Genomic DNA, 57,671 nt, shown 5'->3' with positions numbered 1-57,671 from the left:
GGTTTTGGAGCGTTGCTATTTGATCGGACAACAGCGTGATCTTATGTTCTAGGTCGTGTTGCTCTTCAATGAGTTTGGTAAACCCCCAACCTCGATCTTCTCTCCATAGCGTTGCCCATATCCACAAAAAAGGCCATAACACATGTAAGGTGAATAGACTTACCCAACCAGATATGTGGATGGCATCTTGATGAGGGTGATTTCTTTCTTTGGCTATCTCATAGGGGATATCGTGTATAACGATAATACCGTAAAAAACAATCAAAACAACACACACCAGTATAACTAGCGCCACGGTCTCAAGCATTGTCTATTCCTTGTGTTTGTTAATACTTTACTATTAAAGTTACGTTTATGTTTAATTTCTAGTTTAACAGAGAAAACCGTATCATTTATAGTTATTATAGTAATGTTTTTGAATATTTATGATTGATTTAATTAATAAAAATAAGGGATTCTATTGCAATATATAGGAGAAATTGCGGCCATATTTGCTGCTTTGACATGGGCGGTAGCGACATGGATTTATAGCCAGTTTAGTCATAAATTTAGTGCGATGCAGATGAATATTGTAAAAGGTATCGCCGCTTCTACTATGATGTTGTTCGTTCTTCCTGTACTGCCTCTTCCTGAACTTGTACTGAGTCCGTCGCATTTTTGGATACTGGCGATATCGGGCGTTATTGGTATCGCTATTGGTGATAGCGCTTATTTTGCGGCTCTGAAACGAATAGGTGCCAACAAAACGCTTTTACTGGAATCTCTTGCGCCACCTTTATCTGGGATTTTGGCTTTAATGGTGCTTGGCAGTGCACTTAGTGGGCAGAGTTGGTTAGGTGTCTTTGTCACGACAGTTGCGGTGACCTACGTTATTTTTCAACCCAATGTGAATAATCAACCAACCTCTATTAGTGGTATCGGTTTTGGGTTGCTCGCGAGTGTGTGTCAGGCGACAGGGGTTGTCATCTCTCACTATGCATTGGTTGCTGGAGATATTCCTCCTTTATTAGGCGCGCTGATCCGTTTGAGCATCGGGGTTATGGTGGTGTTTGTGGTGGTGGTTTTTGTTGAAAAACGCCCAGTGGCTTCGATGTTGGCTAAATTGAAGCAGCTTAAAAGCAGAGATAGAAGGTGGCTTTTAGCGGCTATCTTTGTCGGTACATTTTTAGCTTTATGGCTACAACAGATAGCCTTAAAGCACGCTAACCCTGCCGTAGCACAAACGTTAATCGCGACGAGTCCGTTGTTTATTTTGATGATCTATGCGTGGAATGGTGAGCCAATAACCAAGAAAAATGTTATTGGCACATTAGGTGCGTTATTTGGAATTTCTCTTTTCTTTCTGTGATGGAATAGAACGGATTAATCTTCAAGGCAGACTTGATTTCTACCATTAGCTTTTGCCTTATATAGCGCTTTGTCTGCGCGATAGAATGTTCTTTGAGTGTTTTCGCCATCTCGATGTAGTGTGATACCGATACTGACGGTTAACCCACGTTCGCCCAGTATGGCACTCCAGCCATAACCATAGATATGCTCTCGATAGTGCTCTGCGTGCATTACCGCTCTTTCTGTGGTGGCGTGCTCTAAGATAACGAGAAACTCTTCGCCGCCAAAGCGCACACATGATGCCCCCTTAAATCTAAAGTGAGATTTAAGCTCAGAAGAGACACATACAATGGCTTTATCACCAATTAGGTGGCTAAGTTCATCGTTGACTGATTTGAAGTGGTCTATATCAATAACCAAAAATGCAAACGGAGTGTCGTGCAGTAACAGGTCTTTCAGTTTTACATCTAACCAACGACGGTTATGTAGTCCAGTTAACGGATCGGTAAATACGTCTTGTTGAAGCTTGGCTACCGCATCTTTTTGGCTCTCAGTTGTTTCTTTTAGCTCTTTATTTTCTTGTTCAGACATAATGAGTTTTAGCTGTAGCTCGAAGCGAGACAATCGACGCAACTGGTGGGAGCCAAGATCCGTAATTGGGATGCTTTTGATCAAATCGGTCGATACTCTATAACCCAGTTTCTCAAAGGTTAATGCTTTTTGATACTGACCTTGATTGCGAAAAACATGACTCATAGAATCATACAATTCTTGCAATAATAAAGGTGATGAGGTTTGCTGGATTTTCTTGGTCGTGCTTCTTAGAATGATGCTCGCATAATCGGTTTTACCCAACTCAGTTAAGTTGTGAGCTTGCTCAAGACGAAGCATATTCGCTAACCAATGAGATTTCGATCGGTGAATCAAGTAATAGGACTTAGCCAGTGTGGCCAATGCTTGATGATGCTCTTTACGGCGACTAAGTAACTTTGCCTGATAAAGAATGATCTGACCAGCTAGCCCTTTATCGCTGACTAAAATACTGAGCTCTTCACACTCTTTTAGAAGCTCATTTGCGGACGTAATACGATTTAGTGATATTAGGCATGCCACCATATTGAGTTTACAGCGTAGCCTTAAAGAACGGCTATTAATGGCATGATCAATGCTGTCTATTTTTTGATAATAGCGATAAGCCTTCGCGTGATCACCATAAGCATCACACAGACTGCCCATGCCTAAAACCGCGATGGCATATTCATCTATCGAGCTGTATTCCACCGCAAGAGAGGAAAGATCAACAAACTCTTTAAGAGCTTCATCATATAACCCTGCATTGACAAGCCTTTCACTCAAGCTGGTTTTTATTGTGATGATCTCTTCAACATCGTTCGGCAGTGTTAAAAGATCTAATGCGTTTTTGAGTTCAGATATGCTTTGTCGATGTTGATTGAGTAAACTTCTGTATTCAGCGCTTATGAGGAAGCAGTGTGCTTTCTCATTTTGAGATGCTGCAACATGATTACGGACGTGATCCCAGAAAATTATGGCTTCTTCACCGGTAACAGAAGAAGGGTCTAAACCCGCATCGGATACTTTACTGAGAAGTTTATCCATTTTGACTATCCATTTGCTCTTGATCTTCGAGCTGCTCTAATGTAAACGGGAAAGAAAGTATGTCGTGTAGGACGGCGACGGGTATTTGACCCGTTAGTCCTCGTCGATCCCAAGGGTAGTTATTTAGTGTTTGAAGGATGAACTGGAAAAGCGCTTCTGCTTGTTCTCCTTTTTCGGCTACTAACATACCAATCCTATCTTCACTCAAACGTGAGATAAGGTCATTTCGATTGCAGAGACATTGCGCTATTTCAATACAGACTTCAAGGTATGCTGCGTTGTCATGTTGAATAAGAATGATGGCATGAGTCGATGCTTTTAGTTCGCTCTTAAACAGAACCATTTGCTCCCACCAATAGGTTTCTGAAACTAAATTGGAGTAGCCTTTTTCACCGTGATGGAATTCGACCTGACGTCTGATTCGGTTAATTAATTTACGAGCGCGATTATCCAGTTGCCTTTTAGATGCACGAGCTTTATCCAAGCCGAGTCTATTGGTTTTATCTTTTAGTAACTTAATCGAGTATCGTCGATATTTTTGAAAGGAATCCAGCGCGTCTTGAAAGTCACCTTGTTTTTCTGCAACCGCAGATTGTTGGTAGCAAATCTGTGCGAGCAAATCACCATCTTGGAACTCTTTTGCCGCTTTTTCAGCTTTACTTAAGAGTTGTTTAGCATCACTCAGGTTATTACGAATAAGTTCTAGCCGCGCTCGGTTAATGTAAGCTTGAGTTTGCAACCAAAATAGGTTGTGTTTCATCGCAAGGTCATACGCTTTGAGCGTTGCCTCTTCTGCGTTTTTAACCCTTTCTAATCCGAGCAGCGCTAACCCTCGGTATTCCCATATTTCCGCTTTCCAAGTGGCATTGCTATTGTGCTGTAGTACCTCTTCAGCCGTATCTAATACAGAAAGCATCGCGATATAGTTGTTGAGCAGATAATAGTCTCTTGCGAGTAAAATCCTTGCTTTGCCTTCTAGCCAATTTATGCGGGCATTGTTTGCCACATTGACCGCTAATGAGTGGGTAGACATGGCCAATTTATGCTCATTGGTTACCCGCCATACGTTTCCGAGGCCGATAAGGCTCTCAATCTCAATGACAGTCTCACCAACTAGTGCGGCTTGTTCTAGCGCGTTTATCCAAAATTGTTGAGCAGAGTAATATTTTGCTTGGCCCCAGAACTGTAAGGCGTGCACATGTAAAATTTCAGGAAGGAATAGATCAGTATCGAGTCGGTTCAGCCTCGCGTGGGCATCTTTAATCGCTTTGAGACCCTGAGTGTAATCCATCAGGTACCAATAACATCGAGAAATCAGGATCGCAGTCTTGATACCCCCTTCAGGGTACAAAACTTGATCGGCTCTAACTAAGGACTGTTTTGCTAGCTGCAATACAGTCTCAGGCTCGGCTTCAATTCGTGAGGCGAGCTGTTCGATTTCGTTTTCTAGAACGGCGTGGGCTTTATCCAAGGCTAAGTCCATGATGTTAATTACATAAACAACGTACTCATTATATGAATACTTTGGCAGGAATCACTAATTAAAACACAATAATCGATTCGCATTTCTATAAAAGTTAGCGCAGACTCACAATCTAGCAAAGCGATTATATAGTAAACAGAGATCTCATTAGGAAAGCAACTGCTTTAAAGTCAGTGGATGATCGGTTAATCCAAGTCTTTGAGCTGGTGTATTCCCATCCTTATCTTGGTAGCATAAATTATGCCATGCTCTAAATATGTCCAACATTGGCAGAATGCCACCGGGTCTGAGTTTTCTGCGTGGTTCGTTAATAAAACTCCCAAATAAGGTTTGGAAACGATCTTGATAAAACTTGGTGTTTCGTATGCTGGCCTTGTGAAACCAATGGTCGGGCGAAGGGTTGTCACCTGCTAAGTAACATATTCCCTTACTTGCGTTTTCTTGAAATGACATGGCCCAACGATCTTTCCACCAACCCATATGAATAATATCAATTTTTTCAAGAGCTTTACTGTTATCCCAGCTTTCATCCTCTTCGACGTACATAAGGTCAACATTTTGACGCTGAATTCTTTTCAAACATAGAGTCACAGCTGCTGAGCGTAACACAGGGTCTTGAGGGAGGTATATGGAGATACGTTTGTCGTCATTACACATCTCGAGGATATGCAAAAAGTGCGCATATGAGGTATAGGGTGCGCGAATAAGCGCTCCTTTTGACGGATAATCAAAACGTGTCATGTTACCCATAGGATCTTCCACATTTCCTCTAGCAAGAATCACCTGATATTTTTCATCAATACGTTCGCGCAGATCGTGGGACTTAACCTTAATGTCTATATTCGCTTCGGATAGATAGCTTCGAGACACATAACGAGCTGCAGAGCTATATGGGTCATGATCTACTGAGCCGGTAGGCTCTTCATTTGTTGAATAGTTGATATGCTGGGAAAGAATATACCCAGATTGGGCCTCGCCTGTTGCAAACCATAGCACGCCATTATTGCTTTTTGGTTGTAACGGCATAAAGTGCGAAGCGAGGTGATAATGTTCTTCGTGGTTTACCCAGCGAGCATCAAACATCGCTAACTTTCGGCGACATCGACTTGCAATATGGTCTACATGGTCATAAAAGGTTTTAGGGTTAATCTGTAATTTACGGCACACTTCTCGGACTGAAAAGCTCATAAACAGAAGGCCGAGCAGATTTTCTTGAAGCTGAAGCTTGTTGTTCGCGCCGGACCACTTGTCTACAAAAGTCGATTGGCACTCTTTGCAGCGATAACGTTGCCTGTCACCGCTATATCCAAAAGCATGATAGAGGCTTTTATGGGTATGAACGGAAAGACCAAAGTTATAACACTCTTTGTTGCGACAAGCAGGAAGTCCATCACTATGAACTTGGCGTAGACGCGTCAGTTCATTTAGGACTTCTTGATTATTAAGTAAGGGGGGGAAAGCACCACATTCCCGACAAACCATCGTTGGACGCTTAGGATTTACGTGTTGTAGAACGTATCGTTCTGCATCACTCAAACCAAAGTTATCACACGCCAATGTTTTACAAAAGTTGAGTTGTAAACCATCTGCATCCTTGGGTAGTTTGCCGTTTGACACGATCGCCCCCTCAGGAAATACTGGAGCTGTCAGAAAACACTGACAGCGATTAAATTAGATGTTGATTGCAGTTTCTAATGCAACTATCATCATATCGTTAAATGATTTTTGACGATCTTCAGAGCTTAGCTTTTCGCCACGAATAATGTGGTCTGATACGGTAAGAATCGTTAACGCTTTAGCATTTAGATCGGCTGCCACACCGTAGATACCTGCGGCTTCCATATCCACACCGAGGATACCCAGTTTTTCCATTTTTCCGAAAATATCGGCCTCAGGTGTGTAGAAAAGATCGGCAGAGAAGACGTTACCTACTTTTACTGGAACGTCTTGAATACGAGCTTGTTTTACCGCTTCTTCAAGCAGACCAAAATCGGCGATAGCCGCAAAGTCATGGTTGTTAAATCGGATACGGTTTACCTTGGAGTCAGTTGATGCACCCATACCAATAACAACGTCCATTAATTTAACGTCGTCACGAACCGCGCCACAGCTACCAACACGGATAACGTTTTTCACACCGAATTCTGCAATCAATTCGTGTACGTAAATGCAACACGACGGGATACCCATACCGTGGCCCATTACAGACACTTTCTTACCTTTGTATGTACCGGTATAACCGAACATATTACGGACATCACACACTTGCTTCACATCATCTAAAAATGTTTCTGCAATATACTTAGCACGTAGTGGGTCACCAGGCATCAAAACTGTCTCTGCAAAGTCACCTAGTTGAGCGTTAATATGTGGGGTTGCCATGTCGATTTCTCCGATTAAAATGGGGATAAAATTAGTAACTTATTTATCAATTACTAATTATGTTGAAATTATTTGTTCGCTTAATTGAATATTAGCGGCAATAAAACCATCCACATGAGATCCAGATCACATTATTTGTGAGAATTTAATATGCTGGACCATTTGATAACTAAATCTGTTGAATGAGAGAGAGCAATCGATTTGCTTTTGTTTTTAGGCCAACTAAAGCAGCGTTACGGCCTTAAAATGGAAGGTAGCACACTGCCCATTTATTGCTGTCGTCACCGATTAGTTGTCTCTGATATCAATTAATTCTTCAAGTAATTCAGTAAGCTGATTGTATTTCTCGTCACCAAGTTTTTCTTTTAATAACACATATTGCTTGTCGACATCGATACGAACTCTTTTCACTAACTTTTCTGCTTTGTCGGTGAGACGAATATTGACACGTCGTTGATCAACTTCCGATTTTATTTTGCAAACATAGTCTTGTTTTTCTAATCGATTGATCACGCCTGTTAGACTGGGGCTTAATATACAAGAGTCACTCGCGAGAGTCGTAAAATCTATTTCGCCGTAAGCAAAGATGATTCTCATCACACGCCATTGTTGGACTGTTAAGTCGTTTGCTGACAGTACAGGACGAAAGTAATCAAGGGTTACGTCCCTCGCTTTTATCAACTGCAGTGGCAAAGAGTCTTTAAATTTTGTCATGTTTTACCTTTCTAGTCTTTTATAGATCGTAATTCTAAGTAGACGTTGTTTTTAATTCAGAATCTTGAAGATGATTGCGGTACTCCGTTGCAGTCATCTGTGCGTATTTTCTAAAAAAACGTGCAAAATAGGCTGGATCTCTAAACCCAAGATCGTAACCTATTTCAGACACACTTTTTGGTGTGAACTGTAAATGGCGTCTTGCTTCTTGCATCAACCTATCAATAATGATCTTTTTAGAGGAAAGCCCACTGACTCTACGGCAGATATCATTAAGCCTAGAAACAGAGATCCCTATACTGTCTGCGTACTGGCTTAATGCCCAATGTTGGTGGTATTGATTCTCTACAAGGTGGTTAAAATTATGAAAAATGGTGACATCCACACTGCGGTTTCTGGTCTCGCTCTTATAACTATTAGAAAGTCGCATTACCTCGATAAGTACAAGTTGCAAAATAGATTGAGTTGCACGCTCTTTCATCATCGCACCAGAATCCATTTCTCTTTTCAGGTGAGTTAGAAAATCTAATATAGGATTGTCTGTTTCAAGCCTAGTACAAAATGGCTTCATTTGATCCACCATAATATTGTTTATCCCACTCTCCATGTCTAAAAGTCGCCAAACCAGTTGCTGCTGAATAGTGAGGACATACCCTGTAGAGGTCGCTTCGGTCACAAAAGAGTGGGGGACTGCTGGAGGGGTGAAAAACAACGTAATACCTTTGAAAGAATAGTGTTTATCATCCAAATGAACGTGCGTTTTTCCTTCCATTACGATATGCAGTTGATAAAATCGGTCGTGATAATGGACAGGCATATTCCGACCAAAGAAACTCGCCAAATTGTCCAAGTATTCAAAATGTAATTCCGCATCTGCGTACTTTTGATCGTAAACTTGCCCAATAATAATGTTAGGGATTTCTCCAGCCACCTTGTAACTCCAATTCACGTTTAGTAATCACTCGTGTTGCCGTGTCAGATCACATTTTCGTACAAAACAGTTAATATGTTAATTACTTTCTGCGAAAAGTGCAATTGTTGTCGTGCTTAGTCCATTTTATAACTATTTATTTAACATGATAATAACAAATGTTCAGAAGCCAAAATTATTTATTTCGACCCACTAGGTGAATTTGTTGGGTAAGTTGCAAGATTAAAAGGAAGTAACCATGAAACGTGAAAACTCATTATTAGAGCAAATCAAAGAAATCCTACCTACGATTGCAGCCAATGCTGCTCAAGCTGAAATGGATCGAACACCACCTGAAGAGAATATCCGTCTCTTAAAAGAAATTAAGTTTTTCCGAGCATTTCAACCTAAAAAATATGGTGGCCTTGAAATATCGTTACCTGAGTTTACCGATTGTGTCGCAGCGATTGCTGGTGCATGTGGTGGTACAGCATGGGGCGGAAGCCTACTTGCCACGCATAGCCATCAAATGGCGATGTTTTCTGAGAAAGCACAGCAAGAATTTTGGGGAGAGAATCCGGATGCAACAGCAAGCAGTAGTATCGCACCGTTTGGTAAAACAGAAAACACAGAAGGTGGCGTCATCTTTAACGGAGACATGCGCTGGAGCAGCGGATGCGACCATGCTGACTGGGCCATCCTCGGATTCCACCGACTTGATGCGGATGGTAACAAAGTCTACTGCTTTGGTGTGGTACCAAGACATGAATACACAATTACTGATGACTGGCATGCCGCTGGTATGAAATCGAGCGGTACTAAAACATTAGTACTGAGAGATGTTTTCATTCCTGATCACCGTATCGAGACAGCGAAAGGCATGATGGAAGGCGAATCGGCGGGCTTTGGTCTGTACCCAGATAGCGATATTTTCTACACCCCTTATCGTCCATATTTTGCTTGCGGGTTTGCAGCGATAAGCTTAGGCATTGCGGAGCGTATGTTGGTTGCTTACAAAGAGAAGACTAAGAATCGTGTCCGCGCTTATACCGGGGCGAATGCAGGGACAGCGACACCAGCTCTCATGCGTATTGCTGAATCGACTCATCAAATATTTGCGGCTCGCGCCATGTTAGAAAAAACGTGGCAAGATCATAAAGAGCACGGTGAGCGTAAAGAATATCCAACTCGTGAGACATTGACCTATTGGCGCACTAACCAAGCGTATGCAGTGAAGATGTGTATTCAAGCTGTGGATCGTTTGTTTGAAGCGATGGGTGGTATGAGTTGGTTCCTCGACAATGAAGCTCAACGTCTCTTCCGTGATTCGCATATGACAGGTGCGCATGCATACACTGATTATGATATTTGTGCACAAATTCTAGGGCGAGAGTTGATGGGATTAGAACCTGACCCAACGATGGTGTAATCGATACAGAGATTTTTATTCGCGCCAATAAACGAAGCTCTACCGTTAATAAGTAGAGCTTTTTTAATGCCTTACATTAGTTACCACCACTTGGATATAGACTAAAGTCTACCTACTAAAAGTAAACTAAATGTTACAAACATGATCTTGTTAACATATTAACTAAATGTCTTTTGGTAGATTATTAACATGTTATCGAATTGTATCTAAAAAGTGATATTTAGATAACGAATATAAATAAAATAACGACGATAAGTAAAACAAGGAAGTGTCATGATCAAATCTAAAATATCCCTTATGGTAAGCACTGGTTTACTGTTACTCGCTTCAACAGGTGCTAATGCCGCACCAGAGAAAATACTAAAAATAAGCTCTTGGGCTTCGCCAAATCACGGGATAAATAAGGTCGTTTGGCCAACGTGGGGCAAGTGGATTGAAGAAGCGACAGAAGGTCGTGTAACCGTAAAAATTGAATATGATTTGGCTCCACCACCGTCACAAATTGATGTCGTTACGGATGGTATTGGTGATGTAACGTGGATTTTCCACGGCCATAAAGCTGGACGTTTCAAATTAACACAGCTTCCGGAAATTCCTACTTTTAAAGAAGGTGTGAGCTCTGAGTTAGCGTCGAAAGCTTATTGGAACACCTATGAAAAATACCTTAAACAGGGTAAAGAACACCGTGGTGTAGAAGTTATGGCAATGGGAGTGCATGGTCCGGGTCAGCTTATCACTAAAGAGAAAGTTGAAACCCTCGCTGACCTGAAAGGTAAGAAAATCCGAGTTGGTGGTGGTGTTATTTCTACCATCGCGAAAGGGATGGAAGTCACGCCAGTGTTTATCTCTACCACTAAGGTGTATGAGTCGCTTTCTCAAGGTGTTGTTGTTGGTACTTACTTACCTGTAGAAGCTCTAAGTAGCTTCCGTCTAGCGGAAGTTGCCAATAATACACTTATGTTCCCAGGTGGTCTGTACCGCGGAAGTTTTGCCATTGTCATGAATCGCGATGCACTAGAAGGTGTTTCAAAGAAAGACCAAGAGGCGATTAAAGCCGTATCGGGCGAAAAGCTCTCTCGTCTATTCGGTAAGATGATGGATGATTACGATAATAATGCTTATACCAAAGCTAAAGAAGGTGGTCATGTGTTTACTGATGCTTCGCCAGAGCTCGTAGCAGAAGTAAAAGGTATGACAACCGCTATTATTGAAGACTGGTATAAAACAGCGAAGAAACGCAAGGTTGATGGCCCTGCAGCATTCGATTATTACCAAGAGCAAATTAACAAAGGCTTGTAATCATTATGATAGCTGAAAATGTTTCGATAGCTGTAAGGCGAGGGTTGGAGACCCTCGCTGCGCTCAGCTTGTTTCTTATGATGGGTATTACATTTTTCGATGTTTTCGGACGCTATTTTCTAAACTCACCGATCGATGGCTCAACTGAGATGATTGAGGTTCTACTCGCTGTCATGGTCTTTATGGCTTTCCCTCTTGTGTCTTGGAAAGAAGAGAATATTTGCGTAGACCTACTCGACGCTTATTTTCCAGACCGCTGGATTGACGTTCGCCAAGCAGTAATAAATCTTATTTGTGCGGTATCGCTGGTATTGGTCGCGATGATGAATTGGAAACTAGCGGGTCGTTCTCTTGAGTATGAAGAAGTATCTGAGATATTAGAAATTCCATTAGGTTACGTGACCTATCTAATCTCAATTACAGGGTTTGCTGGTGGTTTTCTTACCTTTATGAATGCCGTTGTATACATGGCCAGATTACCATTCTTCCGCTCAGGAACGCCGATATCAGAAAGGAGTAGCAGCGAATGATGGAGTCCATTGTAGGTTTTACCATTCTTATCATCATGGTGTTTTTAAGGTTACCACTTGCCTTTGCCATGGGGGTTGTTGGATTTATTGGATTTTGGTATATCAATGACTATAACTGGACAGCGGCCATGTCTATGGCTGCTCGCCGAATCATTGATACTGGGCAAGATTATGGTTTGTCGGTTATTCCACTATTTATATTAATGGGGAACTTTGTGACGAAAGCGGGCTTGTCCGCTGAATTATATAGAGCCTGTAATGCGTTTGTTGGGCACCGTCGCGGTGGTTTATCCATGTCGACGATACTTGCTTGCGGCGGCTTTTCAGCCATTTGCGGTTCTAGCCTAGCCACATCGGCAACCATGTCTAAAGTCGCCATGCCACCGATGCGAGCCTATGGGTATGCAGATAGTTTAGCTGCCGCGTCAATTGCTGCTGGCGGTACGCTCGGCATTTTGATACCACCAAGTGTCATGCTGGTTATCTATGGGCTTCTGACCGAAAGTAGCATACGTGAATTATTTGCGGCGGGATTTCTTCCTGGCTTACTAGGTATTTCACTTTACCTGCTTACGGTTCGTTGGGTCGTTTATCGCTCACCAGAAAGTGCACCACCGGGTGAACGTTCAGACTGGAAAGAACGATTGACGGCATTAAAGGGCATTTTTTCTACGTTATTACTTTTTGTCTTGGTTATGGGTGGTATCTACGCAGGTGTATTTACGCCTACAGAGGCGGCAGGTATCGGTGCTTCAGGTGCTTTCTTTTTAGCACTTTATCGAAGAAAACTGAGTTACGACATATTAAGAGACATTCTAGTTGATACAGCTAAAACGTCGGCGTCACTCTTTGCTGTCGTTATCAGTGCATTAATACTGTCTAATTTCGTAAACCGTGCTGGTTTACCAACCGCGTTGATCGAGTTGATCCAAGTCGGAAATGTGTCTCCGATAGTGGCGATGGGGATTATCCTGCTCATCTATATTATCTTGGGCTGTGTATTTGAAAGTATGTCAATGATGCTGCTTACGGTGCCAATCTTCTTCCCGGTTGTTGTTGAGCTTGGGTTTGATCCAATATGGTTTGGTATCGTTGTTGTGGTAGTGACAGAAATCAGTCTGATTACGCCTCCTGTTGGGTTGAATGTATTTGTTCTCTCAGGGTTAGTAAAAGACATCAGTACAGGCACCATCTTTAGAGGTATTTTACCTTTTTGGGTTGCGGATATGGTGAGATTAGCAATTATTGTGCTGTTCCCATCTATTGCACTGCTATTGCCCAGTTTGATGTATTAGATCACAACGAATCCGATAGTTTCGTTTGTTTTGGCTTTGAGCATTTGCTCAAAGCCTTTTCTTTTTAGAAGGCGGAATAACCGTCGGGCCGTGGTTAGAATGCGCCCTAACCGATTACAATAAGATCAGACATTTTAAAGCTGATCTTTGAAGCAAATTTCCTTACACTATCCTCCTTCATTGTATCTAGAATTGAGTATAAAAATGATTGAAAGAAAAGAGACTAAGCAACGTATGAGTCGCGCTGTTATCCATAACGGTACGGTATACTTTTGTGGTCAGGTTGCAAAAGATTCAACTAAAACCATTAAAGAGCAGACCGAAACCATGTTAGATAAAGTGGATGAGTTGTTAGAAAGTGTCGGTTCATCAAGAGAGAAATTGCTATCAGCAACGATATACCTTAAAACGATGGAAGACTTCGCTCAGATGAACGAAGTATGGGACAACTGGGTTCCCGAAGGCCATGCACCCGCTCGAGCTTGTGTCCAAGCGCAGATGGCTAGAGAAGCTCTACTTGTCGAAATTTCAGTCGTTGCCGCTGTATAATGGGCATAAAAAAACCTACCCAATAGGGTAGGTAAGATAATTATCTTAAGAAATAGCAGTGTTTGATTTGGTATAGCGTAAATAATGTCAGAATAATTTGACCGTCTTACCAAAAAATCAGCGCGAATTATAGGCGTGTTCTGCTATTTATCAATACGTTCATATGCCCATTCACAATGGACATATTGTCCACAATATAACTAGCTGTACATGGAAGAATAGTTATCGATATAGCTTTCCCAAATTGGGGGCGTTCCAATAACTTCCTGTACTGTTTCAATAAAGAGTTTGACGATTGGGGTTTGATTCCTATGGGGATAAATAGCGTGTATATCACCGTATGTTTTAGGCATTTTGTAATCTGTTAATAACGGTACAAGTCCCATCTCCTTAATGTTTTTCTCTAAAGTAAATAATGGGGTCGCAGCGTAACCGAGGCCATCTTGAGCTGCAGAGAGGATAGCTTTGGCTTGGTTTACTTTGTACCTGCCTTTCATCGTGTACGTTTGCATTACATCACAACCAGGTGATTGGCAAAAATCGATTTTGTTAATGGTTGTTTCACCATTAGTGTAAATTATGGCCGGTAATTTTATTAATTCTTCTGGTGTTTTTGGTTCACCATATTCTTCGATAAAAGATTGAGATGCCAAAATAGCAATTGGGTTACTGGCTATTTTTTTCGCAATGAGATTTGAATCTGACAACATACCAACACGAAATGCAATGTCGTACTGCTCGCCAATTATATCTGATCGCCTATCGTCCAAATGCAGACTAATATGAATGTCTGGGTATTTCTTCATAAAGCAATTGATCGCTTTGGTAAGATAAAGGTAACCAAATGGTGTCGGTCCAGTAATCTTTATTTGGCCTTTTGGTTGGGAATGATAAGACTCGGCCAGCCTTTGCGTATTTAAGAGCAGTTCGCGCATTGACTCTGCTTGTTTTAAAATCTCCGTGCCTGCGTCAGTTAAAGAAAGGGAACGAGTGGACCGATTGAGCAATCGAATGCCCAAATCTTCCTCTAACGTTTTAATCTGTTTAGATAACACTGAGCGATCAAGGTTGCGTAAATCAGCCGCTTTAGCAAATGAGCCATGTTGAACAACATCTAAAAAAAGATCGAGTCGAGTTGCCATATCCATAGAAAGGAACCTGAAATAGAGAACGTAATTATGCATATCATAGCGTTCTTTTTAGGTATAGGTATCAAATTTCTTATACATAGTAGTGATAACTTATAGGCTAGTGTGACAGGTTCGCTAGGCATTTTCGCAGTAATCGGACTCCATATTCAGCTTGCGAACGCGTTGAGAGAACATAAACCATGCCGTGGTGCCTGCAAGTATATTGGCAATAAAGACCCCCCATAAAACGCTTTCGATGCTACCCAGCGTTACACCGATCACGGTGGCAGGGATATAGAATACAAACAAACGGAAAGACGAAAGGATGAGCGCTTTTTTGGGTTCACATAAAGCATTAAATACCGACACAATCACCATACATAAACCAAGGGGCCCATAACTCAGTGGGACGAATACCAGTGCATAGGTCAATGTAGAACTTAAGGTAGTATCTTCGGTGAGCAGCTCCGAAATATAGGAAGCACCAAGCATCGCTGCGATAGCAATAATGATGTGATAAACAAGAACAAAACGAGCAGCAGTAAAAACGAGTTCGGCGACCTTATCGGTGTTCTTCTCACCAATATAGCGACCTACCATAGGTGGAATGGACATGGTAAGTGAGAGCGCAAGCACTAACGAAAACATTTCCAATCGTGTTAGCAGCGTCCAAAAGGCAATACTCGTTGTACCTAATTGAGCGATAAAAAAGGTGACTGTCATCGCACTCACAGAGGGTAATATCTGGTTAGCCGTCGTCGGTATCGCCATGTTCATCAAGGCTCTACTGTAATCTATGGTTTTTCGCTCAAATAGGGAAAAGCAGAACCATTGCTTTTTTTTGACTCGAATAACCATGATAAGAATACAGATGGCAAATGAGACCGAAGACGCCAATGCCGCCCCTTTTATACCCATCTCAAAAGTGAACATAAAAATCGGGTCAAGAACCAGATTGATCATGCTAGCGAGAATTAGGAAGTATCCTGGCGTTTTGGTTTCGCCATTAGCCCGGTATACACCAGAGATAAAATAGAGCAAGGCACCGAGTACCGCACTTATTAACCAAACAGACCAATAGTCATCAAGCAGCGCGTTAATAACACCTAGACCTGATGCACTATTATCAAAATCACCAAACAGAGAAAGGAAAAATGGGCGTTTTAGCCATAATGTCAGGCTGAGCATAGATAGAACAAGTACACCGATAATGACACCAATGGTCGCTGTTTTAGTTGCCGCTTCAATATTTTTAGATCCAACCGCTTGGGAAATGATACTGGTACTCGCGACGCCAAGACCGACTTGGATCCCTATAATAACTGTATGAAATGGTAGCGTTAGCCCTTGAGCAGTCAGAGCATCGATGCCTAATCTTCCGATGAAAATACTGTCTATAAGTTGAACCAACATGATAGATAGCACGCCAAAGGTTAGGGGCAGAGTGTTATCAATTATTTTGCGTAGCATGTAAGTTCTCTTTTTGATGTATTTTGGGTTCCGTCACGCTTAAATTCTAAGGGTTTTAGGCCAACAGAGATAGATGAGTCTGAACATTTCACTGTTGCTTTATTTACCACAATTATGACGTGGAATAAAATAGGCGCTTGATCGCCGCATTAATAAGGCAGGAATCGATATATTTACCGTCAAAATTAATGATTGTCTGTGTCGTATTCGCAAAATTACCGCAGAGTACAATTAGTTAACAAGTTTTAGTAATTCCTTTCAATTACGTGTAAGTTTAGGGCATTAAAATCCACCATCTAATAAAAAACTCAATATATGACAAAAACTCTGTTGATTACGCTCTCCTCGATAATGTTGGCCCTTCTACTTTCTGGATGCGACTCAACGCCAGATAGCGTGCCACTTTTAGAGATCAATTATTGCGAAAACCAAGATGTGATTGAACGAGAGCCACTGACTAAGTACAGTTCAGTCTTCGAATCTAGAATGAAAAGTCAAACAGGCGTTTATGTACTAGAACAAGGTGCTGAAGCTATGATGTCCCGAGCGTGGTTAACGGAACATGCGCAAGAAACCATCGACATTCAATACTTCATTTTTTCGACGGATAATGTTGGTTTAATTGCGAGCGATTACTTGGTATTGGCTGCTGAGAGAGGTGTCAAAGTTCGTGTCCTAGTTGATGACATCATGATCGAGGCGAGAGGGGACGAATTATTGATGCTTTCTGCTCACGAAAATATCGAAATTAAAATCTACAATCCCAATGCGAATATAGGCAAGAACATTGTCGATAAACTCAGTACATTAGTGTTCGATTTTCATGGGTTCAACCAACGAATGCACAACAAGGTTTTTATTGTAGATAAGCATGTTGCGATTACCGGAGGTCGGAATATAGCGGATGAGTATTTTGGTTTCGATCACCAATATAATTTTCGCGATCGAGATGTATTCCTTGCAGGAAAAGTGATAAGCGATCTACACGCTTCCTTTGAGCAGTATTGGCAGTATGATCTAAGCGTACCTGTGGAAGATCTCGTCAAAGATAATCCTTTTGAAGAAAATCCCGATTTTACTCGGCTACACTCCTATGCTTGTAATCCTAAGAACTTTCATTCAGCTATCCGAGCAGAAATAGAACAAGTACCTAATACGTTTGAACAACTAAACAGAGAAGGCAAGTTTGTCTGGCTTGATGATGTTGAGTATGTGTCAGATATACCTGGTAAAAATGATGGTAGTCAGTTTCTTGGTGGTGGAGGTTTAACTCGAGATCGATTAATTGAGTTAACTAAGAACGCAAAAAAATCGATCATTATGCAGACGCCGTATTTAGTGACCACAAAGGCAGATAGGACATATCTGAAAAGTTTGGTAGATAAAGGCATAGAAATAAAAATTCTCACCAATAGCCTCGCTTCAAATGACAACCTAGAAGCATTCAGTGGGTACCAACGAGACCGACAATCACTTCTAAATACTGGCGTTGAAATCTTTGAGTTTAGACCGGATGCAAAGGTTCGACAGAGGGTGATGACGGGGAACATGTACGAAACACTCGCTACAAAACCAATCTTTGGTTTGCACGCGAAAACAATGACTGTGGATAATGATATTACCGTGATAGGGACATACAATTTTGACCCACGCAGCGCGAATTTGAATACAGAAAGTATGACGATAATCCGATCCGCTGAGATTACGAAAGATGTGAAGTCTTCAATTCTATTGGAGATGGAACCAGACAATGCATGGCGAGTCACCCAAGATTTCAACCCTGATGATAGGGTTAGCATGTCGAAGCAATTGGGTGTCAAAATTCGTCGAATTGTGCCTAAAAACATTCTCTAGATCAGTATAACACATTGGCCCCACTTTCTTGGAATGCTGTTCAGTTAAGGTTGTCTAAACCTGTCATCCCGACGAAAACCAACGTTACCCCCATGACTATGGGGATCTAATATCACCAAGATTCCCCGTTTGCACGGAAATGACGAAGTATTAAGCAAGCGTACACTTGACGAGTTGTATACGCCCTAAAGAAGCTGTTTTGAGGCTCCTTGACTTTTTAATATTTCTTATAAAGTTTCATCTTACCTTGTCTATCAAAAGCGACAACATTGAAGTCCTTGTACTCAGCGCCCGGCGCAGCCATTCCTGGAGAGTGCTGAGGCATACCCGGTGCAGAAAGCCCCGAGATATCCGTCGGTCTCTCACTCAGTAGCTTAGCGATGTCAGATTCTGGTACATGGCCTTCTATCATATAGCCGTCAATGACGGCGCTATGACACGAGGTTAGCTGGCCCGGCATACCAAATTTTTGCTTAACCGATGTCCAATCACGGCTGTGGTGAACGTTAACCTTGTAGCCTTTCTCTTCCATAATAGCCGCCCATTCAGTGCAGCAACCGCAGGTGGGTGATTTGTATAGTTCAACGGTGGGCTTTGCGAATACCGAAAAGCTCAGCATGGCGACAAGTATGAGGGTGAATTTTACTATTCTGGTCATATTAGTGTCCTATTTTAGTTCGTTAATTGTTTGAATGTTTAGTTCATAATTAGATGGTTTTAAATCCAGAGAGTTACCGTCTGGATTCCATTGAAACGCCTTGGTCTCATACGGGTTAATTGATACGGGATTACGGCTAATAACACCGAGTAGATTTAACTCAACGGGCTCAAATGTCTTATTCACTATAACCAGTTGATTCTCTATATTGGCGGCGAATTCCCCGTTCTGGAGAATCGCCTCTTTCTCGATCGTCCATTCAACAAGGTTCAGTGTTCCGAGTTCGCCAACATAGATGGAAAGTCGTCGTCGATCCTCTGAAGTAAGCGTTGGTCCGAGTAACTTCATTGTCGGTTCTTTATCTAAAATAAGATTTAAGGCGTCTAGCCCTTTACCGCGAATATTGCCACCAGCATTTCCTCCTCCTTGCGCAAAAAGTCCGTGGCAGGTAGAACAACCATAACCACCAGCGGTTCTGAAAAGGTGTTGGCCTTTCTCAAAATCAGACGAGTCTGGCGTCGGTATATCGGACGTGTCTTCACCTGAGGAAAAGGTAGAAAAGCTGATTAGTGCAGCGGCATATATAGTTGATTTATGTAACCAGTTCATCGGCTTACTATTCTCGTTTCGTTTTATAAATGGACCTTAAGTCATCATTATTTGTCGCGATAGACTAAATCAACGGAATTTCAGTGTCGTAAATCGACATCGTCACCGTATTGGTTTTTCAATAGGTACTCTGTCACTTGATTTCTGTCGGTTTAGGTTTGAATAGTGTTATGAAATAGGGGGTCTGAAGGGCGCCTGAAACCAAGATGGAGGAGCACTTTGGGGGATATAATGTATTCGAGGTGATCGACTTACGGAGTTGCTATGAGCAATATGGTTGGTTGTCGTTGAATATAACCCAGAGCAGGCCGTTCCACAGCACGTGTGAATAATACCATTATCATCACAACACTCACCTTGAGAGACGTTGCTGACGACGAGATGATCAGGACAGTTGTGGCTCGATGCCATGTTTGTGTTTGCATACGTAACATTCTCAGTAGATGAGCTACTCAGACTGTGAGGCATTGTTTTTGTCGAAGAATGAACAGGCATCACCGAAAACATTGAAAGCATGAATGCACTCAATGTTAGTAGTAGGGTGAGACGGTTTATCATTTTCTTCAATGTTATCAACTCTTTTAAAACTCTCTATTCATTTTCTTAAGACACTGGATCAACACTTTTTCTGCAGAAAAATTGATATTTCGAGTGAGCTCTCGCACCAGATTCAAATGTAGTTGATTGTGCTGTTCATGCAACTGGTTACCTTCGTCCGTGAGACAAACAACAATTGATCGCCGGTCTTCCGGGTGCGGACAACGGTCTATTAAGTTTGCCGTCACCAACTTATCAACCTGAACCGTGAGTGTTCCGGTGGTAATGCCAAGCTTTTCTGCCAATTCCTTCATGCGCAAAGCGCCATGATTGCCAAGCACTTCAACAGTATGGACCTGCGCTAAAGTATAACCTGTTTCTTTTACAACGGATTGCTCCCAAGACGACATTTTATCATAGAATTCGGTCAGTAATTGGTTGAGTGAAGTCAGATCATTCATGCAGGTTTAGCGCTATGCAGTTCAATAGTGAGGTGATGAATCTTATCAAACTTACTTAGTAATTGCCTGTAATCATCAATATTTTTATTGCTCCTTGAACTTAAAATGAGACTGGCAGCATGGTGGTCGGCACTCACTTTCCAAATATGTAAGTCGATAATATCCGCATGGGGCTGAATGGCTGCAATGACAGAATCGCGGTATTTTTTGTCAATAGCGATATCGAGTAAAATTGGACTGGTTTGCTTAAGAAGTCCTATTGCCCACTTGGTGATCACGATAGCGCCAACCATTCCCATAACGGCATCTAACCAGTTCCAGCCCACATATTTACCTACGATGAGTGCGATTATGGCCAAAATCGACGTAAGCGTATCGGCTAGTACATGCATATAAGCCGCTTTGAGATTATGGTCTTGATGGTTGTCATCATGATGATCGTGAGAATGGTCATGATGATGGTTGTCGTCATGCAATAGCATCATACTGGCAAAATTAACGATTAAACCAATGATCGCAACAAAAATAGCCTCATTAAACTGAATTTGTTGAGGGTCAAAAAGACGAACCAAGGATTCGGAAAACATCATTAACGCAATAATACCGAGCGCGACAGCACTACTGAAGCCACCTAAAACGCTGACCTTTCCTGTCCCGTATGAGAAGCTGTTGTTATGGGCATGTCGTTTTGCATAACGATAGGTGAACAGAGTGATGCAGAATGCTGCAGCATGCGTACCCATGTGCCAGCCGTCGGCAAGCAGTGCCATAGAGCCAAAAATCTTACCGGAGATGATCTCAGCAAACATCGCGATAATGGTGAGTAGAAGGACATAAAAGGTTCGTTTTTCACCATTAGAGTGGTGGTGAGAACCAAACTGATGGGAATGTTTTAAAGGCAAGATGGCAGGAGTATTCATAATGTTTGATTGTCAAAGTATTTGAATATGATTATATTTGATAGTCAAACTATTTGTCAATCAAGATATATTCGTGCCTGTTGTATCAGTACTTAAAATGCTGAACAGAGACTAGTTTGTTTGGATAGTTAGTACGACGGGTATTATTTAACTTGGGTTATAAAAAAGCAAGCTAACCTTCTGTTTAATAAGATGATTAACTTGCAAGCTCGCATTGGGAATTAAGGGATATATTTAGGGGCGTTATGCGGCCACAACTTCTTTTTCTTTCGCGCATTCTACGGTTTTAAATTCACGTGCAAAGTAGACTAAAGCGTCTTTGTCTTTATTCACGATAATGTTGTCAATTTCGACAAAGAAAACTGTGTGTGTACCCATCTCCAAATTTTCTGAAACATGACCTTCTAAACTGGTTAGACAGCCATTGAGTACAGGTACTTTTGCCTCGTTTAAAGACCATGCTGGGTCAGCGAAACGCTCTTCCATTGTTAACTCTGTCATACCTGCAAAATCGAGTGACATCTTTTGCTGTTCCGCTGCACATACATTAATACAGAGATTCTTATTTCTCTTGATTATATCGTTGGAAGCACTGTTTTTATTCACACATACCATAATGGTTGCTGGAGTATCGGTGATAGAACAAACGGCGGTTGCGGTAATACCAACCGTTCCAGCTTCGCCGCCTGTGGTCACAATGTTAACAGCTGCTGCTAGGTTTGCCATTGCGTCTCTAAATAGTGGTTGATTAGACATTTTTTCAATTCCATCTGGTTAATATATTGTTAAGTTTCCACGTGAAACGGGTGATTGGAAATAGACGAAAACAGGAGATGCTTGCACTTTTCATAGGTTAATAAAAACGTACATTTTATGTAATTGATTGTTTAATAACGCATTAACAAATAATTGTCCTGCTTAATTGTACAAAAACCACATTGCCATAAATCGATAAATGTCACCAAAATGTGATCGAATACGCATATTCGTTAACAAGTTGTTAGTAAGTTAAGCGCAAATTACTTATTAATCAACTGGTTAGTTTTTTTTCAAACCATTTGGTTATATTTTGCGCTTTTTGTTTCTGGTATTTAGTTAAGATGTTAAGTATTATGTTTAACATGTTAATTAAAGTCGTTTTTTAAGATAATCGATAAAGACAGAATAATTTGGCAAAGGAAGGTCAATCCATGCTCACTCCAGAACAAGTACAATCGGCAGCCGATAAACTTTATGTAGCAGAAAAAGAGCGCTATCAGATCCCCGCATTTACGCTAGAACACCCAGACATGACGATGGCAGATGCTTATGCGATACAGAGCGCATGGGTAGAACGCAAGAAAAGCGAGGGGGCGAAGGTTAAAGGTTACAAGATTGGTTTAACCTCACGAGCTATGCAAATGGCGGTAAACATTGATCAGCCAGATTATGGTGTATTGCTAGACGATATGTTTTTTGCTGACGGTGCACAAATTAAGGCAGATGACTTTCTTGACCCTCGTATAGAAGTAGAACTGGCGTTTGTATTAAAAGATCCTTTGAAAGGCGAAGATGTCACTATATTCGATGTGCTAAACGCAACAGATTACATTATTCCTTCCTTAGAATTGATTGCTGCACGTTGTCATCGTACTGACCCAGAATCGGGCTATACACGCAAGGTTTACGACACGATTGCTGACAATGCAGCGAACGCTGGCATTGTTGTCGGTGGCCGTCCAATTAAACCCATGGACTTTGATATGCGCTGGGCCGGAGCAATGCTTTATCTAAATGGCCAAATTGAAGAAACCGGATTAGCTGCAGGTGTACTCGGTCATCCAGCGAATGGTATCTGTTGGGTATGTAAACGTTTCGCACCTCATGATATAGGCTTGGAGCCGGGTCAAGTGATTCTATCGGGCTCGTTTACTCGACCGGTACCTGTTAAAGCTGGTGATACTGTGCACGCTGATTTTGGTCCTCTTGGCGGTATATCCGTTAAGTTTGTATAGAGGCGAATTATGTCTACATTGAATCCGGTGTCTGCGTTACCGATAAACAAATTTAAACGCGCTCTGCAAGGGGAAGAAGCCTTGTGGGGTTTATGGTTAGGTTTACCTGATACAAGTTGTGCCGAGATCTGTGCCGGTGCTGGTTTTGATTGGCTACTTATAGACGGTGAACACGCGCCCTTTGAACTCAAAGATATATTGCATCATCTACAGGCATTAGCACCTTATGATGTTTCTCCTATCGTACGTCCAGATGAGGGCAGTGTAGCCAAAATCAAGAAGCTTCTTGATGTAGGTGCTCAAACCTTGCTTATCCCTATGGTGAATACAGCAGAACAGGCAAAAGAGTTGGTCTCTGCTGTCCGTTATCCTCCTCTTGGTATAAGAGGGATGGGAAGCTCACTAGCTCGTGCGGCGAAATGGAACAAAGTTCCTCAATACTTGCAGAACGCAAATGACGAAATTTGCCTCATTGTTCAAGTAGAGACTTTAGAAGCAATGGATAACCTAGAAGAAATAGTGCAGGTGGATGGTGTTGATGGTGTTTTTATAGGACCGTCTGATCTTTCCGGTGCAATGGGCTATGTAGGTAACCCCGACCATCCTGAAGTGGTTGAAAAAATCCAGTGGGGAATGGACGTTATCCACAACAGTGGCAAAGCATCGGGAATCTTGTGCCTCAACATCGAAAAAGCTCAACAATTTGCCGCAAGTGGAACTAAATTTGTCGGCGTTGGTGTCGACACGTTATTACTGCGCTTATCGGCTGAGCAATTAGTGAATAGAGTAAAGAACCCAGAACAGAAAACTGAACAAACTAACCCATCTAGTGGCTATTAGTTTGCTTAAAATAATGAGAGAAGGACTTCAGATGAATTCAAATCAGTTAGTCAAAGAGAAGTTTGTCTGCGTGGCACTTAATGATGCCAAGCAGTTAAATGAACTCAACGGCACTTTTAGTGAAAAGCCTTATGTAAAGCCACCGACTCAGCCGGTACTTTATTTTAAAACAAGAAATACATGGTCATCGGATGAAGCCAAAGTCAGCTATGTTGGTGATTCAATGGTTGTTGGCGCGAGTATTGCGTTGGTAATAGGTAAAACGTGTTGTCGCGTAAGTGAAACCGATGCACTGGATTATGTCAGTGGATTAACCCTTACACACGACTTCTCTTTGCCAGAGCAAAGCTACTACCGCCCTGATATCAAAGGTAAGTGTTTAGATGGATCGGCGCCAATCGCTCAAAATCCAGTGCCACTTTCAGATATCGCTTCATTGGCTGATTTAACCGTTACAACAAGTGTTAACGGTGACGAAAAAAGTGTGCTGAGCGTTTCTCACTTCCATCGCAGTATCGAACAGTTGATTCATCTCATTTCCACTATTATGACGTTAAATGTTGGCGACGTTATTGCCGTCGGATTTCCCGGTGACCGTATAGCGGTTCAGGTGGGTGACCAAGTCAGCTCAAGTATGAGCGGATTACAGCAACTTAATAATACTTTGACGGGAGAGTAATGATGAAAAGAGCACGTATACTCTTTCAAGAAGAGATTTTAAATGTAACCGTGAATCAAGCGGGCGAGATTCAATCGGAGTCGGGACAATTACTTCCAGAAAGTGAGGTTCAATGGCTATCACCTGTTCAAAATCCGGGTACCATTTTTGCGCTTGGTCTTAACTATGCGGATCATGCTTCAGAACTCGCGTTCGCTCCCCCTACCGAGCCATTGGTTTTCATTAAAGGAACCAATACGTTAACGGGCCACAAGCAAGACTCGTATCGCCCAGATGATATCGAATTTATGCACTATGAGTGTGAGTTGGTCGCGGTGATTGGTAAAGAAGGCAAAAATATCGATCGTAAAGACGCGATGGATTACGTCAAGGGTTACACCGTATGTAATGACTTTGCAATTCGAGACTACTTGGAAAACTACTATCGCCCCAATCTTCGTGTGAAGAGTCGTGATTCACTTTGCCCTATCGGCCCGTGGATAATTGATAAAGAGGATGTTGGCGATATCAGCAACCTGAAGATAGAAACACGAGTAAATGGTGAACTGACTCAGGAAGGCAGCACGGCTGACATGATCTTCGATGTGCCGTTCTTGATTGAGTATCTCAGTGCCATTATGACGCTTCAACCAGGCGACATGATTGCAACAGGAACACCGAAAGGGCTAAAAGATATGCAGCCGGGCGATGTCGTCGTTTGCTCGATTGAAAAAGTAGGTTCGTTAGAGACCCATATGGTTTCTGAACAAGAATTCTATTCATCGCGAATTACTGGCGACAACAACTCAAAAGGGACGAAATGATGAGTCAGGATCTTCAAAACAATTTAGACAAAGCCACAACGTACCTCGCGCGTTTCAAAGAGAATACACTAGGCCATTATATTAATGGGAAATGGACACTAGGCAGTGAAGGTGAGACGTTCGATAACGGTTCACCAGTGAACAGTGAATCATTAGGTAAGGTCGTTAAAGCGAGCGTTGCCGATGTGGATGCAGCTTGTAAAGCGGCGGCGTCAGCTCAAAAAGAGTGGGGAGCAATGAGTGGAGCAAAACGTAAAGCGATTTTGCATAAACTAGCCGACAAAATTGAAGCACGCGCTGAAGAGATCGCATTAGTAGAGTCTTCAGACTGTGGTCAGCCAATTCGCTTTATGCGTCAAGCGGCCGTTCGCGGCGCGGCTAATTTTCGTTTCTTTGCTGATAAAGCACCTGAAGCACGTAACGGACTCGCTTTGCAACAGGAAGAACACACTAACTTTACGGTTAAGTCGCCTATTGGCCCGGTTGGTGTTATTACGCCTTGGAATACGCCATTTATGTTGTCGACTTGGAAGATTGCACCCGCTCTAGCTTCGGGTTGTACGGTCGTCCACAAGCCAGCAGAATTTAGCCCGCTTTCAGCCGCGATTCTTGCAGAATGTGCAGACGAAGCCGGCTTGCCACCGGGCGTATGGAATATGATTAACGGATTTGGAGAAGTGGCGGGTAAAGAGCTGACACAGCATCCAGATATCAAGGCTATTGCTTTTGTCGGAGAAACCGTTACAGGTTCTATGATCCAGAAACAAGCGGCAGATACGTTGAAGCGTGCACACTTTGAATTAGGTGGAAAAAATCCCGTTATTGTCTTTGATGATGCCGATTTTGATCGAGCGCTTGATGCTGTTGTCTTTATGATTTACAGCTTAAACGGTCAGCGTTGTACGAGCTCAAGTCGTCTACTTATCCAGTCAGGTATTAAGGACAAATTCCTTACAGCATTGAAAGTGCGTGTTGCGAACCTTAAGGTTGGTCATCCGCTTGACCCCGTGACAGAAGTGGGTCCGTTGGTACATACATCTCATTATGAAAAAGTATTAAGCTATGTTGATGCTGCGATTGAAGATGGCGCAACCGTTGCTGTAGGTGGAAAACGTATTACTGAGCTTGGCAATGGTAACTATCTAACACCAACACTCTTCACTGATGCGGATAATTCGATGCGTATCGCTCGCGAAGAGATCTTCGGGCCCGTGCTTACCACCATCGAGTTCGAAACTGAAGCAGACGCTGTCGCCATTGCTAACGATACTAACTATGGCTTGGCTGCGTACATTTGGACAAGCAACACCGGCTGTTCAATGCGTATGGCCCATAATGTTGAATCGGGTATGGTTTGGATTAACTCTGAAAATAACCGTAACCTTCCGTCACCATTTGGTGGTGTGAAAATGTCGGGTATTGGTCGTGATGGTGGTGATTGGAGTTTCGATTTCTACATGGAAACGAAAAACGTCTGTATCGCGTTTGATACCCACAGCGTGCCAGTATTAGGGCGTTAATCTTTCATTATAATACAGACACCAGTGTTAGCGAATATCAAAGGAAGAACTATGCCCCATTTTGTCGTGGAATACTCCGCCAATATTGAACAGGAGTTGGACCTGCCAGAGCTATTGAAAGTGCTCAACGAAACGGCTGTATCAACGGGCGTGTTTCCGTTAGGGGGCATTCGTAGCCGGGCATATAAAGCCGATGACTTTCGAGTCGCAGAAGGTGATCCAGAAAATGGGTTTATTCATCTTACGGTGAAGGTCGGTAGTGGACGATCAATGGAGACATTGAAAGAAGCCGGAGACACTATCTTTACCGCCTTCACTGCATGTCTACAGCCGATATTTGATGAACGCTATCTAAGCATCGGTTTCGAAATGACCGAGCTGCATCCGACACTGAATTATAAAAAAAATAATATACACGAGAAGCTTAAAAACTTAGCGAGTTGAGCTGAGCTTGTAAGCATTAAAAACTGAAACTGAATAAGAACGTAATGAAGCCAACTCTACTATTTTAATCGGAGCGCTTTTGTTACCCAAAGCAAGGAGATACACAAGATGGGCGAACTTGTTGTTGCTGCAAAAATTACACACGTTCCGACAATGATTATGTCTGAGCAACCTGGCAGAATTTTCGGCTTGCGTCAGCACGCGATTGATGGACACAGAGAGATTTCAAGAATCGCGCGTGAGAAAGGTGTCGATACGGTGGTTGTGCTGGATACGCACTGGTTAGTTAATGCGGGATACCATATTAATTCAAATACGCATTTTGAAGGACTATTCACCAGTAATGAATTTCCACATTTTATTCAAAACCTGCCTTACGAATACGAAGGCAACTCTGAACTGGGTGATCTAATTGCAGACATCGCGACAGAGAAGGGTGTCTTTACTCTTTCTCATCAAGTCGATTCGTTAGCGTTAGAGTACGGGACCTTAGTTCCGATGCGTTTTATGAACGAGGATAAGCAGTTCAAAGTGGTTTCTGTTGCCGCCATGTGCACGGTTCATAGTCTTGAATCATCTCGTCGATTGGGTGAAGCTATTCGTGAAGCGATTGAAGCTAGTGACAGTAAAGTTATGCTGCTTGCTTCCGGCTCACTTTCACACAAGATCTGGGCCAATGAAGACTACGTTGCCAACAACGGTACGTTTACTATCTCTAGCGAATTTAACCGTCAGATGGATCTTCATGTACTGGATATGTGGCAGAACGGCGATATTGAAACCTTCTTGAAAATGCTTCCAGATTACGCCGCGAAATGCGATGGCGAAGGTGGTATGCACGATACAGCAATGCTGTTTGGTGCCCTAGGGTGGGACAAATACGAAGGCAAAGGTCGTTTAGTGAGTGAGTACTTCCCAAGCTCAGGAACCGGACAAGTCAACGTTCTGTTTGAGGTGTAATAAGTATGGTCGTGACTGATACGAGCCTGAGTTGGCGAACCGCACATCTGATCGCGCTTGCCGCGATAGAGTATGCGGAAGCGCGTCAACTTAAGGTATGCGTATCGGTTCTCGATCGTCATGGTTACCCTCTTGCTCAACTTAGAATCAACAACGCCGCATTTCCCTGTATTGATATCTCCGTTAACAAAGCGTTTACGGCGGTAAGCTTTGGTTTTTCCACACAAGATTGGACTCGGCGTTTAGAGGGGAATCCCCATCTATTAAGTAGTCTTTCTCAGCAAGACAGAATGGTCTTGTTTGGTGGGGGTATTCCAGTGCAGTTTCAAGGTGAAACCATGGGTGCCATTGGTGTTTCTGGTGCGAGTGAAAACCAAGATGTAGAATGTGCTAACGCGGGAATTGAGGCTTTTCTAACACTTTCTGAACATGCAAAGTAACCGACATGAATAAGGATACTCAGCTTACCTATTTCTTGATACTGATGGCGATGGTTAGTCCTGTGGCTCTTAATATTGTTGCCCCAATTATGCCTATTCTGGCAAAAGAATTTGGTGCCTCTAACAGCGTAATCCAACTCAGTTTTACCGCCTATTTAGCCACGCTTGCTATCGGTCAGTTGTTTGGTGGCCCATTGGCGGACCGTTATGGAAAACGTAATTTACTGTTGTGGGGATTCGGGCTTCACGTTGCTGGTGGCTTAGTAGGGGTATTTGCTAGTTCTGTTGAGCTGATATTGCTTAGCCGAGTGATGCAAGCCGCTGGTGGTTGCATTGGTATGATGCTCGCACGTAGTATCTTAGTGGACATGTACCCTTCAGAAAAAGCGGTTGAGAAACTGAGTTATGTCACCATGGGTGTCGCTGTTTCACAAGCGATAGCACCGACTGTCGGTGGCGTTGTGTCAGAATTTATCGGCTGGCATTCTGTATTCTATCTGCCAATGTTAATGGCGACAGCGGTTTGGGTAGGTGTGTTTTTCCAATATCCGAAACCAATAAGCGACGAAATGAGTTTAGGGAAAACAACTTCTTTTATCGGTACCTACAAAAAACTGGTACAGAATCAAGCCTATATCAGCCTTACTTTGTCTAGTACGCTTATCGCCTGTGGGTTTTTCTCATTTGTTACCTGCGCTCCTTTTATAGTAAGCGCAACCTTAGGTGAGAGCCTAACCCAATATGGCTTTTGGTTTCTTTTTGTTGCCTTTGGATTTATGGTCGGCAGCTTTACGAGTGCGCAACTATCAACACGACTATCTCATTCTAGCTCAGTAATTATTGGTCATAGCCTGTCACTCATTGGTGGGCTGTTGATGCTGGTATCTTTTACGTTATTTGATATTAGTTATGAAAACTTATTCCTCACTATGGCCTTGTTTACCTTTGGTCGTGGATTGAGTCAGCCCCATTTACAGTCATTATCTATCGCGTCGGTAGAGGAAAACCGAGCGTCGGCTTCGGGACTGCTCGGTTTTATACAATTACTATTAGGTGCATTGTTGGCGCAACTCGTTGGTGCATTAGTCGAACAGATCGGGTCAATAATGCTGCCACTGTTTCTTGTTGGCTATGGTGTATGTGCGTTGGCACTCTATTTCCACTACCATCAAAATGACATAACCCGAATTCAGGTGACGTAAAAAAGCGGACGCCGTCAAACATTAACCCTATCAATCAGATAGAAGAGTTGAGCTATCTAAAAGGAAGTAGAAGATGAAATTAATTGATAACAGCCTGTTTATACAACAAGCCTACGTTTCAGGTGAGTGGGCGGATGCGTTCGACGGCACAACGACAGACATTACCAATCCTTCTACCGATGAAGTGATTGGCTCGGTGCCAAATATGGGGGCAAAAGAGACCGCCCAAGCGATTGAAGATGCACAGGTTGCCTTTAAACTATGGAAAAAAGAGACGTCTGAACATCGCTCTAAAGTACTTCGTCGTTGGTATGAACTCATGATGGAAAACGTCGATGATTTGGCGACTATAATGACGACAGAGCAAGGCAAGCCATGGGCAGAAGCGAAGGGTGAAGTGACCTACGCAGCAAGCTTTATTGAATGGTTTGCAGAAGAAGCGCGTCGTGCATACGGGGATATAATACCAAGCCACAAGCAGGATGCCCGCATACTGGTAACTAAGGAACCTATTGGTGTGGTTGCCGCGATCACACCTTGGAATTTTCCTGCCGCGATGATCACTCGTAAATGTGGCCCCGCGTTTGCCGCTGGTTGTCCGGTTATTCTTAAGCCTGCACCCGATACGCCATTTACCGCGTTGGCGCTTGCTGAATTGGCGCAAAGAGCCGGTATTCCCAAAGGGTTGTTTAGTGTTATTACTGGCGATGCCATTGCGATTGGTGGTGAACTAACTAAGAGTAAGATCGTTCGTAAAATTTCGTTTACTGGATCGACGAATGTCGGCAAGATTTTGATGGAACAGTCGTCCTCAACCATTAAGAAACTCTCATTGGAGTTGGGTGGGAATGCGCCGTTTATCGTTTTTGAAGACGCCGATATCGATGCCGCTGTAGAAGGCGCAATGATCGCTAAATTCAGGAATGCAGGTCAAACTTGTGTCTGTGCGAACCGTCTGTTTATTCATGAAAATGTATATGACGAATTTGCTAAAAAATTGGCCAAAAAAGCCGCCGAACTGAAGGTAGGTGATGGGTTTAGTGAGGGTGTAAATATTGGACCACTTATCAACGATGCGGCTGTAGCTAAGGTATCTCAACACATTCAAGACGCCTGTGATAAAGGAGCAAATGTGCTTTACGGTACATTACCAGAGCCAGGAAGTCGCTTGGTTACACCACATGTTATCACGGGTGTGACAGATGATATGTTGGTGGCAACAGAAGAGACTTTCGGGCCAATGGCCGCGCTGTTCAGTTTTAGTGATGATGATGAAGTATTGGCACGTGCAAACGATACGGAGTTTGGTTTAGCTTCGTATATATATACTCAGTCTTTAGCACGAGCATGGAAAGCTGCAGAGGAACTGGAAACGGGTATTGTCGGTGTAAATGAAGGTTTGATTTCGACTACGCTTGCCCCATTTGGTGGAGTGAAAGAATCGGGCCTAGGACGCGAAGGTTCGTATATGGGTATGGATGATTATTTAGAGGCGAAGTATATACTCATGGGTGGCTTAAAATAGCGTAAATTGAGTCGCCTTCACATCATTGTGGTTTTGAGCCCACGAGTCTTAACCCCCTCTTAACCACAAGTCTTCTATTCTTGCGTCAATTAGAATAGGAGACAGAAGATGATGTCTTATCGAAAAATGAATTGCAGCTTACTCGCTATGATTATTGTCGGCTTGGTAGGCTGTAGTTCATCGTCAGACAAAGATTTCCAAGAACTTGCGAAACAATCCCTTAAGCAACAACTAGTATGGAATGCTGAACAACCGGAAGCGACAGAGGTTATTCAACTTACCGAACTAATGAATATTCCAGAGCTCGACATTCTTATCAAACAAGCCATGGAAAATAACCCAAGTTTGCAACAAACCTTAATGGCTCTGAAAATTGTTTATGCACAACGTGATGCAACAAATAGTGAACGAATTCCTTCATTAACCGCAGGGTATGACGCGAACAAAGTAGAAGATTCTGATGCTCAATATAGTGCCGATCTCACTGTAAGTTGGGAATTGGACTTATGGGATCAGATTGGCAACACCACCAGTGCTGCGGATAAAGATATTGCCAGTAGTATAGCCACTTATCAAAGTGCGACTGACACATTAGCGGCCAACATTATGCGAACATGGCTGCAAATAAGCCTGCAAAAACAGTTGGTTGATATAGAAATCCAGCGGCTGCGGGTAACGGAAAATAACGAAAGTATCATTTTAGAAAAATATCGATCTGGTTTAGGGGATTTGGAAGATTTAGATACCGCTAGAACGGATAGTGCTTCAACACGTTCAACTCTGGTCGAATACACAGAAGAGCTTGCTCAAAATCAGAGAAGCCTTTCCTTATTGCTAGGGCAGTTGGGTGGAGATCAAGGTTTTGATGTGAGTTCTGAGTTTCCCGCCGTGATAACACCACTTATCTCATTTCCTGAGCAGGATCTCTCGCGGAGACCCGATCTTCAAAGTGCTTTTTATGATCTAGAAGCTGAAGAATTTCGAACCAATGCGGCCTATAAGGCGCTTCTTCCTTCTATTAGCTTATCTGTTGCGCTTTCCGATGCGGCTTCCTCTCCGACATCGGCCCTTCTAACAAGCCCGCTATGGAGCCTGCTCGGTCAGTTGTCTGCACCGATTTTTGATGGTGGTTATTTGCAATCACAAGCAGAGATATCTGAAATGACAGCCGAGAACGCGTATTGGACTTACCAAGAAACGTTACTGAATGCGGTCAACGAAGTAGAGAATGCTCTTGGTCAGGAAAAATCATTAGCCGAGCAACAGCGACATTTAGAAGATGCGCTTGACAGTGCAAAGCGCAGCTTTGCTAATTATCAGGAGAAATATAGAGAAGGCTTAGTCGATATTACGGATTTGATTTCAGTTCAAACCAATGGCTTCGATGTAAAAGTAAAGCTGACACAAGTCATTTATAACCGTTTAGTAAACCGAATTGATTTAGGCCTAGCGTTAGGCTTAGGAGTATCCTCATGAAACGAAAATCATTACCAATCCTTGTCACGCTAATTTCCGTTGCATGCCTAGCCAGTGCTGTTGCGTATAATGGTTCTCAAATGTCAACTAAAGACGAAAAACCTTCTCAAAATGGACAAGCTTCTGTCCATGTACCTAGTAAGGTAAAAGCCGAACTTTTAACCGCGAATGCACCCAGTGTTGTGGTACTTGAGGTTAAGGCAGATACATATAAAGCGTTGGTGAAGGGCTATGGTGAAGCTTCCGCTCATTATGCAATTACATACAGTTCGGAAGTGAGTGGCAGAGTTGAAAGTCTGATGCCTAAATTTGCAACTGGTCAGTTGGTTAAGCAAGGAGAAGTCCTGGCGACATTGGAAAATACCTCTTACTTGCAAGCGGTAGCGGCGGCAAATTCTAACCTGGCACAAGCTGAATTGGATCTTCTTGAAGAACAAAGAACCGGAGAGCAAGCGCGTTTAGAGTGGAAACGTTCTGGTATGACAGGAGAACCTAATTCCCCTTTGGTATTGCGAAAACCTCAGCTAGCAGCGCAACAAGCGGTAGTAGAAAATGCCAAAATTAGCCTTAGAAAAGCTCAGCAAGATCTAGAAAAAACAATAATAAGAGCCCCATTTAATGCTTTGATAGTTGAACGTTACATTCAGCCGGGAAGTTATGCGCAAGTAGGGACTTCGGTTGCTGAGTTATACAGCACAGATAGGGTCGAAATTGACATCCCATTGTCGATGAAGCAGTGGCAAACGCTACCAAAACTGACGAATAAGGATCTATCAAATCAAGATCAGCCGCCATGGCTGGTTACTCTGTATAGCGCAGATGGTGAAAATAGCTGGCAGGGTTATGTTACTCGAGTAGAGCAGCATGTGGATGCGACTTCTCGTCAGCGATCACTAATTATTGCGGTTGATAAGCCATTCGAACAAGATATTGGTCTTTTCCCAGGCACCTTTGTACAGGCTTATATAGAAGGCGCTGTACTAGATAATACGTGGGAGTTACCGGCATCAGCTATCTCACAACAAGGTGACCTCTGGTATTTGACCGAGAATAATCAGCTAAATAAAGTACCTGCGAATAAGGTATTTGAAAAATCTGGTTCTGTTTATGTATCTCCGATAGAAAATCTGACCGCCGTTAAGATCATAAAAAGACCGCTTAGTAATTACGTAGTCGGCATGCTTGTGACACCTAAGGTTGAAGGATAATCGAAATGCAAAATTCAACGTATAGTGAAGGCATTATTGGTTGGTTCGCCCGTAATTCAGTAGCGGCAAATTTACTTCTTATTGCAACCATAGTGATGGGTATACTGTCATTAAGTGAGCTTCGGAAGGAAGCCTTTCCTAGCTTAGCCCCAGATCGAGTAACAATATCCGTTAATTACGATAGTGGTAATCCTGATCAGGCTGAGGAAGGAATCGCAATAAAAATTGAGGAAGCGTTGGAAAGCGTAGCGGGTATTGATGTTATAACGTCAACGTCGGACGCAAGTGGTAGTCAAGTCGTCGTCGAGAAAATGAACGATTACCCATTGGATACTCTATTCACAGATATCAAAACTAACGTAGATGCGATAAATGATTTCCCATCTGATGCAGATAATCCAGTTATTGAAAAAGCCACTAGGCAGGATCATGCCATTTGGGTTCAACTTTATGGTGATGCCGATAGAGCCACATTTCAAGATCTAGCAGAGAAGTTAAAATCAGATTTGTTAATCCAACCGGCTATTCGTGATCTAGAAATTAAAGCCACGGCCGATCCCATGATTGCGGTCGAATTGGACGAGGCCAAGTTACAGGCGTATGGACTCACGTTATCGGATATATCTGATGCGATTAACGCAGAGTCTTCGAGCGCGATAACAACCAGTCTTCGGAATAACGAAAAAGTGGTCAGGCTAAAAGTATCTGAACAGGCTTATGAGCAGCAAGAATTTGCCAATATTCGTCTACTTACCTTATCTGACGGAACCCATGTCTATTTAGGCGATATTGCTAACGTTCAAGAAACGTTTGAAGATGATACCTATACGTTGTCTCGCTATAACCAACAAAGTGGCATGGCGATAGAGATCGTTATGGATGAGTATGGTGATATTACTAAGATCGTCGATCAGGCCAATCAGGTTGTCGATAAATGGCATGCGTCGAACTATCTTCCACAGGATGTGCAACTGACTACTTGGTATGACTCAAGCACCGTTATCAAAGATCGTCTTAGCCTGTTGGTAAAAAACGCCCTTTCGGGTATTGCTCTGGTTTTCATTATATTGGCCGTTTTCTTAAACCTAAGCGTCGCTTTTTGGGTGGCGGCAGGTTTGCCGTTTGTATTTTTTGGCACGCTATATTTTATGACAGATAGATTTACTGGTTTAACTATCAACGAAATGACCACATTCGGCTTCATCATGGCATTAGGCATTGTCGTCGACGATGCCGTTGTGGTGGGGGAGAGTATTTATACCACCCGGTGTGAAGAAGGAGATAGCGTAGAAAGTACGGTTAGAGGAACGTTAAAAGTGGCAGTACCGACCATTTTTGGTGTCCTAACGACCGTTGCTGCGTTCGTTGCTATTGCGAATGTGGAAGGGCATATGGGTGAAATTTATGCCCAATTTGGTACGGTTGTGATGATTTGTTTGTTGCTTTCTGTGGTCGAGTCAAAGCTGATATTACCTTCACATCTAGCGCATCTAAATACACATCGTGCAGCGGGTAAAGGTATCTGGTCAAGAGTTCAACAGGGCGCGGATGCAGGGCTTCAATGGTTTAGTAGTAAAATTTACAGAAGAGCGATTGGTGTTGCTCTGGAATATCGTTACGCCGTATTGGTTCTGTTCTTGTCTCTTTTTGTTTTGGTCGTCGGTATGCCACTCACTGGTAAGGTCCGTGTTTCATTCTTCCCAGATATCGTTGGTGATACTGTGCGCGGCGAGATATCCATGTATGACGATGCGAGCTTTGGTCAAACAGAGGCGAGTTTATTACAGCTTGAAAGCGCCGTTATAGCAGCAGATGCAAGCCTTGTTGCCAAATATGGTGAGCAAGAGAGTGAGATCCTCAACCTACAAGTCATCGCTGAGAGTGACGACAATGGTACCGTTACCGTAGAAATTGACAGCAATAGTGTTTATCAGTCAAACGAATTGCTTAAGGAATGGAAAAGATTAAGCGGTATTCCGGAAGGGGTGAAAAAGCTTAGTATTGAAGCTAAAAAGTCGATGGGAGATAACTTCAAAGTTGAACTTAAATCGTGGAATACCGATACTATTTTTGCCGCAGGAGCGGAGCTAAAGGCGAAACTTCAAAGCATTGATGGCGTGAGTGGAATTGATGACAATATGAGCCCAGGAGAGCCTCAATATCGATTTGAGCTTACAGAGCAGGGGCGTTCATTAGGGTTAGAAACATCCGATCTAGCATCGCAAATATTGCGTTCGTTCGGTGGTTCAACCGTTCAGAAATTCCAGCGGGACAGCGATGAAGTTAAGGTAAAGGTTCGCTACCCAGAGGATCAAAGACAGACGTTGGCTGATATCATGGAAGCGCATATTCGAACAAGTGATGGTAGCGTTGTTCCATTAAGTACGGTTGCGAAAGTTTACACTGAATATCAACAATCAGAGATTACTCGAATTGATAATCTAAGGGCGGTATACATTACGGCAAGTGTCGACAAAAATATTATCGCGTCTAATGAATTAGTGCAGAAAATAAAGACAGAGGTAATGCCTGATTTATTGGCACAGTATTCAGGACTAACGATTGATTTTTCTGGTGAGGCAGAACATCAGGAAGAGACGACTAGTTCCATGAGTAGTGTGTTTGTAATGGCATTAATTGCAATATATGCATTGCTTGCTATTCCATTAAGATCTTATGTTCAACCGATTCTTATTATGATGGCTATCCCTTTCGGTATTGTTGGCGCGATTCTAGGGCATGTTGTGAACGACTTGACCATTAGTATTCTATCTTTAAACGGTGTTCTGGCACTAAGTGGTGTCGTAGTGAATGATAGTCTTCTATTGGTTTCTCGATTTAATACCTTGGTAAGAAAGAAGAATATGGCGGTAAAAGAGGCGATATTTGAGGCCTGTACTGGTCGATTAAGAGCGGTGTTGCTTACCTCGTTTACCACTTTTGCAGGGTTAGCCCCGCTACTTGGTGAAACATCCGTACAAGCACAATTCTTGATCCCAGCCGCTGCGGCTCTTGGCTATGGGATTATTTTTGCGACGTTGATTACTCTGGTGCTTATTCCTTCGCTATTGCTGATTAATCATGAAATAAGTACCGTGTGTGGTAATTTAAGAAATAAGATTTTTTATTCTAAGAAGGTAATTAGCGAGTGTTAAATTTACTCTTAGTCGAAGATGATATTGATCTTGCGACCGCAGTGATTGATTACCTTGAACTCGAAGGTATTCAGTGTGACCACGCTGCAAATGGCGTGATTGGACTGAACTTAATCGAGAGGAACGATTATCATGCGATTATTCTCGACTTGAACCTACCGTTAATGCATGGGTTGGCGGTATGTGAATCAATGCGTTCGAAAGGGATCGATACACCAGTTCTGATGCTGACTGCGATGGATAGCTTAGATGATAAATTAGCTGGGTTTGCTAAAGGTACGGATGATTATTTGATTAAACCTTTTGCAATGGAGGAGCTCATTGTTCGAGCACGAACATTGGCGAGAAGACGCAGTGGGCAGGCGACGCTGTTGTCCGTCGCAGGTATTAAGCTTGATGTAGAAAAGAAGACGGTATACAGAGAAGGGCGCGAATTAAAACTATCACCTACAGCGATAAAAATATTGGAGTTGCTGCTACGAAATAGTCCTAATCCGGTGTCTAGAACAACAATCACCCAAGTAATTTGGGGAGATGAACAACCGGAAAGTAATAGCCTTAAAGTTCATATATTCAACTTAAGAAAACAGTTGAACTCTGCTGGAGACAACACGTTAATTCATACTATTCCGGGATTTGGTTTCTCCATCGAAGAGACTGAAAAATAGCGATATACCGATGATTGGCAAGAGAAAGAAAACGAGACAATATTGAGAGTGAAATGAAGATAAGACCAAGCCTTAAGATCCGATTTATTGTCAGCATGATTTTACTTGCTTCGGCAATGGCCATTTTTTTTTCCATTTTAACACTCAGTTATTTTGAGCAGGGGTTGGATAGAGGACAAGAACAAACGATGCGTGATTTTGTTCATGCCAAAGGTATTGAAGAAGGTCGATCTCTTAGTGTCTGGGGGTATCATGTCTCAAGTCGTTGGGAAGATATGCCAGATAACGTGAAGGTGTCATTTAAAAATCGTCCACCGACAGAAGCATTTAAATTAGATAAACAAACCTACGGCGGAGGAATATTCTCACCACCAGAAGAAGTAAACCTCATAATGAAAGGAATCAATAAGCAGGGAGAAGTTCGTTATGTCTCAAAGACTTTACTTTTAAGGGAGTCGTTTAAGAGGGTAGGTGAGGCAAAGTTATTTCCCCATTTTATCTGGGTTATTATTGTTGCGGTAGGCGCTATCATCGTTTTTTCATTGGTATTGTTTGTTCTTATTAGTAAGGTAGCAAGCCCTGTTGAATCGTTAAAAAACTGGGCGAAGTCTATTGATGAGGAGAAATTAAAACAACCAGTCCCTGATTTTCAATACGGTGAACTAAATACGCTTGCAGATATCATAAAGACCAGTCTTAGTTCGGTTCAGGAAAGCCTCGAAAGAGAGCGACAGTTTTTAACCCATGCCAGCCACGAATTAAGAACCCCTATTTCTGTGATTAGAACCAATACGGAATTGTTGAATAAGTTGTATGAAAAAGAACAGGGAACGCCGAAGCAATTAGCGGTCGTTGAAAGAATAGACCGTGCAGGCCGAACCATGACAAACCTCACTGAAACGCTGCTGTGGTTAAGCCGAGATGATCTGAATTTACCTCAGAGTGACAAGGTTAATCTGAAATACATGATAGAAGAGCTTATTGTAGAGCTGACTTATCTTTTAAAAAATAAGCCCGTGGAGCTGAAAGTGACAACGTCTGATCACATACTTTGTATTGCGGAAATACCATGTAGAATTGTTCTGGCTAATCTGATCCGTAATGCTTTTCAGCATACCATGGTGGGTAATATTACCGTAATTCAAACAGGAGGTTCTATATCTGTAGTCAATAGCAGCGTCCAGAAAGCCGCTGAGTCAACGGACTTAGGCTTTGGATTAGGCTTGAGATTGACTAAAAAACTGGCTGATAGATACGGTTGGCATTATACAGATAGTTTTGATTCTGCTACCTATAAAGCACAAATAGAATTGCAACCTTGTTGATTAATAAGTCATCATTTACTGATGAGTTAGAGACTGTAAAAATATAATGAAGCGCAGTCTCCAATCTAGAATGATGTGAATACTTGCTAATTTATAACACGATTTATTGTATCAATGAAGCACCAAACACTGATGAGGGATGATTTGGACACTGACCAGAAACGAGTTAAAAAAGCGACTCGTATTGAAAGCGTGATGAATTCGGCTATGTGGCATTTAGGGCAACGCGATATGACAGAAAGCGAGTTGCTAACGAAGTTACGCATCAAGACCGATAACGAAGTTTGGATCTCTGAGACTCTCGATAAGCTTCGTGGATTCGGCTATCTGAAATCCAATAAAGCATTCGCGGAGCAGTTCACGGAACGGTCTTTTATGAGTGACTATGGCAGTGGTTATATACAAGAGAAACTCAAGAAAAAAGGGATCTTAGATGATCAGATTCGAGACGCTATTGAAAAAGTTAAAGCCGATAGGGAGATCTGTGAGCAGTCCATGCTTAATGAGTATGTAAACAACTATTATCATGAATTTACGCTAAGTAAAGAGCGGCTTCAAGGGGCGTTAAAAAAGAGAGGCTTTAGTTATTCACAGGTTAATGAAGCGATCAGTCAGCACGCATCATTTTCACAACTAAAATCGAACCTCGAAATCAAAGCGTCTAAAGCGGATATTGAAAAAGAAATATTGAAATATGCACGAAAAGGTAAAGGGGCGACCGTTATTCGACAGGAGCTACGTCAACGAAAAATCGATATTACCGATTTTGATGTAATTCTCGAAAGATTGGTTAATTCAGAGGATGTGGATTTTTTCTCATTGTGCTTAACACAGCTAGAAAAAAAATACGACGATTTAAGTAGCCACAAAGAGCGTGGTAAAGCCTACGCCATGCTGAGTCGCAAAGGATTTTCATCAGAGCAAATACAGTTTGCTTTTAGTGAGATGGAAAATCATAAAGGCAGTAATGATGATTAACATATTGCGATTTAATCAGCTGCCTATACTCGAAAAATAGTTTATGTTACTTCACGGCATCTGTGACAAATCAGGTTCAATCGATATATGAATGTTGTCACGGTATTCTCCGCCTCTTCTTTCTTTGGTTTCACCCACCACGAAGTTTATTGGTAAAGACGAACCAGACGTTGAGTCACCACTACGCCACTGACGGCCTGTCTTATGCATATCAATATTTTTATCCGCTATCGACATTCTATATTCGATATCCCATTTAGGATTAAGTGAGTCATGACGTAAGTTTCCATCATAGTCTGATTCAATGGAGATATAATATCCACCGGTACTCTGAATCCAGAGTCTTGGGGAGGAGCGTATACTCTTACCCGTCTCTAGTTCTCCAAAATCGAGGTCATAATGTCGTTGAGAAAGCCCGTAAAACTGAACCTTAGAAGTCGGCAGCACTTCAGCGTTAATATCCAAATAGAATTTTTTGCCAGTATAGCTTAGTAAGTTACTGCCATTTTCAATGACCGAAGCTTCTAACTTGTTTTGATAAACCCCAGCGCTCACCCATTGCTTACCTGGGAATCGTAACTGAATTTTACCCGTGGCATTGTTTTCAGTTAACGGGATGTACCATAATCCGTTTTTTTCAAATCCACGCTCTGCATGCCATTCAAATTTTAAGATCTCAAAGTTGGGGCTCTGCAAATGGTTAGAATTTCCACCGATATCGAGTTCAACAATTGCAGTGCAGTCCTGACCTTCAATATCTGCTCGTACTATATAATTTTGAACTAAAGGCGTATCACTGACAGAGAATACGTCATATCTGGACAGAGAAAACTGAGGCTCGATGCTTATTAATCTCGCATTACAATCTCCGTAAGCGTAGGTATTTACAGTCAATAGCAGTAAAGCTAAGAACCATCGTTGGCTATTATTATTCCACATATAAGTCTCCCAAGCGTATCAATACATCGCTTTCTTTAGGTAAAGTAATTTCAATCGACTTCGTGTCCTTTAGAAAAAGATCCAATCGGTACTTTCCCGGACGTAATCCGGAAATGGCGAATCGACCTTTTCTATTGGTAAAAAACTCGACTGGTTCGTTTTTACCGTCAGTTTTACCAAGATATATTGCTTCTCCAACAATCAGAGAAATCGGCTTACCTGTTTTCTTTTCAATGACGTTACCCATCACGGTTAACACTGAGTCTGAACCGACTTGTAGTTTGTATCCGCGTTTATACCCAGGGTATAGAGAGAACGCACCGTCGCCTAGGTCATAGCCTGGCGGTAGATCTTCTACATCAAATCCGATCAACTGAGGGTTATACGCAACCAGATCAGGTATAAGTACATTATTGGTAGAACGACTGATTACCCTCGCATATTCTGTGTTTCTTATTGGGTCTATTGCGACATTGTTTTCTGCTAAACTTGGATGTTTAGTCACAACAGCAAAGGCCTCACCGACTTGACGTCCAATAGCCACAGAGGTACCAGAAAAGGCGATCGCACTTGATAATTCTATTTGGCTATTGTGCGTCTGGGTCTCAAGATCTGTGTCGTCATAGCGAGTGTTATGGCTAGCGCTTACCGACATTCGATTGGCGGTATAATCTACCCCTGCATCGATATCTGCATCTGTATCTCGTTCTCTTCCCACTGAGGCATATGCAGATATACCACCAGTATTACCTATGCCTTCTCGGTAACTTGCTTCCACAGCCGCATAATCAGTATCGCTCTGGTAACGGGCAACCACTCTGGTTGCTTTACTAAGTGGCCAACTCAACGTAAGAGTAGTGTAGAACTCATCGTCTTCATATTCGTTCATTTGATAGTTAAATCGGGTGCTCCATGATGCGGGTGTCGCGAAAAGAGGACCGGAAAAGCTCGGACCGACAACGGCATAATTGTCGCTCTCTTCAGAGCCGGAGCTATAAGATAGGGACAACGCTGCCCGCATCCGGAAGCTGATATCCATCGAGCTGAAAAGAGAGACATAATGTTCAACAGTATTTAATGGTGTCGTCAACGAATCGAAGTCCCTAACACCAGAGAAATTTTCAGTCTGATAATCATAAATAAGACTGAAGTCGGGATTATATTCGTTATCACTGTCAAAACTTGCGTCGAATGCGAAGCGAAAAGCTTCCCCTCCTCCAATATCTGAATGATGGCTACTTGACGCCCATAGCTCTGTGGTTCCAAGTTCAGTAGCAAACAGAATCGAGCCGCCGTATTGATATAAATCTTCACGAGCTTGCCCATTAATACCCAGAGTTAACCAAGGTGTCACGCCTGCTTCTATGTAACCATGAAATAGTTGTTGGTCTGTAAAGTAATCTATTTCGTCACCGTTTATCTCACTGGGTAAACCATAGGCGATGCTGTATTCGAATTCGCCGCTATCAAGAAGGTCATTACCGGTAGCAACAGAAAACTGAAGTCGTTCTTCCTGACCGCTTGAGTCAGTAATAATTAATTCGACATCATTGTTACCTTGAGCGAGGGGAATATCATTTAGATTATAGCTCCCGGCATTCAAGGTCAGCCGCTGTACGACGATACCATCAAGCACTACGTCTACATTTGACGTACGTTGTAACGTGAAGCTCTGTGTTGCTCTTGGCCGAACATTTCTTGTTGGAATAAGAGTGAAATCTCTTGTCAGACCGACACCCAAAAGGTCAACGCCGTCCTGAAAAGCCGCGCCAGAATTATACATATCGCCCAAAACAAAACGTGTCCCCTGAGAAGGGAAGTCCATATTGAATCGGGTGCCTTCTCTAAGATAATATGATTCAGCGATATCGGAACTGACATATTCTGATTCGTACTCTAGGTTAGCCCTGCCTATATTGAATGCTGAGTCAAAACTACTTGTAAAACTGGTTTCACTCGTCGACTGATCATCTTTTTGAACCACCTGCGAGCCAGAAAGAGTGACATTGAGATAACCACTGGCCAATGAAGGTTCCAAATAGTTACCATAGTCACCTGCACCTTCAAAAGACAATTGCTGTGTTTGCAGCATTTCTGTAGGTATAGATATGACACTTTCTAGCGTTGAAAAATCAAATGTTAGGTCGAGTCCTACGCTTCTAAAATCTTTTTGAGATAGCTTATCATTTTGGCTTAGATCAGATAGTTGGTTGGTGGTTTCTTCTGAAATAAGACCTTTTAATATAAGCAGAGTATCGTTTTTAGGCAGTAATATCTCATCATCAGCGGTGATGATGAGCTGCGCTTCACCGATGACGCTATCACTAACTCTTAGAAGTGACATAAGTTCTATATCTCTTCCTGTTGGATTGAGTTTTGCTTGGTTTTCCTGCGCACTAACGAACGAAGAAAGTAGTACGACAGAGAAAACGAAGATGATCCTTGTTAACAGGTAATTCACTGCATCTGTCCATAATATTCCCCTGGCTTCACTTGTGTTTGTAATGAAAACTCAAAGGAAGTGGATGGGGCGATGAATCGTTCACCTAAAACACGGTCAATGGCATCTGCACTTTTTCTCTGCAGCCCTTCGAAACGAATGAGACTTAAATATGAGAACCGATCGCCTGAGTTTGTAATGACGGCTGTACCGTCTTCATCAACGACCAAAGTAATCTCAGCGGCCTGATTTTGAGAAAAAACATGTATCAAAGCGTTGTAGTGCATTTGCACTGAAATGCCTGATGCGTCTGTGTTGGCAGAAGCGAGAGGAGGCTGGCTAAAGCGGACAAAATAACTCTCGGATTGCGGCAACTCTTTGCTGCCTATCCACTGCAAACGAAAAACCTGTGATTTTCCCGGTTTCACCATGGCTGCAGGGGGGAAAATAACGAGGTTATCCTCATTGTTGTCGTGGGTTACAAATTCACCATTTGATAAGAACTCTAGTTTCTTAACACTGATTTCAAGTGGTATCTGCTGCGTCGAGTTATTCGTCACAACAACCTGTGCCATTCGTCCACTTTGAATTTCCATGTCGAGAACGGTGGGTGTAATAATAATGGCGATTACACTCGGACTAATTGTTGATATTAGCAACAGCCAGAAAGCGCGCTTCCACATGGCTTAATTCGCATTTTCTAGTTTGATATCGACTGTTTTGATATCAAATCCATCAAGCGCTTTCATAGTAAAAATACGTTTTGAGTTAGGCAGTACTAATGATCCACCAATTAATTCACCGATCTCAGAATTCTTGACGAATAATGAATGACTTTTATCTGAAATGGTCCAATTTGATCGGGTGATACGACCATAACTATTGCCTGAATTCTCTACCGACACTAACCAGTTATCTTCTTTTTTTGTCACACTATTTACGCTTAGATTTGGGTTGGTATTTTTTGGTCTGACATTGAGCAGGGTATCAAATTGCAACAAAAGGCCCAAAGAGGCTTGTTCTTGACCAGAACGTGACACTTTTACCTGACGGACTGAAATTCGATATGGTTTTGAAGTCGTGATTGATGGATTGCCTAAATATCGTACGATGACTGCTTGAGAACGTCCCGGTGCAACGATAGCGCTGGAAGGAATGACGAGCAAGTCATCCTCGGCAGATTCGGTGGTTTCTTTGCCATATTCATCCATAGTGAATGAGAGCGGGACTAATTCAATCGTTAGGGGGGATTCACCGGTATTGTCAATTCGCATGGTCATCTGTGATCCTTTCCCGATTGGCGCGATTTCGGCCAACATCGGTTGAACCTTATAGGCCAATGCAGATTGACTCACTAGAAATAGAAAACTAACCAAAAACAGCCTTGTTATTGTCATCCTAATACACTCCTTGTATTAAATGGGAGGCATAGCCTCCCATTGGAAAGTAAGGTAAGTATAGAACTAGTTTTGCGTTATTTGTATGGTCAGCGTATCAGAATAACCGCCTGAGAAGGTGGCAAGTTCTGTCGTGTCTACTTGCAACGTTGCAGGAACACCAGTGGCAAGAGTACCAGAACCACCATAAGATTGACTTGCAGACACATCATTTAAACCAGGGCCGCCAGGAGCGTTAAGCGTTAGAGGCGCTAAACCAGAAGGTGTAAATACGGCGTCATAAGTTAATGCAAAGTCTTCTTGATCATCTGATTCTAATCCACCTTCAGCACTGATTAGAGTTACTGTTGCACCATCGGCATCATTACATTGGATCCCCAAAGGAACATTAATAGTTTGGAATCCGGCATCAACCATACCGAAGTCGACCAGTTGAGAATTCATACCGGTAACTTCACACACCGGAGCTACAAAACCGACCAATTGAACATCACCCGCGTTCGCATTAACTGCAAAAAGAGCCGAAACTGAAATTGCACATAGAGTTAGTTTTTTCATTGAAATATCCTTTATCAATTTTTGATGATTAGCTGTTACCACTGACTGTAGTCTGAGGTCTTCCATATTCTGCCTGTTGCAAGTCGATTACGGGTCAACACCATGGATAGATGGGTATACATCTATCTCAATAATATCTTCGTAAAGCCCTGCATAGTGCAGACTTTCTTCTAGTGTCACTCTCATCACTCCTTCCGTTGTAAATGGAATGACACTGGAACTTTCAATTAACTTTGGTGACGATAGGTCTTTACTTTGCAATGTTCTGTTAATGCCTATCGAAGCCACGTCAATATTTAACTGGTACTGCACAACCACAGGGGTTTTACTCTGTTGCAAGCTCAAGCCGCCGTTTTGTGAATATAGCGACATACCCATGGGCTGATTGCACTGAATTTCAAATAAAACGCTTTTCTGAATGTCATTTGAGAAATCCAATTTGTCACCGCGATTAAAATTGATCTCGCAATGACTTTTTATGTGTCCGAATACGCTAAGAGAGAGGTCTCCATCTGATTCTGCGAAACCCATAACAGGTAACATCATCAAGAACGAAAGATAAGTTGTCTTCATAACCTTCTCTCTCCTAAGTTGCTTCATTGTTTGAAAGTAAGTGTAGTGGCGAACAGAAAACCGAAGGTATTAAGTTAGTTTGATGAAAATTTGAAAGTAGTAGTAAGGTATGAAGGAATTATGAAATTAAAGTTGTAGGCTGATAAAAATATCATTTAATTTCAATATCTTATATCTAAATAAAAATATTGTATTTCAAGTATCATTTTAGAAACAGATGAGAGTACTAATGCATGCTATATTTTCCCTGAAGGATTTATAGTTTATTAGTACGCGAAAAAGAAAAACTTATGTTGCTGGTTTAAAGGTATAATATGAACAAAACAAACTCATATGCTCTTCATCCAAAAAAAAATATATTGTTTTTTGGTCGAAGGAATATTCAGTCAAGTTTAATCAAGAAAGAATTAGAGAGTGCTACCAATATCCAAGTTACACAGTTTTCACATAACTCAGTTGTAAATTCGTTTACCTCTAACAAAATCGACGTTGTATTAATCGGCTATCATTCAATCAGTGATAGTGCTTATAGTGAGTTTATGTCATCAAGTACACCGGGACTCAGTGTGGTCATATACGACGTACCTACAGACCTGAAAAATGAAACAGAGTTGATGTCTTGGAACAGTCTAAGAGGTATTCTGTATGAAGATGCCCCGATAGAGCATTTGGTGCGTTGTGTTGTTGACGTAATCGATGGGGAACTTTGGTTACCTCGTCAGCTAATGTCTAAGATGTTGCTTCAGTTCAAAATGTTGTCTATTTCCTCCCCCACTTATGCTGATGATTTAACAAAACGAGAAAAAGAAATTTTAGATATGTTGGTGCGAGGACAAACCAATTTGCAAATTGCCGATCAACTTTATGTGGCGGAATGCACAGTTAAAACTCATATCTATAAAATTTATAAAAAACTTAATATTAAATGTCGCAAAGAAGCGATTACATTAGTTAATCGTTGTAATAGCCTTTATTAATCTAATATTCAATAATTAGGATAACCTCCAATATTAAAGTTTCCAACTCGATTTTGAATCTCCTCTATTACTTCAGGTTTGCCCACAATAATGTGTAGACATAATGCTTTAAGATAAAATACAGCTGCTTTATCCATACAATCCAACATGATTCATCGTTATATTGATCTCGCCTATTGCGTTGTTAGTCCTTGTTTGTTTTTGTAGGTATCTTGTGATTGGATAAAATTATCAAAAAGTAGCGTTTTAATAATTTCATGTGATAAATGGAGAAAAATGAGAAAGCGAAGAGGTGGACGTTACCACTTATTTTATGGCCTAACCCCCGCTTTATGTTAGTGATTTGTCGTTAACTAAGAGAATATCTGCATTTAGTATTCTATTACTCTATAAACCTCCGCTATAACAGCGTAGGATCAGGTAACTTTGGATAAAATACTAGGCTTGCACTCTGGTGCGCTAACAGAAAAAATTATGCAACTAACAGAAAATGCATCACTCAATCACGCGTTACTTATTTCTATTTGCACACCGCAGTTTAAAGGTGATGAGGCAGCAGAATCACTTGCAGAACTTGGTCGATTAGTGACTACACTAGGGTTTAAAGTGGTTGGAACGCAGTCGCAAATGCAGAGTTCGGGTCAAAAACAGAATGTACTTGGTTCAGGTAAACTGGCTGAGATAGCGCACCTCACTGGTAACAAGGGTATGTTTGAAGAAGAAGATTTTTCTGATGAGACGGATTTTGCTGAACTTCCTACAGAAGAACTGCCGTTTTCATGTGCGGATGTGGTGGTATTTGATTGCGATTTAAGTCCATCACAACAACGCAATGTGGAAAATCAATTAGGTGTAGAGGTGTTTGACCGTACGGGGATCATAATTGAGATCTTTAGTCGCCATGCTCGGACACGAACAGCACGCTTGCAAGTGGAAATCGCTCGTCTAAATTACTTAGCACCGAGGCTTAGAGATTCCACCATTGGTAATAAAGAACGCCAAATGGGTAAGGGTGCAGGCGAAACTACACTAGAGCTAGATCGTCGTAAAGTTCGTGACCAATTAGCTGAATTAAGGCGTGACTTGGCTAGTGTTCAAGATGAAATGAAAGGCCGGCGTACACAACGTTCTGAGATATTTTGTGTTGCTTTGGTTGGTTATACCAATGCGGGCAAGTCATCAATGATGCGAGCGATTACCGGTAGTGAGGTATTAGTAGAAAACAAACTTTTCGCAACACTTGATACCACGGTACGTGCATTGCACCCCGTGACTCAACCTCGAATACTCGTATCAGATACCGTCGGTTTTATTAAAAAACTACCCCATGATTTAGTTGCCTCATTTCATTCAACCTTAGCAGAAGCACATGATGCTTCGTTGTTGTTGTATGTGGTCGATGCCTCAGATTCTACTTTTCGTGCTCAACTTGATGTTGTTCACGAGGTATTAGAAGAAGTGGGTGTTGAAGGTATTAAAAAATTACTGGTACTGAATAAATCAGATCAACTGAATACTGAGCAACAACAGGCACTGATGGAAGAGTTTCCTGATGCTATGATGACTTCAACCCGCAATCCTCTTGATATCACTAAACTGCATAAATATATCGTTGGTGCCGCCGAGCATGACATGATTGAAGACGAGATTATTGTTCCTTACACCGCTAAAGGTATCATAGGTGAAATTCGTTCTAGCATGAGTGTCACTAAGGAAGAGTATGAGTATAGCCATATTAAGTTCAACGTACGGTCAAACGCTATTGACTTAGCACGGTTAAAAAAGCGAATGCTTAATCTATAACTAAGCAGGTGTGAACGGAGCCTCCAGCATAATATAAACCTCTCACTTTACGATGGTCATTCTTCATTAGTGAGAGAGATCTGGCTTATCAATGGTTTCAATAAGTTTCTTGTATTCGAGTGAATACAGTCGATAAAACAACAAGGTGAATCAATCGATTCGCCTTCTCATCTTCAAATTACAGTCTACTTCACGCCATGATGTCGTTAATCATGTTCAAACTAGCTCCATGATTCGCACATGGATGTTGACCGTTCTTAAGCCAACCTGATTATACTTTTCTTGCCCAAATACGTGATGTTTCGCCCGTTATTGCCCGCTTTTGATGCTTATATCAAAATACGGGCATCTAAGTGGCCGATAGCAGTCATTTGCGGTCATATCGTGACCTGTATCTAATTTTTACTCGCTTCACTTATTTATATTGTTCTCAACAAAGGAGCGAGGATATGCGGAAAAAACAAATTGTTAATTTGGTCAATAATGTAAAGCATATCTCTGTAGAAGAGCTGTCTTCTACTTTCTCAGTGTCAGTAGAAACAATTAGGCGAGATTTAAAGGCGCTTGATACAAAAGGGTTATTGGTACGGGTGCATGGTGGAGCGACGAGTAAAGAAACCAGTGACGTTGGAACCTCGTTTGCACATAGAGCAAAAAGTAATGTAGAAGACAAACAACAACTTGTTGAGATGGCAATTAGCTTGATAAAAGAGCAGTCGGTCATCGGTCTGGATGCGAGTTCATCAAGCTGGTTGTTAGCTCAATCAATGCCAAACATTAAATGTACTGTAGTGACTAACTCTATAAATATCATTAATGCCTTAGAGAAAAAGAACAATATAAACATCATTAGTTTGGGTGGTAATTATTCAGAAAAATATAAGTCATTTTATGGAATAATTGCTAGGAATACCTTGAGTAAAATGTCGCTTGATTTATGTTTTATATCCTGTGTTGGGGTCGATTTAAATAGTGGTGTGTGGGATTCAAATGAATATAATTATGAAATAAAACAGTCGCTCATATCGGTGTCAAGTAGAACTATTCTTATAGCAGATAAATCTAAAATAAATAAAAGAAGCTTATTAAAGGTTTGCGATTTGGATGCCCTAGATTGTTTAATAACTAATGCGGAAATAACAAAGAATGAGAGTGATAATCTCGAAAGTAAGTCGATTATAATTAATCCACGAAATGATGTCGATGCCGAGATTATTCTAGGTGCCCTATAAAAATATATCAAGTATATGGTTTAACTAGTTGTCCATCTGATTATATAAAACGATCTAACATAATTAGGTGGCGAAAGGGAATTAATATGGATAATGGAATTACTTTTTTTATATACGAAACAAGTTATTTTGTTTTTAGAGAAAGTTCAAAGGTAAATTTAAATTATGAATCTCAATCTTTGCCCAGCCAAAGAGTAGAGAGTTTACATTTGCAGGTCAATAATGGGTAACTTTATGGACACTACAATTTTAAAAATGGATAACATTACAAAGCGATTTCCTGGAGTGTTAGCGCTTGATAATGTGAGTTTTAACTTAAGACGTGGCGAAGTGCATGCTCTTTTAGGTGAAAATGGTGCGGGAAAATCGACGTTGATGAAAGTGCTTTCGGGAGTCCATATTCCGAATGATGGTCAGATTAGTTTCGAAGGGCAACAAGTTAAACTTACCTCGCCTATCTCGGCTCAGGAAAAAGGCATTGCTATTATTCATCAGGAATTTAACCTTTTTCCTGAACTGAGCGTGGCAGAAAATATTTTTATTGGTAGAGAGTTTCGTGGTAGCAATCAGTGGTTACTTGATGATGTATCTCAAGCTGATGCCGCTCAGGCGCTTCTAGATAAACTCAATTTAAAGATCAGCCCTCATACACTAGTTGAAAAATTAACTGTTGCTCAACAGCAAATGGTCGAAATTGCTAAAGCACTTTCAGTCAATGCCAAGATACTTATTATGGACGAACCTACCGCTGCATTGACAGAAAGTGAGATTAAAAGCCTGTTTAAGGTAACAAACATGCTGAAGTCTCAAGGCGTTGGTATTGTTTATATATCCCACCGATTAGAAGAACTTGTACAAATAGCCGATCGAGCAACGGTCATGCGGGATGGTTGTTTTATCGGAACGGTTGATTACGCGGCAACGACCATTGATGAATTGATTGCGATGATGGTTGGAAGAAACTTAGGTGATATTTTCCCTAAGCGAGGCAATAAACCCAGCAAGGAGATCGTACTAGATGTCAAAAATCTCAATCGTAAAGGGGTTCTTCACGACATCAACTTCAACTTGAGGCGTGGTGAAATACTCGGTTTTTCAGGCCTAATGGGCGCTGGTCGTACGGAAGTCGCTAGAGCATTATTTGGTGCCGATGCTATCGACAGCGGTGAGATTTCTCTCTTTGGTAAACCCGTTACTATTACCAATGTTCACAAAGCGATTGAACTGGGTATTGGCTACTTGACGGAGGACAGGAAAAAAGAAGGTCTAGCATTAGGGCTGTCTGTCAACGTCAATACAATGCTCAGTAGCTATAAACAGTTTTCAAATAAATTTGGAATTATTGATGAGCAATCCTGTTTCAATAAAAGTAATGATTTAAAAGGAAAGCTTAAAATAAAAACGCCAGATTTAGATCAACTGGCAGGGAATTTAAGTGGTGGTAACCAACAAAAAATAATCATAGCGAAGTGGATTTGTAAAAACACTGAGATACTTATATTTGATGAACCTACACGTGGTATTGATGTTGGAGCGAAGTTAGAGATATATGAATTAATAAATAAACTAACTGAGCAAGGTAAATCAATTATTGTTATATCGTCTGAGTTGCCAGAAATATTGGGCATGTGTGACCGAATTCTGGTAATGAGAGGTGGAAGGATTACCGGAGAATTAGAGTCAGAACGTGCTACGCAAGAAAATATTATGAAATACGCGACATTAGAAGGGTAAAATGATGCTTAGTAATACAACAAAACTCACCGCTAAAAAAGATTTCTTTTTAAATAAAGAATTGCTAATGAAACTAGCACCATTAATTAGTTTAGTGCTATTGATGATATTTTTTAGTATAGGAACACCTTATTTCCTTAATCTGTCCAACCTTTTAACTGTGGCATTACAAACTGCTGTTATAGGTATCATGGCCATTGGTGTCACTTACGTAATAATTACCGCGGGTATCGACTTGTCACTAGGGTCTGTAATGGCCTTCTCTGGTGTCGCTGTTGGACTTGCTGCCTCTATCGGACTTCCTCTTTGGTTATGCGTATTAGCCGGTGCATTAGCAGGATTCCTTTGTGGTTGCCTCAGTGGTTTCTTAGTCACTCGAGCGGCGATTCCTCCTTTTATTGCAACGTTGGGATTGATGATGTCGGTTCGTGGTATCAACTTAGTGTTGACCGATGGCCGAGCGCTATATTTCCAAGACTATCCTACTTTTCGAGTCATCGCACAGGGCCGCTTATTTGATTTGATCCCTTACCCTGTTATCTATTTTGCCGTAATCGCCCTTATTTCTGCTTACATTTTGAAGCGTACTGTTATTGGCCGGTATATCTATGCCGTAGGTAGTAGCGAAGATGCAGCGCATTTATCTGGTATTAAAGTGAATCAGGTAAAAATGTTTGTGTACTCATTTTGTGGCTTATTAACCGGTGTAGCGGGTGTCATTTTAACGTCACGATTGAATTCAGGACAGCCGACAGTGGGTGTCGGATATGAATTAGAAGCTATTGCCGCAGTGATCATCGGTGGCACCAGCCTTATGGGCGGAATTGGGACTATCGGTGGAACCATTATCGGAGCACTGATTATGGGCATTCTGAAAAATGGACTTAATTTAATGGGGGTATCGCAGTTTTGGCAAATGGTTGCAATGGGCATTGTGGTTGTTGCGGCTGTATATCTAGACACATTAAGAAAGAAAATGAAATAACAAAAATAACAACTCTTATCCTACGTACACGGAGAAACACCAATGAAATTTATAAAAGTACCATTGATATTAACACTTGCCGCTATTGGGTTTGGTTCTGCTCAAGCGAAAGATGACATCTATATTCCAGTGGTCAGTAAAGGTTATCAGCACGAGTTTTGGCAAACAGTCAAATTGGGTTCGGATACGGCAGCAAAAGAACTCGGTATAAGAACTAGCTTTGTTGGCCCAGCAGATGAAACACAGATCTCCCAACAGATTCAATTAATGGAAGACATGATGGCTCGTCAACCTGACGCTATATTGCTTGCCGCTCTGGACGCAAATGCGCTTGTGCTTCCTGTAGAAGAAGCAACATCGAGAGATATCAAGATCGCAACATTTGATTCTGGGGTTAATTCAGATATACCGAAAAGCTTTATTGCGACGAATAACGTAAAAGCGGGAGGCGATGCCGCCATGGCGTTAGGCAAAATGCTTGATGGCAAAGGTAAGGTAGGAATAGTCGCTCACGTGGCTGGTACGCAAAGTGCGATTGAACGTTCTGAAGGCTTTATCAACGCGATGAAGCAGTACTACCCGGATATCTTATTGCTTGATGTCCAATATAGTGACGGAGACCCACAAAAATCAATGGATAAAACGATTGATATGTACCGCGCTAATCCGGATTTAGCAGGGGTTTATGCCACCAACGAAGGTGCGACTCTAGGAGTAGGTAACGCGATCGATAGCTTGAATCTGTCTGGAAAGGTTTTAGTGATGGGTTTTGACAGTACGGAAGGCATCATCAGTTTTCTAAAATCGGGCACCATTCAAGGCTTTGTTGTTCAGGATGCGTATCAGATTGGCTACCAAGGTTTGAAAACCCTTTATAGCGTACTTGAAGGCAAAGAAGTACCAGCAGTCATTGATATTCCGGTAAAGGTTATTACTGCTAGCAATATTGACAGTCCAGAAATGCAAACGTTGTTGTTCCCATTTGGAAAATAAGCACGCATTAATTCCACGGTAGTAAAAAGGGTGGCATTGGCCTCATCAGATACCAGCCTTCCTACCGTGACAGTAACGGCAATGATTAAATACCGTCGGTCTAGGCTTCACTATATTGAACGGCATTGGTACCCCACTCGAGATAAATTTATCACGTTGGAAATGTGATAAAGCGGGAAAACAAATTTAATCCAACGATGTTGGAAACGAGAAATTAAATATGACAAATCTAATTAAAATCGGTATTCGTCCAACGATTGATGGTCGCCAAATGGGTGTGCGAGAGTCATTGGAAGAGCAAACAATGAATATGGCTAAATCAGCTGCATTATTTATTGAGAAAAATCTTCGTCATACAAGTGGCGAGAGAGTGGAATGCATCATTGCTGATTCTTGTATTGGTGGTGTTGCAGAAGCTGCAGCCTGCGCAGATAAATTCAAAACAGAAAATATTGGATTAACACTTACCGTGACACCTTGTTGGTGTTACGGCACAGAAACCATTGATATGGACCCGCACTTGCCAAAAGCCATATGGGGTTTCAATGGAACTGAACGTCCTGGAGCCGTATATCTTGCCGCTGCGATGGCAGGACACACGCAGCTAGGACTACCCGCATTTTCTATTTATGGTCAAGAAGTTCAAGACTCTGATGACACGAGTATTCCATCGGATGTCCAAGAAAAAATATTACGATTCTGCCGTGCAGGTTTGTCGGTAGCGTCAATGAGAGGGAAGTCATATCTCTCAATGGGGTCGGTTTCAATGGGTATTGCCGGCTCTGTCGTTAACCCTGAATTCTTTCAAAAATATTTGGGAATGCGCAACGAATATATCGATATGACGGAAATTAAACGTCGCCTTGACCGCGAAGTTTATGACAAAGAAGAGTTTGAATTGGCCTCAAGTTGGGTGAAAGAATTTTGTCCAGAAGGTCAGGATTATAACAGTACTCCATTTACTGAAGAGCGAAAATCCGAGGATTGGAAAACCGTCATTAAGATGACCATGATTATGCGTGACCTTATGCAAGGAAATCCCAAATTAGCCGAGCTTGGATTCAGTGAAGAATCTCTTGGTCATAACGCTATCGTTGGTGGGTTTCAGGGACAACGTCACTGGACAGATCATCTGCCTAACGGAGACTTCAGCGAGTCTATTTTAAATTCCTCATTTGACTGGAACGGCATTAGAGAACCGTTTGCCATCGCTACTGAGAATGACAGCTTGAATGGTGTCAACATGCTATTTGGCAAGTTATTGACCGGTGAAGCACAAGTGTTTTGTGATGTTCGTACGTATTGGTCTCAAGACGCAGTTGAGCGTGTGAGTGGCTATCGACCAGAAACAGGTTTCATTCATCTTGTTAACTCCGGTTCTGCCGCATTAGATGGAAGTGGTGAAGTCACCGATGGACAAGGAAAGCCTTGTATTAAACCACATTGGGACATGAATGAAGAAGACGTTAAGAAATGTCTTGGTGCAACGGTATGGCCACCAGCGGTAGAAGAATACTTTCGAGGTGGCGGCTTCTCTTCTAACTTCCTGACTAAGGGGGCAATGCCATTTACCATGCATCGCATTAACATCGTTGCTGGACTAGGCCCTGTTTTACAAATTGCGGAAGGGTATTCAATTGATTTGCCAGAAGAAGTACACAGCACATTAGATGAACGTACTAATCCAACATGGCCAACGACATGGTTTGTTCCTCGCTTGACAGACAGTGGCGCTTTTAGAGATGTCTACTCCGTCATGGCTAACTGGGGGGCTAACCATTGTGTTATTACCCACGGACATATAGGTGCTGACCTGATCACTATGGCGTCTATGCTTCGTATTCCCGTCTCTATGCATAATGTCAGTGAAGAAAACGTTTTTCGTCCACACTCGTTCTCTGCATTTGGTCAAGATATTGAAGGGCAAGATTACCGTGCCTGCGCCAATTTTGGTCCGCTTTATAAGTAACTTGTATTGGCATCCGCGGTTGCGGGTGCCTGTTTTAAGGAAGAATTATGTCGATTGTCGTAATACTTGATTGTGGTGCTACCAATGTACGAGCTATCGCCGTGAACAATCAAGGCGATATTGTTGCTTCACATCATCTTCGTAATGAAACGGTACAAAGTACCGACCAACCAGTTAAGCATGTGTGGGATTTCGACCGAATATGGAACAAATTAGCGGAGTGTTGTCAAAAAATCACTACGCAAATAGATAGCGATGATATCTGTGCTGTATCGGTAACAACCTTCGGTGTTGATGGGGCACCTTTCGACGTGGACGGACATCAACTATATCCAATTATCTCTTGGAAATGTTCTCGAACGCTTCCTGTCATGATGACGGTTGAGCAAGATATTGATAGAGCAGAGTTGTATAAAGAGAACGGTATAGGTGATTACAGTTTTAATACTTTATATAAGTTGAAATGGCTTAAAGATCACGAACCTGACGTCTATAAAAAAATGGACAAGTTTGTGTTTATCTCTTCGATGATCGCGTATCGGCTTACGGGAAATCTTACGACCGACCGTACTATGGCGGGTACATCGATGTTAACGGACCTAAAAAGTGGCCATTGGCGATCCCGCACCCTTGATTACCTCGGATTAACATCGAAACATTTTCCTCCGTTAATCAACGCAGGGGAGGAAATTGGTCAGCTAACAGGTGAGATAGCACAGCAGCTAGGTTTACCGAATAACATACCAGTAATCTCTGCGGGTCATGATACTCAGTTTGCTCTGTTTGGTTCTGGTGTTGGAGAAAATCAACCGTTCTTAAGTTCTGGTACTTGGGAAATACTGATGGCTCGAACTCTGTGCCCCTCGTTAAAAAGCGAGTACTTGTTGGACGGGCTCACCACAGAGTTAGATGCGAAAGCCGACCTCTATAATCCGGCAATACAATGGTTATCGAGTGCGGTTATGGAATGGATTTCCGGTACTTTATTCAACGATATAAGCGATCAAAGCGATAAGTACGCGTTGATGATCAGTGAAGGTAATGCGATACCAGTTGGCAGTAATGGTATCCATTTTAACCCCCACTTTTTACCCAATAAAGAGGGTTGCGGAAACGGCAGCATAAAAGGATTGTCGATCAACACGACCCGCGGTGAAATTTATCGCGCGGCATTGGAAGCTTTGGCTTATCAACTTCGACGAAGCCTTATTAGGTTATCTGAAGTTAGTGATTTTAAAGCGGAAAATTTAGTCGTCGTTGGTGGTGGTTCAAAAAATGCGCTGTGGAATCAAATTAGAGCGGATGTATTAAACATGCCAATACTCGTGGTTGATCAGCCAGAATCTACAGTGATAGGTGCCGCTATGTATGCATTTGCAGGTACAGGCATTTTTGATAGTGCAGATGGTGCCCAACTCGCGATGAAACCATCGTATACAACCATTTACCCCAGCAGTGATGAAGCCTTATACCAAGAGCTATATGAGGAGTTTTGTCATGCTTAAAGGTATTCATCCGGCGGTGAGTCCAACTTTACTAAAAGCGCTGAGTGAGATGGGGCATGGTGACGAGATATTACTGGCAGACGCGCACTTTCCAGCCCATACCTTTGGCAGAAGGGTAATAAGGGCAGATGGGGTAGGCGTCAACGTTTTGCTAGAAGGTATCATTCCCTTAT

The 57,671-nt window shown here is 42.0% G+C and carries 52 protein-coding genes (2 of these 52 only partly in view); 32 read left to right on the top strand and 20 right to left on the bottom strand.

Features of this window, described 5'->3' with window-relative positions; genetic code table 11:
• Positions 1 to 307, bottom strand: partial view of a DUF3302 domain-containing protein gene (locus tag L3V77_RS20750; protein WP_275138134.1) — the 5' portion only. The gene continues 104 nt to the left of window position 1, outside the view; only the first 307 of its 411 coding nucleotides appear in the window; it begins with the start codon at positions 305 to 307; the stop codon falls past the left edge of the window.
• Between the two features lie 153 nt (positions 308 to 460).
• Here L3V77_RS20750 and L3V77_RS20745 point away from each other — a divergent pair, with 153 nt between their 5' ends.
• Positions 461 to 1,348, top strand: coding sequence for a DMT family transporter (locus L3V77_RS20745; protein ID WP_275138133.1), 888 nt, complete (start codon positions 461 to 463; stop codon positions 1,346 to 1,348).
• 14 nt (positions 1,349 to 1,362) lie between these two features.
• Here L3V77_RS20745 and L3V77_RS20740 read toward each other — a convergent pair whose 3' ends face one another.
• The 6 genes from L3V77_RS20740 to hpaA all read right to left on the bottom strand — a co-directional run bounded on the left by L3V77_RS20740 (position 1,363) and on the right by hpaA (position 8,456).
• Positions 1,363 to 2,946 carry a GGDEF domain-containing protein gene (locus L3V77_RS20740; RefSeq protein ID WP_275138132.1) on the bottom strand — a complete coding sequence of 528 codons (1,584 nt, stop codon included), beginning with the start codon at positions 2,944 to 2,946 and terminating at the stop codon, positions 1,363 to 1,365.
• Positions 2,939 to 4,417 (bottom strand): hypothetical protein, encoded by a 1,479-nt coding sequence (locus tag L3V77_RS20735; protein WP_275138131.1) that lies wholly within the window; start codon positions 4,415 to 4,417, stop codon positions 2,939 to 2,941. The genes L3V77_RS20740 and L3V77_RS20735 overlap by 8 nt, the downstream gene beginning before the upstream one ends.
• 159 nt (positions 4,418 to 4,576) lie before the next feature.
• Complete coding sequence (locus L3V77_RS20730; RefSeq protein WP_275138130.1) at positions 4,577 to 6,046, bottom strand: lactate dehydrogenase; 1,470 nt, start codon at positions 6,044 to 6,046, stop codon at positions 4,577 to 4,579.
• A gap of 54 nt (positions 6,047 to 6,100) precedes the next feature.
• Positions 6,101 to 6,811, bottom strand: coding sequence for a purine-nucleoside phosphorylase (gene deoD / locus L3V77_RS20725; RefSeq protein ID WP_275138129.1), 711 nt, complete (start codon positions 6,809 to 6,811; stop codon positions 6,101 to 6,103).
• A gap of 288 nt (positions 6,812 to 7,099) precedes the next feature.
• Entirely contained in the window at positions 7,100 to 7,525 is a 426-nt protein-coding gene (gene hpaR, locus L3V77_RS20720; RefSeq protein WP_275138128.1) for a homoprotocatechuate degradation operon regulator HpaR, read from the bottom strand.
• A gap of 34 nt (positions 7,526 to 7,559) precedes the next feature.
• Positions 7,560 to 8,456 carry a 4-hydroxyphenylacetate catabolism regulatory protein HpaA gene (gene hpaA, locus L3V77_RS20715; protein WP_275138127.1) on the bottom strand — a complete coding sequence of 299 codons (897 nt, stop codon included), beginning with the start codon at positions 8,454 to 8,456 and terminating at the stop codon, positions 7,560 to 7,562.
• 238 nt (positions 8,457 to 8,694) lie between these two features.
• Here hpaA and L3V77_RS20710 point away from each other — a divergent pair, with 238 nt between their 5' ends.
• The 5 genes from L3V77_RS20710 (at position 8,695) to L3V77_RS20690 (ending at position 13,537) form a co-directional block, all read left to right on the top strand.
• Positions 8,695 to 9,864 (top strand): p-hydroxyphenylacetate 3-hydroxylase oxygenase component, encoded by a 1,170-nt coding sequence (locus L3V77_RS20710; protein ID WP_195705825.1) that lies wholly within the window; start codon positions 8,695 to 8,697, stop codon positions 9,862 to 9,864.
• 273 nt (positions 9,865 to 10,137) lie between these two features.
• Positions 10,138 to 11,163, top strand: coding sequence for a TRAP transporter substrate-binding protein (locus L3V77_RS20705; protein WP_275138126.1), 1,026 nt, complete (start codon positions 10,138 to 10,140; stop codon positions 11,161 to 11,163).
• 5 nt (positions 11,164 to 11,168) lie between these two features.
• Complete coding sequence (locus L3V77_RS20700) at positions 11,169 to 11,693, top strand: TRAP transporter small permease (RefSeq protein WP_275138125.1); 525 nt, start codon at positions 11,169 to 11,171, stop codon at positions 11,691 to 11,693.
• The gene (locus L3V77_RS20695) at positions 11,690 to 12,988 is read left to right on the top strand and encodes a TRAP transporter large permease (protein WP_275138124.1); all 1,299 of its coding nucleotides are present in this window, start codon (positions 11,690 to 11,692) and stop codon (positions 12,986 to 12,988) included. Before L3V77_RS20700 ends, L3V77_RS20695 begins: the two co-directional genes overlap by 4 nt.
• A gap of 204 nt (positions 12,989 to 13,192) precedes the next feature.
• On the top strand, positions 13,193 to 13,537 hold the full coding sequence (locus L3V77_RS20690; RefSeq protein ID WP_195705829.1) for a RidA family protein: 345 nt from the start codon (positions 13,193 to 13,195) through the stop codon (positions 13,535 to 13,537).
• A gap of 200 nt (positions 13,538 to 13,737) precedes the next feature.
• Here L3V77_RS20690 and L3V77_RS20685 read toward each other — a convergent pair whose 3' ends face one another.
• Both L3V77_RS20685 and L3V77_RS20680 read right to left on the bottom strand, forming a co-directional pair.
• The gene (locus L3V77_RS20685) at positions 13,738 to 14,685 is read right to left on the bottom strand and encodes a LysR family transcriptional regulator (RefSeq protein WP_275138123.1); all 948 of its coding nucleotides are present in this window, start codon (positions 14,683 to 14,685) and stop codon (positions 13,738 to 13,740) included.
• Between the two features lie 117 nt (positions 14,686 to 14,802).
• Positions 14,803 to 16,137, bottom strand: coding sequence for an MATE family efflux transporter (locus L3V77_RS20680; RefSeq protein WP_275138122.1), 1,335 nt, complete (start codon positions 16,135 to 16,137; stop codon positions 14,803 to 14,805).
• A 315-nt stretch (positions 16,138 to 16,452) separates the two neighbouring features.
• On the opposite strand from L3V77_RS20680, the gene L3V77_RS20675 reads away from it, so the two are divergent.
• Positions 16,453 to 17,991 (top strand): phospholipase D family protein, encoded by a 1,539-nt coding sequence (locus tag L3V77_RS20675; protein WP_275138121.1) that lies wholly within the window; start codon positions 16,453 to 16,455, stop codon positions 17,989 to 17,991.
• A 217-nt stretch (positions 17,992 to 18,208) separates the two neighbouring features.
• Here the strand turns inward: L3V77_RS20675 and L3V77_RS20670 are convergent, their stop codons facing one another.
• The 5 genes from L3V77_RS20670 to hpaC form a co-directional block, all read right to left on the bottom strand.
• Complete coding sequence (locus tag L3V77_RS20670) at positions 18,209 to 18,649, bottom strand: DUF411 domain-containing protein (RefSeq protein WP_275138120.1); 441 nt, start codon at positions 18,647 to 18,649, stop codon at positions 18,209 to 18,211.
• A gap of 9 nt (positions 18,650 to 18,658) precedes the next feature.
• A complete protein-coding gene (locus L3V77_RS20665) occupies positions 18,659 to 19,258 on the bottom strand; it encodes a hypothetical protein (protein ID WP_275138119.1) in 600 nt (199 codons plus the stop codon).
• A gap of 581 nt (positions 19,259 to 19,839) precedes the next feature.
• Positions 19,840 to 20,256 carry a MarR family transcriptional regulator gene (locus L3V77_RS20660; protein WP_275138118.1) on the bottom strand — a complete coding sequence of 139 codons (417 nt, stop codon included), beginning with the start codon at positions 20,254 to 20,256 and terminating at the stop codon, positions 19,840 to 19,842.
• Positions 20,253 to 21,161, bottom strand: a complete 909-nt coding sequence (gene dmeF / locus L3V77_RS20655) for a CDF family Co(II)/Ni(II) efflux transporter DmeF (RefSeq protein ID WP_275138220.1) — start codon at positions 21,159 to 21,161, stop codon at positions 20,253 to 20,255. The genes L3V77_RS20660 and dmeF overlap by 4 nt, the downstream gene beginning before the upstream one ends.
• A gap of 258 nt (positions 21,162 to 21,419) precedes the next feature.
• Positions 21,420 to 21,932 (bottom strand): 4-hydroxyphenylacetate 3-monooxygenase, reductase component, encoded by a 513-nt coding sequence (gene hpaC / locus L3V77_RS20650; RefSeq protein WP_275138117.1) that lies wholly within the window; start codon positions 21,930 to 21,932, stop codon positions 21,420 to 21,422.
• Between the two features lie 434 nt (positions 21,933 to 22,366).
• Between hpaC and hpaH the strand changes: the two genes are divergently transcribed.
• From hpaH to L3V77_RS20570, 16 genes are all read left to right on the top strand, one after another.
• The gene (hpaH, locus tag L3V77_RS20645; RefSeq protein WP_275138116.1) at positions 22,367 to 23,170 is read left to right on the top strand and encodes a 2-oxo-hept-4-ene-1,7-dioate hydratase; all 804 of its coding nucleotides are present in this window, start codon (positions 22,367 to 22,369) and stop codon (positions 23,168 to 23,170) included.
• Positions 23,171 to 23,179: 9 nt separating this feature from the next.
• A complete protein-coding gene (hpaI, locus tag L3V77_RS20640) occupies positions 23,180 to 24,010 on the top strand; it encodes a 4-hydroxy-2-oxoheptanedioate aldolase (RefSeq protein ID WP_275138115.1) in 831 nt (276 codons plus the stop codon).
• 31 nt (positions 24,011 to 24,041) lie between these two features.
• Positions 24,042 to 24,689, top strand: a complete 648-nt coding sequence (locus L3V77_RS20635) for a fumarylacetoacetate hydrolase family protein (RefSeq protein WP_275138114.1) — start codon at positions 24,042 to 24,044, stop codon at positions 24,687 to 24,689.
• Positions 24,689 to 25,492, top strand: coding sequence for a fumarylacetoacetate hydrolase family protein (locus L3V77_RS20630; RefSeq protein WP_275138113.1), 804 nt, complete (start codon positions 24,689 to 24,691; stop codon positions 25,490 to 25,492). Before L3V77_RS20635 ends, L3V77_RS20630 begins: the two co-directional genes overlap by 1 nt.
• Complete coding sequence (hpaE, locus tag L3V77_RS20625) at positions 25,492 to 27,012, top strand: 5-carboxymethyl-2-hydroxymuconate semialdehyde dehydrogenase (RefSeq protein WP_342752114.1); 1,521 nt, start codon at positions 25,492 to 25,494, stop codon at positions 27,010 to 27,012. Before L3V77_RS20630 ends, hpaE begins: the two co-directional genes overlap by 1 nt.
• Before the next feature lie 51 nt (positions 27,013 to 27,063).
• Positions 27,064 to 27,456, top strand: coding sequence for a 5-carboxymethyl-2-hydroxymuconate Delta-isomerase (locus L3V77_RS20620; protein WP_275138111.1), 393 nt, complete (start codon positions 27,064 to 27,066; stop codon positions 27,454 to 27,456).
• Positions 27,457 to 27,564: 108 nt separating this feature from the next.
• Positions 27,565 to 28,416: a 3,4-dihydroxyphenylacetate 2,3-dioxygenase gene (hpaD, locus tag L3V77_RS20615; RefSeq protein ID WP_275138110.1), complete on the top strand. Its 852-nt coding sequence runs from the start codon at positions 27,565 to 27,567 to the stop codon at positions 28,414 to 28,416.
• A 5-nt stretch (positions 28,417 to 28,421) separates the two neighbouring features.
• Positions 28,422 to 28,856 carry a heme-binding protein gene (locus tag L3V77_RS20610; protein WP_275138109.1) on the top strand — a complete coding sequence of 145 codons (435 nt, stop codon included), beginning with the start codon at positions 28,422 to 28,424 and terminating at the stop codon, positions 28,854 to 28,856.
• 5 nt (positions 28,857 to 28,861) lie between these two features.
• Entirely contained in the window at positions 28,862 to 30,058 is a 1,197-nt protein-coding gene (locus L3V77_RS20605) for a multidrug effflux MFS transporter (protein ID WP_275138108.1), read from the top strand.
• 73 nt (positions 30,059 to 30,131) lie between these two features.
• Positions 30,132 to 31,583 (top strand): NAD-dependent succinate-semialdehyde dehydrogenase, encoded by a 1,452-nt coding sequence (locus L3V77_RS20600; protein WP_275138107.1) that lies wholly within the window; start codon positions 30,132 to 30,134, stop codon positions 31,581 to 31,583.
• A gap of 108 nt (positions 31,584 to 31,691) precedes the next feature.
• Positions 31,692 to 33,059 carry a TolC family protein gene (locus L3V77_RS20595; RefSeq protein WP_275138106.1) on the top strand — a complete coding sequence of 456 codons (1,368 nt, stop codon included), beginning with the start codon at positions 31,692 to 31,694 and terminating at the stop codon, positions 33,057 to 33,059.
• A complete protein-coding gene (locus L3V77_RS20590; RefSeq protein WP_275138105.1) occupies positions 33,056 to 34,267 on the top strand; it encodes an efflux RND transporter periplasmic adaptor subunit in 1,212 nt (403 codons plus the stop codon). Before L3V77_RS20595 ends, L3V77_RS20590 begins: the two co-directional genes overlap by 4 nt.
• Positions 34,268 to 34,272: 5 nt before the next feature.
• The gene (locus L3V77_RS20585) at positions 34,273 to 37,422 is read left to right on the top strand and encodes an efflux RND transporter permease subunit (RefSeq protein WP_275138104.1); all 3,150 of its coding nucleotides are present in this window, start codon (positions 34,273 to 34,275) and stop codon (positions 37,420 to 37,422) included.
• On the top strand, positions 37,416 to 38,090 hold the full coding sequence (locus L3V77_RS20580) for a response regulator transcription factor (protein ID WP_195705848.1): 675 nt from the start codon (positions 37,416 to 37,418) through the stop codon (positions 38,088 to 38,090). The genes L3V77_RS20585 and L3V77_RS20580 overlap by 7 nt, the downstream gene beginning before the upstream one ends.
• A gap of 53 nt (positions 38,091 to 38,143) precedes the next feature.
• Entirely contained in the window at positions 38,144 to 39,415 is a 1,272-nt protein-coding gene (locus L3V77_RS20575) for a HAMP domain-containing sensor histidine kinase (protein ID WP_275138103.1), read from the top strand.
• A gap of 195 nt (positions 39,416 to 39,610) precedes the next feature.
• Positions 39,611 to 40,393, top strand: a complete 783-nt coding sequence (locus L3V77_RS20570) for a RecX family transcriptional regulator (RefSeq protein ID WP_275138219.1) — start codon at positions 39,611 to 39,613, stop codon at positions 40,391 to 40,393.
• Between the two features lie 51 nt (positions 40,394 to 40,444).
• On the opposite strand, the gene L3V77_RS20565 is transcribed toward L3V77_RS20570, so the two are convergent.
• From L3V77_RS20565 to L3V77_RS20540, 6 genes are all read right to left on the bottom strand, one after another.
• A complete protein-coding gene (locus L3V77_RS20565; RefSeq protein ID WP_275138102.1) occupies positions 40,445 to 41,332 on the bottom strand; it encodes a hypothetical protein in 888 nt (295 codons plus the stop codon).
• Positions 41,322 to 43,676 (bottom strand): fimbria/pilus outer membrane usher protein, encoded by a 2,355-nt coding sequence (locus L3V77_RS20560; RefSeq protein WP_275138218.1) that lies wholly within the window; start codon positions 43,674 to 43,676, stop codon positions 41,322 to 41,324. Before L3V77_RS20560 ends, L3V77_RS20565 begins: the two co-directional genes overlap by 11 nt.
• Before the next feature lie 113 nt (positions 43,677 to 43,789).
• Positions 43,790 to 44,368: a fimbria/pilus periplasmic chaperone gene (locus tag L3V77_RS20555; protein ID WP_275138101.1), complete on the bottom strand. Its 579-nt coding sequence runs from the start codon at positions 44,366 to 44,368 to the stop codon at positions 43,790 to 43,792.
• 90 nt (positions 44,369 to 44,458) lie between these two features.
• Complete coding sequence (locus tag L3V77_RS20550; RefSeq protein WP_275138100.1) at positions 44,459 to 45,169, bottom strand: molecular chaperone; 711 nt, start codon at positions 45,167 to 45,169, stop codon at positions 44,459 to 44,461.
• Positions 45,170 to 45,235: 66 nt separating this feature from the next.
• Positions 45,236 to 45,727: a hypothetical protein gene (locus L3V77_RS20545; RefSeq protein ID WP_275138099.1), complete on the bottom strand. Its 492-nt coding sequence runs from the start codon at positions 45,725 to 45,727 to the stop codon at positions 45,236 to 45,238.
• An 87-nt stretch (positions 45,728 to 45,814) separates the two neighbouring features.
• Positions 45,815 to 46,300 carry a hypothetical protein gene (locus L3V77_RS20540; protein WP_275138098.1) on the bottom strand — a complete coding sequence of 162 codons (486 nt, stop codon included), beginning with the start codon at positions 46,298 to 46,300 and terminating at the stop codon, positions 45,815 to 45,817.
• Positions 46,301 to 46,614: 314 nt separating this feature from the next.
• Between L3V77_RS20540 and L3V77_RS20535 the strand changes: the two genes are divergently transcribed.
• The 9 genes from L3V77_RS20535 to fucU all read left to right on the top strand — a co-directional run.
• Positions 46,615 to 47,277: a response regulator transcription factor gene (locus L3V77_RS20535; RefSeq protein WP_275138097.1), complete on the top strand. Its 663-nt coding sequence runs from the start codon at positions 46,615 to 46,617 to the stop codon at positions 47,275 to 47,277.
• Between the two features lie 474 nt (positions 47,278 to 47,751).
• A complete protein-coding gene (gene hflX, locus L3V77_RS20530) occupies positions 47,752 to 49,080 on the top strand; it encodes a GTPase HflX (protein WP_275138217.1) in 1,329 nt (442 codons plus the stop codon).
• Positions 49,081 to 49,529: 449 nt separating this feature from the next.
• Positions 49,530 to 50,312 carry a DeoR/GlpR family DNA-binding transcription regulator gene (locus L3V77_RS20525; RefSeq protein WP_275138096.1) on the top strand — a complete coding sequence of 261 codons (783 nt, stop codon included), beginning with the start codon at positions 49,530 to 49,532 and terminating at the stop codon, positions 50,310 to 50,312.
• Between the two features lie 234 nt (positions 50,313 to 50,546).
• The gene (locus tag L3V77_RS20520; protein ID WP_275138095.1) at positions 50,547 to 52,046 is read left to right on the top strand and encodes a sugar ABC transporter ATP-binding protein; all 1,500 of its coding nucleotides are present in this window, start codon (positions 50,547 to 50,549) and stop codon (positions 52,044 to 52,046) included.
• Positions 52,047 to 52,113: 67 nt separating this feature from the next.
• Complete coding sequence (locus tag L3V77_RS20515) at positions 52,114 to 53,031, top strand: ABC transporter permease (RefSeq protein WP_275138094.1); 918 nt, start codon at positions 52,114 to 52,116, stop codon at positions 53,029 to 53,031.
• A gap of 42 nt (positions 53,032 to 53,073) precedes the next feature.
• Complete coding sequence (locus tag L3V77_RS20510) at positions 53,074 to 54,024, top strand: ABC transporter substrate-binding protein (RefSeq protein WP_275138093.1); 951 nt, start codon at positions 53,074 to 53,076, stop codon at positions 54,022 to 54,024.
• 220 nt (positions 54,025 to 54,244) lie between these two features.
• Complete coding sequence (gene fucI / locus L3V77_RS20505) at positions 54,245 to 55,993, top strand: L-fucose isomerase (RefSeq protein WP_275138092.1); 1,749 nt, start codon at positions 54,245 to 54,247, stop codon at positions 55,991 to 55,993.
• 47 nt (positions 55,994 to 56,040) lie between these two features.
• Positions 56,041 to 57,498, top strand: a complete 1,458-nt coding sequence (gene fucK, locus L3V77_RS20500) for an L-fuculokinase (protein ID WP_275138091.1) — start codon at positions 56,041 to 56,043, stop codon at positions 57,496 to 57,498.
• A protein-coding gene (gene fucU, locus L3V77_RS20495) for an L-fucose mutarotase (protein WP_275138090.1) crosses the window boundary here: on the top strand, positions 57,491 to 57,671 show its beginning. It continues 251 nt past the right edge of the window; 181 of the gene's 432 nt are visible here — the first part of the coding sequence; the start codon lies at positions 57,491 to 57,493; its stop codon lies beyond the right edge, outside the window. The genes fucK and fucU overlap by 8 nt, the downstream gene beginning before the upstream one ends.

This window comes from Vibrio sp. DW001, assembly GCF_029016285.1.
GTDB lineage: Bacteria > Pseudomonadota > Gammaproteobacteria > Enterobacterales > Vibrionaceae > Vibrio.
Note: the sequence above shows the minus strand (reverse complement) of the source record. Positions and strands in the feature narration are given on the sequence as shown.

Excerpts from the sequence above, each read along its gene's own strand:
- L3V77_RS20740 (WP_275138132.1), bottom strand. The coding sequence starts at position 2,946 with ATGGATAAACTTCTCAGTAAAGTATCCGATGCGGGTTTAGACCCTTCT.
- deoD (WP_275138129.1), bottom strand. The coding sequence starts at position 6,811 with ATGGCAACCCCACATATTAACGCTCAACTAGGTGACTTTGCAGAGACA.
- hpaR (WP_275138128.1), bottom strand. The coding sequence starts at position 7,525 with ATGACAAAATTTAAAGACTCTTTGCCACTGCAGTTGATAAAAGCGAGG.
- L3V77_RS20710 (WP_195705825.1), top strand. The coding sequence starts at position 8,695 with ATGAAACGTGAAAACTCATTATTAGAGCAAATCAAAGAAATCCTACCT.
- L3V77_RS20705 (WP_275138126.1), top strand. The coding sequence starts at position 10,138 with ATGATCAAATCTAAAATATCCCTTATGGTAAGCACTGGTTTACTGTTA.
- L3V77_RS20700 (WP_275138125.1), top strand. The coding sequence starts at position 11,169 with ATGATAGCTGAAAATGTTTCGATAGCTGTAAGGCGAGGGTTGGAGACC.
- L3V77_RS20695 (WP_275138124.1), top strand. The coding sequence starts at position 11,690 with ATGATGGAGTCCATTGTAGGTTTTACCATTCTTATCATCATGGTGTTT.
- L3V77_RS20690 (WP_195705829.1), top strand. The coding sequence starts at position 13,193 with ATGATTGAAAGAAAAGAGACTAAGCAACGTATGAGTCGCGCTGTTATC.
- L3V77_RS20685 (WP_275138123.1), bottom strand. The coding sequence starts at position 14,685 with ATGGATATGGCAACTCGACTCGATCTTTTTTTAGATGTTGTTCAACAT.
- L3V77_RS20680 (WP_275138122.1), bottom strand. The coding sequence starts at position 16,137 with ATGCTACGCAAAATAATTGATAACACTCTGCCCCTAACCTTTGGCGTG.
- L3V77_RS20675 (WP_275138121.1), top strand. The coding sequence starts at position 16,453 with ATGACAAAAACTCTGTTGATTACGCTCTCCTCGATAATGTTGGCCCTT.
- L3V77_RS20670 (WP_275138120.1), bottom strand. The coding sequence starts at position 18,649 with ATGACCAGAATAGTAAAATTCACCCTCATACTTGTCGCCATGCTGAGC.
- L3V77_RS20665 (WP_275138119.1), bottom strand. The coding sequence starts at position 19,258 with ATGAACTGGTTACATAAATCAACTATATATGCCGCTGCACTAATCAGC.
- L3V77_RS20660 (WP_275138118.1), bottom strand. The coding sequence starts at position 20,256 with ATGAATGATCTGACTTCACTCAACCAATTACTGACCGAATTCTATGAT.
- hpaC (WP_275138117.1), bottom strand. The coding sequence starts at position 21,932 with ATGTCTAATCAACCACTATTTAGAGACGCAATGGCAAACCTAGCAGCA.
- hpaH (WP_275138116.1), top strand. The coding sequence starts at position 22,367 with ATGCTCACTCCAGAACAAGTACAATCGGCAGCCGATAAACTTTATGTA.
- hpaI (WP_275138115.1), top strand. The coding sequence starts at position 23,180 with ATGTCTACATTGAATCCGGTGTCTGCGTTACCGATAAACAAATTTAAA.
- L3V77_RS20635 (WP_275138114.1), top strand. The coding sequence starts at position 24,042 with ATGAATTCAAATCAGTTAGTCAAAGAGAAGTTTGTCTGCGTGGCACTT.
- L3V77_RS20630 (WP_275138113.1), top strand. The coding sequence starts at position 24,689 with ATGATGAAAAGAGCACGTATACTCTTTCAAGAAGAGATTTTAAATGTA.
- hpaE (WP_342752114.1), top strand. The coding sequence starts at position 25,492 with ATGAGTCAGGATCTTCAAAACAATTTAGACAAAGCCACAACGTACCTC.
- L3V77_RS20620 (WP_275138111.1), top strand. The coding sequence starts at position 27,064 with ATGCCCCATTTTGTCGTGGAATACTCCGCCAATATTGAACAGGAGTTG.
- hpaD (WP_275138110.1), top strand. The coding sequence starts at position 27,565 with ATGGGCGAACTTGTTGTTGCTGCAAAAATTACACACGTTCCGACAATG.
- L3V77_RS20610 (WP_275138109.1), top strand. The coding sequence starts at position 28,422 with ATGGTCGTGACTGATACGAGCCTGAGTTGGCGAACCGCACATCTGATC.
- L3V77_RS20605 (WP_275138108.1), top strand. The coding sequence starts at position 28,862 with ATGAATAAGGATACTCAGCTTACCTATTTCTTGATACTGATGGCGATG.
- L3V77_RS20600 (WP_275138107.1), top strand. The coding sequence starts at position 30,132 with ATGAAATTAATTGATAACAGCCTGTTTATACAACAAGCCTACGTTTCA.
- L3V77_RS20595 (WP_275138106.1), top strand. The coding sequence starts at position 31,692 with ATGATGTCTTATCGAAAAATGAATTGCAGCTTACTCGCTATGATTATT.
- L3V77_RS20590 (WP_275138105.1), top strand. The coding sequence starts at position 33,056 with ATGAAACGAAAATCATTACCAATCCTTGTCACGCTAATTTCCGTTGCA.
- L3V77_RS20585 (WP_275138104.1), top strand. The coding sequence starts at position 34,273 with ATGCAAAATTCAACGTATAGTGAAGGCATTATTGGTTGGTTCGCCCGT.
- L3V77_RS20575 (WP_275138103.1), top strand. The coding sequence starts at position 38,144 with ATGAAGATAAGACCAAGCCTTAAGATCCGATTTATTGTCAGCATGATT.
- L3V77_RS20570 (WP_275138219.1), top strand. The coding sequence starts at position 39,611 with ATGAATTCGGCTATGTGGCATTTAGGGCAACGCGATATGACAGAAAGC.
- L3V77_RS20565 (WP_275138102.1), bottom strand. The coding sequence starts at position 41,332 with ATGTGGAATAATAATAGCCAACGATGGTTCTTAGCTTTACTGCTATTG.
- L3V77_RS20560 (WP_275138218.1), bottom strand. The coding sequence starts at position 43,676 with ATGTCACTTCTAAGAGTTAGTGATAGCGTCATCGGTGAAGCGCAGCTC.
- L3V77_RS20555 (WP_275138101.1), bottom strand. The coding sequence starts at position 44,368 with ATGGAAATTCAAAGTGGACGAATGGCACAGGTTGTTGTGACGAATAAC.
- L3V77_RS20550 (WP_275138100.1), bottom strand. The coding sequence starts at position 45,169 with ATGACAATAACAAGGCTGTTTTTGGTTAGTTTTCTATTTCTAGTGAGT.
- L3V77_RS20545 (WP_275138099.1), bottom strand. The coding sequence starts at position 45,727 with ATGAAAAAACTAACTCTATGTGCAATTTCAGTTTCGGCTCTTTTTGCA.
- L3V77_RS20540 (WP_275138098.1), bottom strand. The coding sequence starts at position 46,300 with ATGAAGACAACTTATCTTTCGTTCTTGATGATGTTACCTGTTATGGGT.
- L3V77_RS20535 (WP_275138097.1), top strand. The coding sequence starts at position 46,615 with ATGAACAAAACAAACTCATATGCTCTTCATCCAAAAAAAAATATATTG.
- hflX (WP_275138217.1), top strand. The coding sequence starts at position 47,752 with ATGCAACTAACAGAAAATGCATCACTCAATCACGCGTTACTTATTTCT.
- L3V77_RS20525 (WP_275138096.1), top strand. The coding sequence starts at position 49,530 with ATGCGGAAAAAACAAATTGTTAATTTGGTCAATAATGTAAAGCATATC.
- L3V77_RS20520 (WP_275138095.1), top strand. The coding sequence starts at position 50,547 with ATGGACACTACAATTTTAAAAATGGATAACATTACAAAGCGATTTCCT.
- L3V77_RS20515 (WP_275138094.1), top strand. The coding sequence starts at position 52,114 with ATGAAACTAGCACCATTAATTAGTTTAGTGCTATTGATGATATTTTTT.
- L3V77_RS20510 (WP_275138093.1), top strand. The coding sequence starts at position 53,074 with ATGAAATTTATAAAAGTACCATTGATATTAACACTTGCCGCTATTGGG.
- fucI (WP_275138092.1), top strand. The coding sequence starts at position 54,245 with ATGACAAATCTAATTAAAATCGGTATTCGTCCAACGATTGATGGTCGC.
- fucK (WP_275138091.1), top strand. The coding sequence starts at position 56,041 with ATGTCGATTGTCGTAATACTTGATTGTGGTGCTACCAATGTACGAGCT.